At 71.5% G+C, this 57,671-nt stretch carries 49 protein-coding genes (1 of these 49 running past the window's edge); 28 read left to right on the forward strand and 21 right to left on the reverse strand.

Going from position 1 to position 57,671, the window contains the following annotated elements; all coding sequences use genetic code 11:
• Window positions 1–804 precede the first annotated feature (804 nt).
• The 4 genes from AB0I88_RS27185 to AB0I88_RS27200 form a co-directional block, all read right to left on the reverse strand.
• Window positions 805–1,302, reverse strand: a complete 498-nt coding sequence (locus AB0I88_RS27185) for a carboxymuconolactone decarboxylase family protein (RefSeq protein WP_361030358.1) — start codon at window positions 1,300–1,302, stop codon at window positions 805–807.
• A 112-nt stretch (window positions 1,303–1,414) separates the two neighbouring features.
• On the reverse strand, window positions 1,415–2,389 hold the full coding sequence (locus tag AB0I88_RS27190; RefSeq protein ID WP_361030361.1) for an asparaginase: 975 nt from the start codon (window positions 2,387–2,389) through the stop codon (window positions 1,415–1,417).
• Window positions 2,390–2,432: 43 nt separating this feature from the next.
• Window positions 2,433–3,071, reverse strand: coding sequence for a response regulator transcription factor (locus AB0I88_RS27195; protein WP_361030364.1), 639 nt, complete (start codon window positions 3,069–3,071; stop codon window positions 2,433–2,435).
• 84 nt (window positions 3,072–3,155) lie between these two features.
• Entirely contained in the window at window positions 3,156–4,295 is a 1,140-nt protein-coding gene (locus AB0I88_RS27200; protein ID WP_361030367.1) for a histidine kinase, read from the reverse strand.
• An 84-nt stretch (window positions 4,296–4,379) separates the two neighbouring features.
• Between AB0I88_RS27200 and AB0I88_RS27205 the strand changes: the two genes are divergently transcribed.
• The gene (locus tag AB0I88_RS27205; protein ID WP_361030370.1) at window positions 4,380–5,042 is read left to right on the forward strand and encodes a GAP family protein; all 663 of its coding nucleotides are present in this window, start codon (window positions 4,380–4,382) and stop codon (window positions 5,040–5,042) included.
• Between the two features lie 47 nt (window positions 5,043–5,089).
• On the opposite strand, the gene AB0I88_RS27210 is transcribed toward AB0I88_RS27205, so the two are convergent.
• A complete protein-coding gene (locus AB0I88_RS27210; protein ID WP_361030373.1) occupies window positions 5,090–6,649 on the reverse strand; it encodes an ABC-F family ATP-binding cassette domain-containing protein in 1,560 nt (519 codons plus the stop codon).
• A 228-nt stretch (window positions 6,650–6,877) separates the two neighbouring features.
• On the opposite strand from AB0I88_RS27210, the gene AB0I88_RS27215 reads away from it, so the two are divergent.
• The 3 genes from AB0I88_RS27215 (at window position 6,878) to AB0I88_RS27225 (ending at window position 10,012) form a co-directional block, all read left to right on the forward strand.
• Window positions 6,878–7,972 (forward strand): helix-turn-helix domain-containing protein, encoded by a 1,095-nt coding sequence (locus AB0I88_RS27215; protein ID WP_361030376.1) that lies wholly within the window; start codon window positions 6,878–6,880, stop codon window positions 7,970–7,972.
• A gap of 73 nt (window positions 7,973–8,045) precedes the next feature.
• The gene (locus tag AB0I88_RS27220; RefSeq protein ID WP_361030379.1) at window positions 8,046–8,627 is read left to right on the forward strand and encodes a transcriptional regulator; all 582 of its coding nucleotides are present in this window, start codon (window positions 8,046–8,048) and stop codon (window positions 8,625–8,627) included.
• Complete coding sequence (locus tag AB0I88_RS27225) at window positions 8,624–10,012, forward strand: PEP/pyruvate-binding domain-containing protein (protein WP_361030382.1); 1,389 nt, start codon at window positions 8,624–8,626, stop codon at window positions 10,010–10,012. The genes AB0I88_RS27220 and AB0I88_RS27225 overlap by 4 nt, the downstream gene beginning before the upstream one ends.
• A gap of 149 nt (window positions 10,013–10,161) precedes the next feature.
• Here the strand turns inward: AB0I88_RS27225 and AB0I88_RS27230 are convergent, their stop codons facing one another.
• The gene (locus AB0I88_RS27230; RefSeq protein WP_361030385.1) at window positions 10,162–10,860 is read right to left on the reverse strand and encodes an aspartate/glutamate racemase family protein; all 699 of its coding nucleotides are present in this window, start codon (window positions 10,858–10,860) and stop codon (window positions 10,162–10,164) included.
• Window positions 10,861–11,306: 446 nt separating this feature from the next.
• On the opposite strand from AB0I88_RS27230, the gene AB0I88_RS27235 reads away from it, so the two are divergent.
• The 3 genes from AB0I88_RS27235 (at window position 11,307) to AB0I88_RS27245 (ending at window position 12,858) form a co-directional block, all read left to right on the forward strand.
• On the forward strand, window positions 11,307–11,789 hold the full coding sequence (locus AB0I88_RS27235; protein WP_361030388.1) for a hypothetical protein: 483 nt from the start codon (window positions 11,307–11,309) through the stop codon (window positions 11,787–11,789).
• Complete coding sequence (locus AB0I88_RS27240; protein WP_361030392.1) at window positions 11,786–12,232, forward strand: hypothetical protein; 447 nt, start codon at window positions 11,786–11,788, stop codon at window positions 12,230–12,232. The genes AB0I88_RS27235 and AB0I88_RS27240 overlap by 4 nt, the downstream gene beginning before the upstream one ends.
• Before the next feature lie 206 nt (window positions 12,233–12,438).
• A complete protein-coding gene (locus AB0I88_RS27245) occupies window positions 12,439–12,858 on the forward strand; it encodes an SRPBCC family protein (RefSeq protein WP_361030395.1) in 420 nt (139 codons plus the stop codon).
• 31 nt (window positions 12,859–12,889) lie between these two features.
• On the opposite strand, the gene AB0I88_RS27250 is transcribed toward AB0I88_RS27245, so the two are convergent.
• Window positions 12,890–14,167 (reverse strand): MFS transporter, encoded by a 1,278-nt coding sequence (locus tag AB0I88_RS27250; protein ID WP_361030398.1) that lies wholly within the window; start codon window positions 14,165–14,167, stop codon window positions 12,890–12,892.
• A 168-nt stretch (window positions 14,168–14,335) separates the two neighbouring features.
• Between AB0I88_RS27250 and AB0I88_RS27255 the strand changes: the two genes are divergently transcribed.
• The 7 genes from AB0I88_RS27255 (at window position 14,336) to AB0I88_RS27285 (ending at window position 27,113) form a co-directional block, all read left to right on the forward strand.
• A complete protein-coding gene (locus tag AB0I88_RS27255) occupies window positions 14,336–14,968 on the forward strand; it encodes a GntR family transcriptional regulator (RefSeq protein ID WP_361030401.1) in 633 nt (210 codons plus the stop codon).
• A 28-nt stretch (window positions 14,969–14,996) separates the two neighbouring features.
• Complete coding sequence (locus tag AB0I88_RS27260; RefSeq protein WP_361030404.1) at window positions 14,997–15,668, forward strand: hypothetical protein; 672 nt, start codon at window positions 14,997–14,999, stop codon at window positions 15,666–15,668.
• Between the two features lie 54 nt (window positions 15,669–15,722).
• Window positions 15,723–17,495 (forward strand): GGDEF domain-containing protein, encoded by a 1,773-nt coding sequence (locus AB0I88_RS27265; protein WP_361030406.1) that lies wholly within the window; start codon window positions 15,723–15,725, stop codon window positions 17,493–17,495.
• Window positions 17,496–17,521: 26 nt separating this feature from the next.
• Window positions 17,522–18,190, forward strand: a complete 669-nt coding sequence (locus tag AB0I88_RS27270) for a GTP pyrophosphokinase family protein (protein WP_361030408.1) — start codon at window positions 17,522–17,524, stop codon at window positions 18,188–18,190.
• A gap of 435 nt (window positions 18,191–18,625) precedes the next feature.
• On the forward strand, window positions 18,626–19,315 hold the full coding sequence (locus AB0I88_RS27275; RefSeq protein WP_361030411.1) for an ATP-binding cassette domain-containing protein: 690 nt from the start codon (window positions 18,626–18,628) through the stop codon (window positions 19,313–19,315).
• A 5-nt stretch (window positions 19,316–19,320) separates the two neighbouring features.
• Entirely contained in the window at window positions 19,321–21,558 is a 2,238-nt protein-coding gene (locus AB0I88_RS27280; protein ID WP_361030414.1) for a YhgE/Pip domain-containing protein, read from the forward strand.
• Between the two features lie 131 nt (window positions 21,559–21,689).
• Window positions 21,690–27,113: a carboxyl transferase domain-containing protein gene (locus AB0I88_RS27285; protein WP_361030417.1), complete on the forward strand. Its 5,424-nt coding sequence runs from the start codon at window positions 21,690–21,692 to the stop codon at window positions 27,111–27,113.
• A 332-nt stretch (window positions 27,114–27,445) separates the two neighbouring features.
• Here AB0I88_RS27285 and AB0I88_RS27290 read toward each other — a convergent pair whose 3' ends face one another.
• Both AB0I88_RS27290 and AB0I88_RS27295 read right to left on the reverse strand, forming a co-directional pair.
• A complete protein-coding gene (locus AB0I88_RS27290) occupies window positions 27,446–28,090 on the reverse strand; it encodes a response regulator transcription factor (protein ID WP_361030420.1) in 645 nt (214 codons plus the stop codon).
• Window positions 28,091–28,096: 6 nt separating this feature from the next.
• On the reverse strand, window positions 28,097–29,317 hold the full coding sequence (locus tag AB0I88_RS27295) for a sensor domain-containing protein (RefSeq protein WP_361030423.1): 1,221 nt from the start codon (window positions 29,315–29,317) through the stop codon (window positions 28,097–28,099).
• A 134-nt stretch (window positions 29,318–29,451) separates the two neighbouring features.
• On the opposite strand from AB0I88_RS27295, the gene AB0I88_RS27300 reads away from it, so the two are divergent.
• Window positions 29,452–30,504 carry an alpha/beta hydrolase gene (locus AB0I88_RS27300; protein ID WP_361030425.1) on the forward strand — a complete coding sequence of 351 codons (1,053 nt, stop codon included), beginning with the start codon at window positions 29,452–29,454 and terminating at the stop codon, window positions 30,502–30,504.
• A gap of 977 nt (window positions 30,505–31,481) precedes the next feature.
• Window positions 31,482–33,017 (forward strand): MFS transporter, encoded by a 1,536-nt coding sequence (locus AB0I88_RS27305; protein WP_361030428.1) that lies wholly within the window; start codon window positions 31,482–31,484, stop codon window positions 33,015–33,017.
• 189 nt (window positions 33,018–33,206) lie between these two features.
• On the opposite strand, the gene AB0I88_RS27310 is transcribed toward AB0I88_RS27305, so the two are convergent.
• On the reverse strand, window positions 33,207–34,373 hold the full coding sequence (locus tag AB0I88_RS27310) for an SUKH-3 domain-containing protein (RefSeq protein ID WP_361030431.1): 1,167 nt from the start codon (window positions 34,371–34,373) through the stop codon (window positions 33,207–33,209).
• Window positions 34,374–34,420: 47 nt separating this feature from the next.
• Window positions 34,421–35,413 (reverse strand): GNAT family N-acetyltransferase, encoded by a 993-nt coding sequence (locus tag AB0I88_RS27315; protein ID WP_361030434.1) that lies wholly within the window; start codon window positions 35,411–35,413, stop codon window positions 34,421–34,423.
• A gap of 35 nt (window positions 35,414–35,448) precedes the next feature.
• On the opposite strand from AB0I88_RS27315, the gene AB0I88_RS27320 reads away from it, so the two are divergent.
• The 3 genes from AB0I88_RS27320 (at window position 35,449) to AB0I88_RS27330 (ending at window position 40,477) form a co-directional block, all read left to right on the forward strand.
• Complete coding sequence (locus AB0I88_RS27320; protein WP_361030437.1) at window positions 35,449–35,790, forward strand: hypothetical protein; 342 nt, start codon at window positions 35,449–35,451, stop codon at window positions 35,788–35,790.
• Window positions 35,780–38,716 (forward strand): hypothetical protein, encoded by a 2,937-nt coding sequence (locus tag AB0I88_RS27325; RefSeq protein ID WP_361030440.1) that lies wholly within the window; start codon window positions 35,780–35,782, stop codon window positions 38,714–38,716. Before AB0I88_RS27320 ends, AB0I88_RS27325 begins: the two co-directional genes overlap by 11 nt.
• 468 nt (window positions 38,717–39,184) lie before the next feature.
• A complete protein-coding gene (locus AB0I88_RS27330; protein WP_361030443.1) occupies window positions 39,185–40,477 on the forward strand; it encodes a hypothetical protein in 1,293 nt (430 codons plus the stop codon).
• 100 nt (window positions 40,478–40,577) lie between these two features.
• Here AB0I88_RS27330 and AB0I88_RS27335 read toward each other — a convergent pair whose 3' ends face one another.
• The gene (locus AB0I88_RS27335) at window positions 40,578–41,771 is read right to left on the reverse strand and encodes an MFS transporter (RefSeq protein WP_361030446.1); all 1,194 of its coding nucleotides are present in this window, start codon (window positions 41,769–41,771) and stop codon (window positions 40,578–40,580) included.
• A gap of 167 nt (window positions 41,772–41,938) precedes the next feature.
• On the opposite strand from AB0I88_RS27335, the gene AB0I88_RS27340 reads away from it, so the two are divergent.
• Together AB0I88_RS27340 and AB0I88_RS27345 are read left to right on the forward strand one after the other, a co-directional pair.
• Window positions 41,939–42,418 (forward strand): SigE family RNA polymerase sigma factor, encoded by a 480-nt coding sequence (locus AB0I88_RS27340; RefSeq protein ID WP_361030449.1) that lies wholly within the window; start codon window positions 41,939–41,941, stop codon window positions 42,416–42,418.
• A complete protein-coding gene (locus AB0I88_RS27345) occupies window positions 42,415–43,083 on the forward strand; it encodes a hypothetical protein (RefSeq protein WP_361030452.1) in 669 nt (222 codons plus the stop codon). The genes AB0I88_RS27340 and AB0I88_RS27345 overlap by 4 nt, the downstream gene beginning before the upstream one ends.
• Here AB0I88_RS27345 and AB0I88_RS27350 read toward each other — a convergent pair.
• Together AB0I88_RS27350 and AB0I88_RS27355 are read right to left on the reverse strand one after the other, a co-directional pair.
• Window positions 43,070–43,210, reverse strand: a complete 141-nt coding sequence (locus AB0I88_RS27350; RefSeq protein ID WP_361030455.1) for a hypothetical protein — start codon at window positions 43,208–43,210, stop codon at window positions 43,070–43,072. The genes AB0I88_RS27345 and AB0I88_RS27350 overlap by 14 nt on opposite strands.
• Window positions 43,211–43,696: 486 nt before the next feature.
• The gene (locus tag AB0I88_RS27355; protein ID WP_361030458.1) at window positions 43,697–44,188 is read right to left on the reverse strand and encodes a hypothetical protein; all 492 of its coding nucleotides are present in this window, start codon (window positions 44,186–44,188) and stop codon (window positions 43,697–43,699) included.
• Between the two features lie 35 nt (window positions 44,189–44,223).
• Between AB0I88_RS27355 and AB0I88_RS27360 the strand changes: the two genes are divergently transcribed.
• From AB0I88_RS27360 to AB0I88_RS27385, 6 genes are all read left to right on the forward strand, one after another.
• A complete protein-coding gene (locus AB0I88_RS27360; protein ID WP_361030461.1) occupies window positions 44,224–45,102 on the forward strand; it encodes an EamA family transporter in 879 nt (292 codons plus the stop codon).
• 152 nt (window positions 45,103–45,254) lie between these two features.
• Complete coding sequence (locus AB0I88_RS27365) at window positions 45,255–46,313, forward strand: MBL fold metallo-hydrolase (protein WP_361030464.1); 1,059 nt, start codon at window positions 45,255–45,257, stop codon at window positions 46,311–46,313.
• A gap of 189 nt (window positions 46,314–46,502) precedes the next feature.
• Window positions 46,503–47,168 (forward strand): DUF998 domain-containing protein, encoded by a 666-nt coding sequence (locus tag AB0I88_RS27370; RefSeq protein ID WP_361030467.1) that lies wholly within the window; start codon window positions 46,503–46,505, stop codon window positions 47,166–47,168.
• A gap of 52 nt (window positions 47,169–47,220) precedes the next feature.
• A complete protein-coding gene (locus tag AB0I88_RS27375) occupies window positions 47,221–48,096 on the forward strand; it encodes an oxidoreductase (protein ID WP_361030470.1) in 876 nt (291 codons plus the stop codon).
• A gap of 18 nt (window positions 48,097–48,114) precedes the next feature.
• Window positions 48,115–48,702, forward strand: coding sequence for a TetR/AcrR family transcriptional regulator (locus AB0I88_RS27380; protein WP_361030472.1), 588 nt, complete (start codon window positions 48,115–48,117; stop codon window positions 48,700–48,702).
• 225 nt (window positions 48,703–48,927) lie between these two features.
• Entirely contained in the window at window positions 48,928–49,359 is a 432-nt protein-coding gene (locus AB0I88_RS27385) for a hypothetical protein (protein ID WP_361030475.1), read from the forward strand.
• Window positions 49,360–49,500: 141 nt separating this feature from the next.
• Here the strand turns inward: AB0I88_RS27385 and AB0I88_RS27390 are convergent, their stop codons facing one another.
• Together AB0I88_RS27390 and AB0I88_RS27395 are read right to left on the reverse strand one after the other, a co-directional pair.
• Window positions 49,501–49,932, reverse strand: a complete 432-nt coding sequence (locus AB0I88_RS27390; RefSeq protein WP_361030478.1) for a helix-turn-helix transcriptional regulator — start codon at window positions 49,930–49,932, stop codon at window positions 49,501–49,503.
• A gap of 76 nt (window positions 49,933–50,008) precedes the next feature.
• Window positions 50,009–50,365: a hypothetical protein gene (locus AB0I88_RS27395; protein WP_361030481.1), complete on the reverse strand. Its 357-nt coding sequence runs from the start codon at window positions 50,363–50,365 to the stop codon at window positions 50,009–50,011.
• Window positions 50,366–51,203: 838 nt separating this feature from the next.
• Here AB0I88_RS27395 and AB0I88_RS27400 point away from each other — a divergent pair.
• On the forward strand, window positions 51,204–51,521 hold the full coding sequence (locus tag AB0I88_RS27400) for a DUF6223 family protein (protein ID WP_361030484.1): 318 nt from the start codon (window positions 51,204–51,206) through the stop codon (window positions 51,519–51,521).
• Here AB0I88_RS27400 and AB0I88_RS27405 read toward each other — a convergent pair.
• From AB0I88_RS27405 to AB0I88_RS27425, 5 genes are all read right to left on the reverse strand, one after another.
• Window positions 51,515–52,219 (reverse strand): response regulator transcription factor, encoded by a 705-nt coding sequence (locus tag AB0I88_RS27405; RefSeq protein ID WP_361030487.1) that lies wholly within the window; start codon window positions 52,217–52,219, stop codon window positions 51,515–51,517. The genes AB0I88_RS27400 and AB0I88_RS27405 overlap by 7 nt on opposite strands.
• Window positions 52,216–53,448 carry a histidine kinase gene (locus AB0I88_RS27410; protein ID WP_361030490.1) on the reverse strand — a complete coding sequence of 411 codons (1,233 nt, stop codon included), beginning with the start codon at window positions 53,446–53,448 and terminating at the stop codon, window positions 52,216–52,218. Before AB0I88_RS27410 ends, AB0I88_RS27405 begins: the two co-directional genes overlap by 4 nt.
• 645 nt (window positions 53,449–54,093) lie before the next feature.
• Entirely contained in the window at window positions 54,094–56,064 is a 1,971-nt protein-coding gene (locus tag AB0I88_RS27415) for a hypothetical protein (RefSeq protein ID WP_361030493.1), read from the reverse strand.
• Entirely contained in the window at window positions 56,061–57,233 is a 1,173-nt protein-coding gene (locus AB0I88_RS27420) for a hypothetical protein (RefSeq protein ID WP_361030496.1), read from the reverse strand. The genes AB0I88_RS27415 and AB0I88_RS27420 overlap by 4 nt, the downstream gene beginning before the upstream one ends.
• On the reverse strand, window positions 57,230–57,671 hold the end of the coding sequence (locus AB0I88_RS27425; RefSeq protein WP_361030499.1) for a MoxR family ATPase. It continues 503 nt past the right edge of the window; only the last 442 of its 945 coding nucleotides appear in the window; its start codon lies beyond the right edge, outside the window — the gene reads right to left on this strand; the stop codon is at window positions 57,230–57,232. The genes AB0I88_RS27420 and AB0I88_RS27425 overlap by 4 nt, the downstream gene beginning before the upstream one ends.

Genomic DNA, 57,671 nt, shown 5'->3' on the forward strand with positions numbered 1-57,671 from the left:
CCCCGGCACCCTGCCGCCCAGCCACCCCGGCACCCTGCCGCCCAGCCACCCCGGCACCCTGCCGCCCAGCCACCCCGGCACCCTGCCGCCCAGCCGCCCTGCCACCCCGGCGCCCTGCCACCCCGGCGCCCTGCCGCCCCGGCGTCCTGTCGTCTGGTGGGCGGAGGGCCGGCGTGCTGGACGATGTGTGCTCGGAGAACGTGACACCCGTAGTGGGTGTGAGAACACCCGTTGCGGGTGTCACGTCTGCGGAACACAGATGGCCGAGATCCGTGTCCCGTCTCCCCCGGACCGGACCGGGGACTCGCCTCCGCGTGCGCTGCCAGCCGGTGAACGTGATGGTGGTGGCGTGTGGCGGCCGGCCGGTGCCACACGGTGCAGTTCACGGGGCAGCATCGACGGCGATCGCCGAGGAACCATCACCGGCCGGCCGGGTCACTTCGCCGGTCTTGCCCAGCGACGAGCACACCGTTCACACAACGCCGTCTACATGCGCAACCACCGCAACGGACGGATCTTCACCGGCCTTGGACCGCCGACCGACGGCGACGGCGACGGCGCCGGCGCCGTCGAACCGCTGATCCAGGTCCGGTTTCCGCTACCCGGCACCCGTCGTCGTGAGGCCTGGCAAAGCGGGGCCGGACCGGACATGCGCTGGTAGCGAGCCTTTACTGATAAGCCAGCAGGATCAGGGCCCACGACCAGCCAGCGCCGCTCGGCTGGCGCTGGGCGCGTCTCAACGGTGCTGTGACAGCACCCACGACCAGCCGAACTAGTCAGCCAGACCCCGCAGAGTCCCGCTGATCAGGGCAGTGGGCGTAGGTAGCCGCCGGCGGCCAGGGCCTTGGCGTGCCGGTCGTAGTGGGACGGGTCGGCGGGAGTCAGGGTTGCCAGCCCGTCGACGTAGCGGTTGAACATCGAGAAGGCGGCCGCGATCAGCACCGTGTCGTGGATGGACCGGTCGTCGGCGCCGGCGGCGCGGGCCTGGGCGATGTCGTCGGCGGTCACTTCGCGGCCGCTCACCCGTACCTTGTCGGCGATGGTCAGAAGCGACCGCAAGGTCGCGTCCTGCGGATCGGCGCCGCCGAGCTCGCGGGCCACCGCCCCGTGGGTCTGCGCGCAGAAGTCGCAGTCGTTGCCCCGGGAGACGTGGGAAGCGATGGTCTCCCGCTGGGCCGGAGTCAGCGGTGACGGCCCGCGAAGCAGGGCCTCGGCGAGCTGGTTGAGCGGGCCGGCGGTGTCCGGATGCGCGGCCAGTAGCCCGACGATCCCGGGCAGCGGCGGAAGATCGATGTGCGGCATCGTGCCACCTTCCCACGCCTGCGGCGCCCATGACAGCTATCGATCGGCGCACATGGGGGCGTCGTGCCGGAAGTTGGCGACCGGGGGACCCGTCGTGCGAGGCCACCGGCAGTCAGGTGGTGGCCTCGTGGAACGCGGCCGGGATGTCGGGGTGGCCGGTGGTGAGGAGCAGTTGCAGAAGCAGGCGGGCCTTGTACGGGTCGAGGAACCCGGCCGGGATCAGACCGCGGGAGAGCAGGTCGCGTTCCGCGCCGGGGTAACCGTAGGTGCTGGTGGCAACACGGCCGGCGCCGGTCCGGGAGGTGAGGACCACCGGGATGCGGCGGGCGGCCGCCTCCAGGTGTGGCACCCAGGTCTCGGGGACGTGGCCCACGCCGAGGGCGGCGATGACCAGGCCGTCGGAGCGGTCGGCGAGCAGCGGGAGGAGGCTGCCGTCGTCGCCGAGCGTCGCCGTGTGGAGGGTGACCCGGGCGGGCGCGGCGAGCGAATCCGCCGGGACCGTGTACCGGCGGGGCGGGCGGTTGAGCAGGTGGGCACGGCCCTCGGTCAGGTAGCCGAGCGGGCCACCGTTCGGGGAGGCGAAGGTCGCCACGCTGGTGGTGTGGGTCTTGCGGACCCGGTCGGCGGCGTGGATCTCGTCGGCCGTCACCACCAGGCAGCCCAGGCCGCGCGCCTCGGGAGCGGCCGCCACGCGAACCGCGGCGAGCAGGTTGGCGGGGCCGTCGGCGCCGGCCAGGGTCGGGTTGCGCATCGCCCCGGTGACGACGATCGGTTCGTCGCCGGTGTGGAGCAGGCTCAGGGCGTACGCGGACTCTTCGATCGTGTCGGTGCCCTGGGTGACCACCGCGCCCGCCGTGCCCGTCGCGAAGGCCTCGCGGAGCAGCGAGACGACCTCGGAGAGGTCGGTCAGCGTCAGCGCGGCGCCGGGCCGGTTGCGGACCTGCCGCACGTCGAGGTCGATGCCGGTGTCCGCGAGCCCGGGCACGGCGGCGACCAGCTCGGCCGTGGTGAGGGTGGGCGCCACTCCCCCGCTGGGCCGGCTGGTCATGGCGATGGTTCCGCCCAGGCCGACGACGACGATCCGCATGCCCGCCAGGCTAATCCGATGGGATGCCCCGCTCGGTGGCCCGTCAGGCGATGCCTGCCTCTTTGGCGAGGATCGCGGCCTGCACGCGGGAGGCGCAGTTCAGCTTCGCCAGCACCCGGGAGACGTGGGTTTTCGCGGTGGCCTCGGTGATGGCCAGTTCGGCGGCGAGGTCGGCGTTGGACAGTCCCCGGCCGAGGGCGGCCAGGACGTCGCGTTCCCGGTCGGTCAGGTGGTCGAGGGCGGCCGGAGCCGTCCGTGGCGCCGGGGTCTCGGCGAAGGCGGTGAGCAGCCGCCGGGTCACCTCGGGGGCGAGGACCCCGTCGCCGGCGGCGACCCGCCGGACCGCGTCGATCAGGGCGCCCGGCTCGACCGACTTCAGCAGGAAACCGGCGGCACCCGCACGAAGCGCGCCGAACAGGTATTCGTCCAGGTCGAACGTGGTGAGCACGAGCACGTCGGCGTGCCCGGCCGCGGTGATGTCACGGGTGGCGCTGATGCCGTCGACGCCGGGCATCCGGATGTCCATGAGCACCACGTCGGGGCGCAGCGCGGCTGCCTGCCGGACGGCGACCGCCCCGTCGGCGGCCTCGCCGATGACCTCGACGTCGGTGGCGGCCTCCAGCATGAGGCGCATGCCGGCCCGGACACCGGCGTGGTCGTCGGCGAGCAGGACACGGATCATGACCGGTCCGGCAGTCGAAGGAGGCCACCCCGGACGCGGATCATGACCGGCCCCGGGGTCGAGGAGGGCTGTGCACGGCGTTGGTCATGTGTCTCCCCGGAGTGGCAGGGTGGCCTGAACGGTCCAGTGGTCGCCGTCGCGGCCGGCGGTCAGTTCGCCGCCGAGCAGGGTGGCCCGTTCGCGGATCGACAGCAGCCCGGTGCCGGCGCTGAGCGCCTCGTGGTCGATGCTGTTTCCGCTGGTCATCGTGTTGCTGACGGTGACCGTGAGCCGGTCGCCGTCGGGACGTACGTCGAGGCGCACCGACGATCCGGGGGCGTGTTTCCCGGCGTTGGTGAGGGCTTCGCCGACGATCCGGTAGACGGTCTGCGCCACGACCGCCGGCACCGGCACGTCCACGACGTGCGTGTCGACGCGCAGGCCACCGGCAGCGGCGGCGGCGAGGTCGGGCAGCCGGTCGAGGCCACCGGGCAGGCTGGGATCGCGGGGCGCCGGGTCGTCGGCCCGCAGCAGCAGGATCATGCTGCGCATCTCCTCGAGGGCGGCGAGGCTGCTGGCGCGTACCGCCTGGAGCGCCGCCCGGTCGCGCCCGGTGTCCGGCGGCCGGGCCAGGGCCGCGCCGGAGTGCATGGCCGTGGTGGTGAGGTGGGCGGCGATGACGTCGTGCAGGTCGCGGGCCATGGCGGCGCGTTCGGCGACGACCGCTTCCCGGGCCGCGAGGTCGCCGAGTTGCCGCTGCTGGCGGATGTTGGCGGCCCACCACAGGGGCACGAGCAGCAACGTCACCAGTTGGAGGCAGATGAAGACGGCGAACCGGACCTGTCCGGCGGCGAGCCCGCCGACGACGCTGGCGGTGCCGGTGAGCACGAACGCGCCGGTGGTCAGGGCGGTGCGGGCCCGGTCGGACGCGAACAGCGCGGCCGAGAACAGCAGGTCGAACATCACCAGGATGACGGCGATGCTGCCGCCGAGCAGCGCGTCGACGGCGAGGATCGCGGTGCCGGCGGCGAGGGCGGCCATCGGGTGCCGGCGTTTGCCGAGCATGACGAGGCAGCCGCCGAGCAGGGTGAGGTGGTGCCAGCCCGGGTTGGGCTGCTCGGCCGGGGAGGGCCACAGCATGGTGAGGCCGACGAGGTTCAGCACGAGCCCGGCGGCGAGGGTGGCCGCCGCGGTGACGGCGTCCTGGAACCGCGTGTTCGTCCGCCACAGCTGTCGTACCCGCACGGTCCCATCCCACCACGACGGTGTTCGACGGGCGTACATCCTTCGGCGGACGACGGCCCGTGCGCTCACCGGGAGAGTGAGGGAATGGATGTGGCGTCTCTCGGTTCGCTGGTGTTGCTCGCGCTCGTCGACTCGACCAGTTTCGGCACCCTGCTGATCCCGATCTGGTTCCTGATCCAGCCGGGCCCGGTCCGTGCCGGGCGGGTGGTGGTGTTCCTGGGCACGGTGGCGCTGTTCTATTTCGGTGTCGGTGTGGCGGTGGCGCTGGGCGCCGACCGGTTTCTGCCGCAGCTGACCCGGCTGCTGGACAGCCGGCCGGTCCTGTGGGGGCTGCTGGTGATCGGTGTCGGCATGTTCTTCTACAGCTTCCGGATGAACGGCTCGACGAAGCCGCTGCGGACACCGCCGATGGAGGGCAGTCTGCTGCCGCTGATGGGCCTGGCGCTGGTGGCCGCCGCGGCCGAGGTGACGACGATGCTGCCGTACCTCGCGGCGATCGGCCTGATCACCACGTCGTCGATGAACGCCGCCCAGATCACGGCGACGATGGCCGGCTACTGCCTGGTGATGATCCTGCCGGCGCTGGTGCTGCTCGGCGTGCGGATGGCCACCGGCAAGCGGCTGATGCCGGTGCTGACCAGGTTCAGCCAGTGGCTGGCCCGCAGCGACATGATGGGCTGGGTGGTGGGGATCGTCGGTTTCCTGCTGGCCCGCTACGCGGCGGCCGAGCTCTACCTGATCGATTGACCGGGGAGGCCGGGCGCGGTCGGCGTCCGGCCTCCACAACGGTGCCGTCAATCCAGGTCGAGCCGAGGCCAGTCGGCCAGGTCGGCGAGTAGCCGGCGGTCGTGGGTGGCGACCACCACGGCGGCGGACGTCTGCCGCAGCGCCGCGGTCAGCTCGTCGACCAGGGCCGCCGACAGGTGGTTGGTCGGCTCGTCGAAGATGATCAGATCCGGTCGTGAGGTCAGCTGTGACGCCAGGTCGAGGCGGCGCTGCTGGCCCAGCGACAGGCGTGACACCGGGGTGCTCCACGCCTCCGCGTCGAGCAGGCCGGTCGCGTCGGTGGGGCAGATCCGGCGTGCGGTGGCGCCCGGCGGCCAGTCCGGGACCTCCTGCGCCACCAGGGCGACCCGGGCGGTCGGCGATCGGTGCACCGTGCCGCTGGTCGGGGCGAGACGGTCCGCCAGGACGGCCAGCAGGGTGGACTTGCCGGCGCCGTTCGCGCCGGTGACCACCAGGCGGTCACCGCCTTCCAGTTCGAGGGTGACCGGCTTGGTGAGACGGGCGCTCACGCGTACCCCATGGGTTTGCAGAAGGGGGACGCCGCGCCGCGTCGCCGGCTCGGGCCACCGCAGAGCCGGCGGGGGTGGCGGCACGGTGATCTCGTGTGCGGCGAGGGCCGCACGTTCGCGGTTCAGGGCCTGGATCACGCCGGGCGTGTGGGACTGGCGTTGGTGCTTGTCGACGCCCTTGTCGGGGCGCCAGCCGGTGGACAGCCGGTTCCGGGCCCGGTCCACGGCCTCGGCCAGACGGCGGTGTTCGGCCCGCTGCTCCTCGTGCTCCTGCTCCCAGCGCTGCCGGTCGCGGCGGCGGCCGTCCTGCCAGGCGTCGTAGCCGCCGGCATACCAGCGCGGCCGGCCGTCGCTGCTCGGGTCGAGGTCCAGGAACTCGCGGGCCACGTCCCGCAGCAGCTGCCGGTCGTGGCTGACGATCGCCAGGCCGCCCGGATGCTCCCTGAGGCGGGCGGTCAGGAAGGCCAGGCCGTCGGCGTCCAGGTGGTTGGTCGGCTCGTCCAGCAGCAGGATGTCGTGGTGGGCGCCGAGCAGGCAGGCCAGCCGCACCCGGTAGCGCTGGCCCACCGAGAGGGTGGACAGTTCGCGGTCGCGGGCGGAGCAGGCGTGCAGCGCTTCCAGGGCGATGTCGACGCGGCGGTCGGCGTCCCAGGCGTCCAGGTGGGTGGCGGCGTCCAGGGCCTGCGCGTACCGGTCGTCGGCGCCCGGACGGCCCGCCGTCAGATCGCCGGTGGCCCGGTCGAGGGCTTCCAGAGCGTCGTGCGAGGCGCGCAGTGCCGCACCGGTGAGTGTGCCGACCGTCTGGCCGGGGCCGGCGGCGAGGGCCTGCGCGGCCAGGCCGATCCTTCCGGCTCGGTGTACGGCGCCCGCGTCCGGGGTCAGCAGACCGGCCAGGACGTGCAGCAGGGTGGTCTTGCCGCGGCCGTTCTCGCCGACGATCGCCAGACGGGACTTCGGGGAGACCGTCACCGAGACGTGGTCGAGGATCCGGCGTGAGCCGAGGGTGAGGGTGAGGTCGTCGGCGCGCAGTTGCGCGGCCGTGAGGGTTTCCAGGGACACGGGGTTGCTCCGCAGCTCTCGAAGAGGAGCCGGGTAGCCGGAAGGGGCCGCCCGGCAGGACGCCGAGACGGCGGGCTCTCTGGTCGCACCGCCGTCAGCGGCGGGTGCGCAACCTCATGAACGCGATCCCTCTATACATGACGGCCACGTTAGTGGACCGGCTCGGCGGACCGCCAACCATATTTCCGATGTTCCCATCATCCGGATGATAGGGGTATCGTGATGGGCATGGTTCGGTTGACGCGGGCGCAGCAGCAGGCGCGCACCCGGGCCGCGGTGCTGAGCGCCGCGGCCCTCGAGTTCCAGGAGCACGGGTATGCGGAGGCGAAGATCGACCGGATCGCGGAGCGGGCCGAGCTGACCCGAGGGGCGGTCTATTCGAACTTTCCGAGCAAACGCTCGCTGTATCTGGCGGTGCTGCTCGACTCGTGGCCGCACCGGCCGATCGGCGGGTCTTCGGCCGGGCATGCCGGCGCTTCCCCCACGGCTTCCGTCGCCGGTTCCTTCGCGGCTTCCTTCGCGGCTTCCTTCGCGGCGGCCGAGCCGGCTTTCGGGGTTGCGGCGGCCGCTGAGGCGTTCGCCCGGGTGTGGCTGGAGCGGCTGCCGCTCACCGGTGACACGGCCGCCGGCGCCAAGCTGCGGGCCCGATCGGTGGCCGGAGTGTTCGACGACGAGCCGGGGCGACGCGTTCTCGGCGAGATCACCCGCCTCGAAGGGCTGCTTCTCGGGCTCGCCTTGGAGTCCTGCCTGCCACCGGGCGGGCGGCGGGTGCGGCTCGCCGAGATGATCCTCACCCTGCTGCACGGAGCCGACCATCTGGCCGAGTCGGCGCCCGGGTTCGGGGATCCGTTCGACCTGGCCCGCGCCTGCGGCCACCTCACATCCATCTCGCTGCACGATGAATGGAACCCACCGCACCTCGATTTCATCCCGGCGGCGCGTGCCTGCGACGACCCGTGGGAGCCACCGGAGGAGGTCGACGACGGGGTGCTCGTCGTGCTCGGCGCTCGCCGGCTCAGCGCGGCCGAGGAGGCGGTGCGGGCCGCCGACAACATCACCATCGCGGCCGTGACCAGCGACCCCGCCGAGATCGGGGCACTTGTGCGGCTGCGGGTCGACGGTCTCATGGACATGCTGCGGCAGATCTTTCCCGGCGGGGTGCGACCGCCCGTGCGGATCATCACCGACCGGTCCGGCCGATTCGCCGACGCGATCGGGGCGGCGGTGGGAGACGACGCCGAGGCTGCCGTGCGGATCCGCGGTGGGCGAATCATCGCGCGCGCCGATGGCCGCGGCGCCGGGCACGCGGCGGCGACGGCATGAGCGAGCTTGTGAGCGAATCGGTCAGCTCAGTTTCGAGCTCATGGCGGCGCCGGAGCGAAGCGGAGGGGGCGGCATGAGTGATCCGCTGGTGCTGCACACGCTGCGGTGCATGGGATTCACCGACCTCGAGCGAGTGGCGGAGGCCGGTGGGTGGTCGCCGGAGGAGACCGAGTCACGGTTGATCGACCTTGCGGTCCAAGGGCTCGTCACGCGTACGCCGGGGGCCTTCGGCGGCTGGGGTCTCACCGAGGCCGGCAAAGTCGCCGACGCGCGCCTCGTCGCGGAGGAAGTCGTCGCGGCGGGCGCCCGTGACGCCGTGACCAGCGCCTACCAGGATTTCATGGTCCTCAACCCGGAGCTGCTGGATCTGTCGACGGCATGGCACATGCGGACCGTGGACGGAGTGGCGACCGTCAACGATCACACGGACCCCGCCTACGACGCCCGGGTCCTGGCCCGTTTCACCGACCTCGACAGGCGGGCCACCCCGGTGTGCGCGGCGCTGGCGTCGGCGCTGCCCCGCTTCGCGGCCTATCGGAGGCGGCTCGGCGCGGCGCTCGCGCGGGGCGACCTGACGGAGACCACCTCGTCGTATCACAGCGTGTGGTTCCAACTGCACGAGGATCTGCTGGTCACCCTGGGAATCCCGCGATGATCCACGCGCTCTCCCCCGGCCTGCGCCTGGATGCCCCGGTCATCGGCGGCAAGGCCCACGGCCTCGTCACCCTCATGCGGCTGGGACTTCCCGTACCGCCCGGTTTCGTCCTGCCCACGACGTTCGGCCGGCCGGCTCCCGACAGTCCTGCCGGAGCCAGCCCACTCCCCGTCGACGGGCTGGCCGGAGCCGCCCCGCTCCCCGTCGACGGGCTGGCCGGAGCCGCCCCGCTCCCCGTCGACGGGCTGGCCGGAGCCGCCCCGCTTCCCGTCGACGGGCTGGCCGAGGCCGTCCGGGAGCTGGAGACGGCGTGCGGTCGCCGCTTCGGTGACCCGGCCCGGCCGTTGTTCGTGTCGGTCCGTTCCGGGGCGGCCGTGTCCATGCCCGGCATGATGGACACGGTGCTCAACGTGGGCTCGGCCGACGCCCTCGACGCGGCGGTGCGGCAGGTCTTCGCCTCGTGGAACACCCCTCGCGCCATCACCTACCGGGAGCTGCACGGCATTCCGCACGACACCGGGACAGCGGTCGTGGTGCAGGCGATGGTCTTCGGCGACCGCGACGACCGCAGCGGCAGCGGGGTGGCGTTCAGCCGCGACCCGAGCACCGGCGAGCGGCAGCCCTACGGCGACGTGCTGTACCGCCGCCAGGGCGACGCCGTCGTCTCCGGAACCGTCCCGACCCTGCCGCTGGACACGCTCGCCACCCGCTCCCCTGCGGTGTGGGCGGAGCTGCTCGACGCGCTCGACCGGGTGGAACGCCACTACCGGGACGTCTGCCACGTCGAGTTCACGGTCGAGTCCGGCCGGCTGTGGCTGCTGCAGGTCCGTCCCGGCGGGCTGTCCGGGCGGGCGGCGGTCCGCGTCGCCGTGGACCTGGTCGACGAGCGGCTCATCGACCGGGCGACCGCCCTGCGCCGGATCACCCCAGCTCACCTCGCGGCGGCCACCGTTCCCCGAATCCGGGCCACCGCCGGGCTGACACGCGGCCTGGGCGCCAGCCCGGGGGTGGCCACCGGCCGGGTGGCGGTCACCGCCGACAGCGCCGTCCGGATGGCGTCCGGCGGTCCGGTCGTCCTGGTCCGCCCGCACACCTCCCCGCTCGACATGCACGGCCTGGCGGCCGCGGCCGGGATCCTCACCACCACCGGTGGCCTGACCAGCCACGCCGCCGTCGTCGCCCGGTCGATGGGCAAACCCGCCGTCGTGGCCGCCACCGCCCTCAGCGTCGGCGCCGGCCACCTGGTCGCCGACGGCCGCACCTTCCCCGAGGGCACCCTGATCACGATCGACGGCAGCGGCGGCGACGTCGTCCTGGGTGCCGCTGAGACCGTCGCCGGCGACGGCGACCCCCACCTGTCCCGTCTGCTCAGCTGGACCAGTTGACCGGCCGTGACCGGCGCCCGGTCCCGCCGCGCAGACCACGGCAACGTGACCGCACGCCCTGCACGACCGGATTCCGCCGAACGCGGGTGCCGTCCGCCGCCGGACCGTGGTGCGCGACCGGATCGGCGACCGGCGGAGACGTCATTCGGTCAGGAAGCGGGGCGCAGAGCCTCGTCGAGGGCCGCCTCGCAGTGCAGGCGGGTGGTCGGGAACACCGGAACCGGGCTGTCGGTGTCGTCGACCAGGAGCTCGATCTCGGTGCAGCCGTAGATCACGCCCTCGGCGCCCGCGGCGACCAGACTCCGGATGATCCGCCGGTACGCGTCGCGGGACTCCGGCTTCACGATGCCCAGGCAGAGCTCGTCGTAGATGATCTCGTTCACGATCCGCTGGTCCTCGGCGGACGGCACCAGAACCTTCAGCCCGTGGTCGGCCAGCCGGCCGCGGTAGAAATCCTGCGACATGGTGAAACGGGTGCCCAGCAGGCCGACCGTCGTGACGCCGCGTCGTTTCACGGCCTCGGCCGTCGTGTCGCCCAGATGCAGCAGCGGGATGCTCACCGCGGCCGCCACCTGGTCGGCGACCTTGTGCATGGTGTTGGTGCACAGCACGACGAACTCGGCGCCGCCCTGCTCCAGCACCTTCGCCGCCCTGCCGAGGGTGGCGCCCGCCTCCTCCCATCGGCCGTCGGCCTGCATCCGCTCGATGTCGGCGAAGTCCACCGAGTACAGCAGGCAGCGGGCCGAGTGCAGGCCACCGAGACGAACGTGTGTGAGGTCGTTGAGTATCCGGTAGTACTCGGCGGTGGACTGCCAGCTCATCCCACCGAGAAGCCCGATCAAGCGCATCCGTCGACCATATCGGTCAGGACGTCACCGAAGGTTCCGGTGTCCTGAGGCGTAGGCGATGCCGTCGATGTCTTCCCGTGCCGACCGAGCTCAGCCCGGCGGGCGCGGCACAGGCGGGAGTGGCACTCGGTCGCGGCTTTGCCGTACCGGAGATGGTTCATGGGTTTGTCTGGCGGCGCGGTTCCGCTCGACGGCCCACCCGGCGACGTCCGGTGCCGTGAGATGAGGCTCCGACCGATGGGCTGAGCGTGTGTTCGACACGCGGCGGGCGGTGACCGCGGCCTTTCCCACCCCGGGGGTACGCGGTGGAGCGCCCCCGAGAACAATGGCCGTTCCGGGAAGCTCGGCGCGAGCGCCTGCCCACTCCCGCGTGTGCCGCGCCCGCCGGGCTGACATCGGTGGGCGCACTTGACGACAGAGTTTGATCATGGGCAGCATGGACCGGCTTGGCTCGCGAGAAACAGAGGTCGAACACGTTGCAGAAGGCGTACCCGCTCGCCCTCGTCCCGCTGGTTCCGGCCGTGCCGGTCGCCACCTGGTGGCTGGTCGGCGATCTGACCGATTCGTCCGGTGACATCGTGCTGGACTACGCCTACCAGCCGGTCACGTTCGGCGGGGCCGGTGACGTGATCCTCGGTGTGGGCGCCCTCCTGACGGCGCTCGCCGCGTTCGGGGTCCTGATCCACGGCACGCTCACCGGGCGGATGCGCCGCGCCTGGTGGGGTGTGGCCCTGTCGATCCTGGCGATCGGCGCCTATCTGGGCTGGGCCCAGCGGGTGTGGACGGCCGGGGTCGTCGGCGCCAACTTCGGCGTCGGCCTGACCGCCCTGTTCGGCGTACCGTTCGTGATCACGTTCCTGCTGCCGTCGGTGTGGTCACTGGCCGTGCTGCGCCGCGCCAAGCGCACCGGGCAGGTCGTGCCCTCGTGAACCGTTCCGTGAGCGACGCCGTGCCGGCCGATGGTGACCGTTCGAGCGTCGAGGCGCTGCCCCCGGCCGAGGACCTGAAGTCGCTGGTGCTGCGCACCGACTTCAGTGACGACGACGCCTGGCGGGAACTGATGGAACTGCTCGGCGACGAGGACGCCACGTTCGTCAGCGATCCCGCCTTCGACGGTGTCACACCGCAGACGCTCATCGACGTGGACGCGGACGACGCTCTGGCCTATCTCTTCCTGGCCGACACCGTGACCATGACCGACCCGGGCCGCCCGATGCTCGCCGTCGACCTGGACGAGGGCTCCGGCATGACGTTCCGTGTCGCACCGGAGGGTTATCCGGACGTGTCCCGCAACCTGGTCATCGGCAATCTCGACTTCGAGGAGTTCGCCGACGCCGTCGACGAGGACGGGACCTACCGCCGCATGGGCTGACCGGCGTCCTCGGGTCGTGCCGGTGGGTGACGGCCGTCCGGGCCGTGGGAGAGCCGGCAGTCCGGCACGGCCGGGGCGGCAACCCGCGGCCTCGATCCCACGGCCCGGCCCAGCGCCTCCGGTGGGCCGAAATGGAATCGCGACCACTATTCCACGCGCTGTGACGCGCGGGGCTATCCGGTTTCTTACACCTCTAGGGTGGTCGCGTGGCCACCGTACGCGTCGAGACCGTCCTGTCCGTTCCCGTTCAGCAGGTGTGGGAGGCGGTGGCCGACGTCGGGGCGGTGCACCGGCGGATGCTGCCGCGGCGGGTGCTCACCACCCGCATCGACGGCGCCCACCGCATCCTGACCATGCCCGACGGCACGGAGGTCCGTGAACTGATAGTGGCCGTCGACCACGAGTTGCGGCGGATGGCGTACACCGTGGTCGAGGGTCAGCGGATGCCGCTCACCTATCATCACGCGTCGTTCCAGGTCTTCGAGGACGGCGCGGGCAGCCGTCTGGTGTGGCAGACGGACGTGCTGCCGGACGCGATGGCCGCCCACGTCCGCCCCCGCGTCGAGGCCGGTATCCGGGAGATCCGTGATGTCATCGAGGCGGCCGCGCTCACCCCGCGAGACTGAAGGGCCTGGTGCCACCGGGGCCGGTCCGCCGTCATGCCGCGATCTTCTCCGGTGCGCCCGGAACGGGTTGGCGTCGCCTTCGAGGGCCGGCGACGACGACGAACGGGATCGTGGCGAGGGCGAGCAGACCGCCGGTGATCGAGAGCGTGGCGTAGCTGGTGGCGCTCATGACGAGGCTGCTGGCGAGGCCACCACCGGCTCCGGCGAGGGCGATGCACAGATCGACGTTGCCCTGGACGCGGGCGCGCCGTGCGGCCGGGACGGCGTCGGTGATCATCGCGGTGCCGGCGACGAGGCCCAGATTCCAGCCGAGGCCCAGCAGGCTGAGGGCGAGGCCGAGCAGCGGGACGGAGTCGTCGGGGGCGGTGGCGGCGACGACCCCGGCGGCGAGCAGTGTGACGCCGGAGGCGACGGCCACCGGCGTACGGCCGACACGGTCGACGAGGATGCCGGTGACCAGTGACGGCAGATACATGGCGGCGATGTGCAGGGAGATGACCAGGCCGGTGGCGGCGAGGTCGTGGCCGTGGTCCCGCATGTGCACCGGGGTCATGGTCATCACCGCGACCATGACGAGCTGGGTGAGGATCATGGTGGCGGCGCCGGCGGTCAGGCCACCCGCGGACCGTGGCGCTGCTTCGGCGGTCGCGGTAGGCATGGCGCCGGTCCGCACGGCTTGGGAGATCAGCAGCGGGTCCGGGCGCAGCAGCAGGAAGAGGATCACCCCGGCGATCGCGTAGGCGACGGCGGCCAGGGCGAACGGGCCGGCCAGGGCGGGCAGGCCGAAGCTCTCGGCGGCGCGGCCGGTGGCGGCGACGAGGTTGGGGCCGATGATCGCGCCGACGGTGGTGGTGACGAGCACTGAGCTGATCGCCCGGCCGCGGCGGTGCGGAGGGCTGAGGTCGGCGCCGGCGTAGCGTGCCTGCAGGTTCGTGGCGGTTCCGGCGCCGTAGACGAGCAGGGAGATCAGCAGCAGCACGACGCTGTCGAGGGCGGCGGCGGCGACCACTCCGGCGCCGCCGAGCGTTCCGGCGGCGTACCCGGCGGCCAGGCCGGTGCGGCGGCCGTGGCGCTGGGACATCCGCCCGACGGCCAGGGCCGCGATCGCGGAGCCGCCGGTGTAGACGGCCGCCGACAGTCCGGCGAGAGCGCCGGCGCCGAGCATCTGCTCGGCGAGCAGGGCGCCGACGGTGACGCCGGCGGCCAGGCCGGCGCCGCTGAACACCTGCGAGGCCATCACCACGCTCAGGGTCCGCTGGTGCAGCGCCCGGCGGGTCTCGGGATCGTCGAGATAGCTGGAGATGGCCATGGGTGCCCGGGTTCCTTTACCGTCGGCGACGCGTTCCGGTCTTGTATACATCATGTATACCAGTTGCGGCCATCGTGGCCGGGGCCCGACCGCCGGTGACGGCGACTGGCGGCCCGCCCGGAAGAATGACGTCGTCCGCGCGTGTCAGGCCACTGCGAGAGGAAACCCTTGGACGCGAGCACGAGTGCGGCGGAGCGTGCCTACCGGGCGATCCGTGACGGCATCCTCAACGGGGTACACCCGGCCGGCGCCATGCTGGGCGAGGAGGGTCTCGCCCAGCAGATCGGGGTGAGCCGCACGCCGGTTCGGGCCGCGCTGGGCCGCTTGCAGGACGAGGGCTGGATCGTCATCTACCCCAAGCGGGGGGCGCTCGTGCAAGGGCTGAGCGAACGCACCATCGCCCACCTCCAGGACACCCGCCTGATCCTGGAGGCCGCCGGGGCCAGCCGAATCGGCGCCACCGCCCGCGGACAGCTCGCCGAACGGCTGCGCGCCTCGATCGAAGCGCAACGCGACGCCTTCGGGGACCGCGACGTCCGGCGGTTCATCGAGCTGACGATCAGCTTCCACCGCGCGTTCGTGGAGGCGGCCGGCAACGACGTACTGCTCGAACTCGCCGACCGCCTGGCCGACCGGCAACGGTTCCTGCTGTTCTGCAAGGGCGACCATCTGCTCGCCCGGTGCGACGACATCATCGCCGAACACGAGACGCTGGTGGAACAGTTGCGCACCGGCGACACCGCCGGCTTCACCGAGACGCTGCGCCACCATCTCGACGACAACTACGTGCCCGGCCCGTGAGGTTTCCGGCATCGGTTACCTTGAGCGCGTGCCGAACGCCGATGAGTCCCGCGAGTCCGGGCTTCCCTGGTTCCTGTGGCCGGTCAGGGCCGTCGCCATCGTCGTCGTGTTGCCGTTCCGCCTGCTCCTCGAGGTGCTCGCCTATGCCCTGACGCCGCTGGCCTGGCTGTGGCATCACCTCGTGGTGGTTCCGGTCACCTGGCTGTGGCGTCATCTCGTGGTGATTCCGCTCGCCTGGCTGTGGCGCGACGTGTTGGAGCCGGTGCTGCGGCTGCTCGGCAAAGGGCTGCTCGCGGTGCTGACGTGGGTGTTCGCCATGCTGGCGGTGCCGCTGCGGTGGCTGTGGCGGCAGGTGATCGTGCCGGTGGCGGAGGCGTTCCACCGCTGGGTGCTGCGGCCGATCGGGATCGCGATCGCGGTGAGCCTCGAGTTCCTGTGGCGGTGGGTCCTCGCGCCGGTCGGCCGGGCGGTGTGGTGGTTCCTCCGGGTCGGCTGGGACGGGGCGTACCGGTTCGTGCTGCGACCGATCGGGATCGTGGTGCGGTTCGTCTGGCGGTGGACGTTCGGGCTGCTGTTCCAGGGGGTCGCCTGGGTGTGGCGGGCGGTGGTGGCCCCGGCGGGCCGCTGGGTGCGTGACGAGATCCTGCGCCCGGCGGGCGCGGCGGTGCGGTCCGCGCTGGCGGCGCTCGGCCTGCGCTGACCTCCCGGGCTGACCTGGGCATGGGCCCACCCGGCATGCGGGATCATGGGCGGTGTGAAGGGGCGCACGTTCGGGATCCTGTCGCCGTTCGTCGGCGGCGACTACTACGGCGCGATCATCGAGGGGATCAACCGGGCGGCGGTGGCCGCCGGTGACCGGGTGATGGCGATACAGACCCTGGATCCGGGGTCGCACAGCGCTGACCGCAGCGGTCTGCCCGATTTCGATCGGCCACTGGCCTGGCGTCACCTGTCTGGGCTGGTGGTGCTGCCGGGCGCGGTCGCGACCGGCTACGCCGCGGCGGCCCGCCGCGCCGGGCTGCCGGTGGTCTTCGTGGCGCAGGAGGCCGCCGCCTCCTCGGTGGTCCTGGCCGACAACCGCAGCGGGGTACGCGACGCGGTGGCACACCTTGTCGAACACGGGCACGAGCGGATCGCGTTCGCCGGCTACCTCGCACACTTCGACCTGCGGGAACGGCATGCCGGGTACGCGGAGGCGCTGGCCGCGAACGGTTTGGAGCCGCTGGTGATGGACACCGGCGACAACCACGAGAGCGGTGGGGAGGCGGTCGCCGACCTGCTGATCCGGGCCGGGATGCCGGTGTCGGCGATCGTGCTGGGCACCGACCGGAACGCGATCGGGCTGATCACCCGGATGCGGGCCGCCGGATTCGACGTGCCGCGGGAGCTGGCCGTGGTGGGGTTCGACGACATTCCGGACGCGGCGTACCTGCGGCCGGCCCTGGCCAGTGTGCGGCAGCCGCTCGGCGAACTGGGCGCCGCCGTCCACGAGCTGCTGGACCGGCCGGCGCCGCGCCGGTTGGTGCCGACGGTGTTCGTGGGCCGGGAGTCGTGCGGCTGCCCGAGTGGCGGGCCGCCCGTCTCGGAGGAGCACACCCGGGCACTGTTCGGGCAGGTCAGCTATCTGCAGGAGACGTTGAACATCCAGTACGAGCTGGGGCTGGCGCTGCTCGGCGCGCAAGAACGGGATCCGCGGCATCTGGCCTGGCTGGAGCTGACGCCGGCGAAGGCGGGCGCCCTCGGCCTGTGGCATCCGGACCTGCCGGACACGCTCCAGGTGACCGGCGCCTACCGGTTCCCGGCCGGCAGTGTCCTTCCGGTGGATGAATTCCCGCCGATCGACCTGTTCGAACGGGCCCGCGGTGCGGACTCCGACATCGTGTTCGTGGTGCCGATCCGCACCCGGGCCCGTGACTGGGGCATGCTGGCGGCGGTCGGCCGAATCCAGTCGACCACCCCGCCGGGCCGGGAGATGATGAACCATTCCGGATCGTTGCTGGCCAAAGCCCTCGACTACGGGGTGATGCAGGAGAAGCTGCGGCAGGCGGCGCTGCGGGATCATCTGACCGGGCTGCCGAACCGGGTCCTGTTGGAGGACCGGATGGCGCAGGCCGGCCGGCGGGCGGCCCGGGAGCCGGGGTACCGGTTCGCTATCCTGCTGCTCGACCTGGACGGATTCAAGACGGTGAACGACACGTTCGGCCACGCGACCGGCGATCAACTGCTGATCGAGGTGGCGCGGCGGCTGACCGCGCGGTTGCGGCGCACCGATACGGTGGCGCGGCTGGGCGGGGACGAGTTCGTGGTGCTGATCGACGGGGTGTCCGGGTCCGGCGGGACTCACGAGGTCATCGCCGCGATCAAGGCCACGGTGACCGAGCCGTTCACCATCGGCGGGCACGTCGTCGAGGTGGGCCTCAGCATCGGGGCGGCGATCTCCGGCGAGGGCGCCGCGGACCCGGACCATCTGCTGCGCGAGGCCGACGCCGCCATGTACCAGGCCAAGTCAGCGGCGCGGCAGCGATGACCGTTATGTCAGAGAGAGATGCGACCGTGACGACCGATCATCCCGGGCAGATCGCCCGCCGGGTGCATCCCGAGACGTGGCATGAGCAGCTCACCGATCTGAACCATTTCCTGATGGTGTACAAGTTCGGGCTCGCCGAGATCAACACGAAGATCACGATCCTGGCGGAGGAACTCACCCATCGCGGCACCGGCAATCCGATCGAGCACGTCCTGCCCCGGCTGAAATCGCCGGCCAGCATCACGGCGAAGGCCCGGCGGCTGGGCTGCCCGCTCACCTTCGACGACCTGCGGGCGCGGATCCGGGACATCGCCGGGATCCGGATCGTGTGCAGCTTCGTGTCGGACGTCTACACGGTGGCGAAGATGCTGACCCGGCAGCCGGACGTCAACCTGGTCGTCGAGAAGGATTACATCGCCAAGCCGAAACCGAACGGCTACCGCAGCCTGCATCTGATCGTGGAGGTCCCGGTCTTCATGTCGGACCGGGTGGTGGCGGTGCCCGTGGAGGTGCAGCTGCGCACCGTGGCCATGGACTTCTGGGCCAGCCTCGAACACAAGATCTACTACAAGCACGATCCGGATGTGGTGCCGCCGCGGCTGCGCGACGAGCTGACCGCGGCGGCCGAGGACGCGGCCCGGCTCGATCAGCGCATGGAACGCCTGCACCGGGAGATCCACGGCCCGCGCCGGTAGGCCCCGCTCCCGGCTCGTGGTGGACCACGATGTCACCCGCGACCCTGGGCGGCTCATCCGCCGGACGCGGCGCCGGGCGCTCGGGGCCCTGGCTCGTGGCCGGCCCACGGCGTCACCCGCGATCGGATCGCTCCCGGTCTGCGAGCCGGTCTGCTGCTCGTCGACGGCGGCCCGGTCAGCGACCTCGCCGCCACCAGCGCGATCGTGACCGTCCGGCGCCGCGCCGCGAGCGGTCGGCCACTCTCCAAGCCCGGCGGGCGCGCGGCGGCCTGGAGTGGCAGGTGATCGCGGGGCGCTTCCGGGGACGGGGAATGTGCGGTTGGCGGCGGCCCGGAGCGTACGAAAGAGGGGTTTTGCGCTTTTCGGGCATGAAAGACCAGTCCGGAGGGCGAGGCTGCCGATGTCGGGAGTGGGCCGGAAAGGCGGGAGTGGGTAATGGATGCCGCGGTCGTCGGCCACGGATTGGAGTTGCGGCACAGGTCGGCCGTCGTGTTCCAGGATCTGGACGTTCGGGTCGGGGTGGGCGGGATGCTGGTGCTCGCCGGGCCGGCGCGTGCCGGGAAGACCGCGCTGCTGCTGACGCTCGCCGGCCGGATGCGGGCGACCGGCGGGAAGCTGACGGTCTCCGGTTTCGCGCTGCCGCGGGAGGCGAGCCGGGTGCGGCGGGTGGTGGCGCTCGCCGAGCTGGCGAAGGTGAATCCGCTCGATGACACGTTGACGGTGGAGCAGCAGGCCACCGAGGCGATCGTGCTGGCGGCGCCCTGGTATCGGCCGTGGGCGCGGGCGGCGGAGATCGACGCCGTGCTGTCGACCGCGCGGGCGCTCGCCGGGGAGATTCCGGCACGCTCGTTGATCTGCGATCTGGATCCCGCGGCCCGGCTGTTGTTCGGGGTGGCGCTGGCCCTGGTGCCGGCGCGGGCCGCGGGCTCCGCGGCGGTGCTGGCCGTCGACGACGTGGACCTGCTGCGTGACGTCGAGGACCGGCGGCGGGTGTGGGCGGCGCTGTCGTCGCTGGCCGGGTCGGGGGAGCCGCCGCTCACCGTGATCGCCGCCTGCCAGAACCATCACGAGCTGACCGCAATCGAGGACGACCGTGTCGTCATCGTCGACCTGGAACGTTGCTGATCGCCATGCGCATGCTGCCCCTGCCGGGCCTGGAGCTGTCCCGGCTGCGGACCTCGCCCAAGACCAAGGCCGCCCTGTTGATCGTCGTGGTGCTTCCCGCGCTGTACGCGGGGCTGCTGCTGGCGGCCAGCTGGAATCCGCCGGAGCGGTTCGGGCGGCTCACGGCCGCCGTGGTCAACGGTGATCGGGCGGCCGGGGATCTGGACGCGGGGGGACAGCTGGCGCAGATGCTGGTGGGCAGCAGCACGGCGGGTTTCTCGTGGCGGGAGACGACGGCGCGGGAGGCCGCGGAGGGCCTGGAGGACGGGCGGTTCGCGGCGACCGCGGTGATCCCGGCGTCGTTCTCCAGTGATCTTCAATCGGTTCGTGGGGACACGCCACGGCAGGCGGTTCTGACCGTCACCACCAACGACGCCTCGAACTACGTGCTCGGGCAGGTGACGAACAGTCTGGCCAGTGGGGTGGAGCGCCAGCTGCGCACGACGACCACCAAGAGCTATCTGAACAACGTCTATGTGGCGTTCAGTGACCTGCACACGCGGTTGAGTGAGGCCGCCGACGGGGCGGCGACGCTCGCCGAGGGCAATCATGCGGCCAAGGACGGCAGCGAGGATCTCGTTGCCGGTCTGCGGAAGCTGGCGGACGGGTCGGTCCGGCTGTCGAAAGGGACGGAGAGCCTGGCGTCGGGGGTTTCGTCGGCCTCGGCGGGCGCGGAGCGGCTTCGGGCCGGGCTGGCGTCACTGGGGTCGACGGTGAAGGGGCTGCCGTCGCAGACGAAGGCGCTGCACACGGGTGCGGCGAGTGGGTCTGCCGGCTCCGCCCGGCTGGCGGACGGGGCGGCTGCCGTCGCGAGCGGTGCCGAGCAGGTCGGTGCGGGGGCGCAGACGGTCACGGCGGGGGCCGCCAAGCTGGCTGCCGCGGCCCGGGGTGCGGCCGGTTCCGCCGGGCAGTTGAAGAACGGCGCCGACTCGGCGGCTGCCGCGACCCGGTCCCTGCGAGCCGGCTTGGCTGATCTGTCGAGGGACTATCGCGCTTTGACGGATGCTCAACGGCTGACGGTGATCGACGGCCTCACGTCGCGGGCGGCGGCCACCGCCGACGGCGCAACCGTCCTCGCCGGCGGCCTCGCAACCCTGGCCGCCGGCGAGGAGGCCATCGCCACCCAGACCGGGAGCCTGGCCGACGGAGCGGCGCGGACAGCCGCGGGAGCGGCCTCCGTGGCGGCCGGCGCCACCTCACTGTCGCAGGGCACGGTCGCCCTGCGGGACGGCTTGAAGCGCCTGTCCGACGGCACGGCGACCCTGGCGGCCCGCACGCCGGCGCTGGTCGCCGGCATCGACCGGGCCGCCGCGGCGGCCGACCGCATCGCCACCGGCGCCGGCCGTCTCTCGGTGGGCGCCGCGGACGTGGCCGCGGGCGCCTCCACCGTCGCGGGTGGGGCCGCCGACGCCAGCGGCGGCGCCACCGAGCTGGACGGTGGCCTGGCGAAGCTGGCGTCCGGCGCGGACGACCTGGCCGAGGGTCTGAGCAGCGGTGCCGAGGAGGTCCCGGCCTACACGGTGCGCGAGCGCGAGCAGCTCTCGGACATCACGGCGGACCCCGTTTCGGTACGCCGTACGCACAGCAATCCCGTCTCCACCTACGGCGAGGGCCTCGCCCCGTACTTCATACCGCTGGCCCTGTGGATCGGTGGCATCGTGACGTACATGATCCTGCGCGCTCTGTCCCCGCGCGGCGTCGCGTCGACGGCCCGGCCGTGGCGGGTGGCGCTGGCCGGCTACCTGCCGGGGATGCTGTTCGCCGCGCTGCAGGCCGTGGCGCTGCTGGCGGTTCTGGTCTTCGGGATCGGCGTGGACTCGCCGCATCCGGTGGCCCTGGTGGCGTTCACGATCCTGGTGGCGCTGGTGTTCACGGCCGTCCACCAGTCCCTGGTGGCGCTGTTCGGCGGGGTCGGGCGGCTGTTCGCGCTGGTGCTGCTGATGCTGCAGCTCGCGTCGGCGGGCGGCACCTACCCGGTGGAGACGGCCCCGGCGTTCTTCCGCGCGATCAGCCCGTGGCTGCCGATGACGCACGCGGTCGACGGATTCCGCCACCTGATCGCGGGCGGCCGGCTTTCCGAGGCATCGTCAGGGGCCACCGTGCTGGGCCTGTGCGGGATAGTGTTCCTGCTGCTGTCGGTGCTGGCCGTACACCGGAACCGGGTCTGGACGATCGAGCGGTTGCACCCCAGTCTGGCTATCTGACACAACTCCGTTTGTGGGATTCCTACAACGAACGGTGCCCGACATGCATGATCCGCCTTATGGCTCGAGCGGACAGTAGCCGGGAGGGTGGAGACGAAGGAATCTGACGGGGCTGCAGGGAGGCTCGGCAAGTGTTCAGGCGTGTCGCGATCATCAACCGTGGAGAGGCCGCCATGCGCCTCATCCACGCCGTACGGGATCTGTCCGCCGAGACCGGGACCCGGATCGAGACGGTCGCCCTCTACACCGACGAGGACCGTACGGCGACGTTCGTGCGCGCGGCCGACGTCACGTACCCGCTGGGCCCGGCGGCCGCCCGCCCGTACCTCGATCATGGTCTTCTCGAAGAGGCATTGCGGGCGACCGGCGCGGACGCGGCCTGGGTGGGCTGGGGTTTCGTCGCGGAGGATCCGGCGTTCGCGGAGCTGTGCGACCGGATCGGGGTGACGTTCGTCGGGCCGAGCGCGGAGGCGATGCGCAAACTCGGTGACAAGATCGGCTCGAAGCTGATCGCCGAGGAGGTCGGTGTCCCGGTCGCGCCGTGGAGCCGCGGCGAGGTCGCGACCCTGGAGGACGCGCTGCGGGCCGGCGACGAGATCGGCTACCCGCTGATGCTGAAGGCGACCGCCGGTGGTGGCGGGCGCGGCATCCGCCGGGTCGACTCGGCCGGTGACCTGACCGACGCCTACGAGCGCACCAGCCAGGAGGCGCTGCGGGCGTTCGGCTCCGGCGTGGTGTTCCTGGAGCGCCTGGTCACCGGCGCCCGCCACGTCGAGGTGCAGGTGATCGCGGACGGGCAGGGCACCGCGTGGGCGCTCGGCGTCCGGGACTGCTCGGTCCAGCGCCGCAACCAGAAGATCATCGAGGAGTCGTCCTCGGTGGTGATGGCTCCCGAGCAGGCCGCCGAGCTGAAGGCGTCGGCGGTCCGGCTGGCGCTGGCCGTCGGGTACCGGGGCGCCGGCACCGTCGAGTTCCTGTTCCACCCGAGCGAGAAGCTGTTCGCCTTCCTCGAGGTGAACACCCGGCTGCAGGTGGAGCACCCGATCACCGAGATCACCACCGGCACCGACCTGGTCAAACTTCAGCTGCACGTGGCGGCGGGCGGCAGACTGACCGGCGAGCAGCCGGCCGAGCAGGGCCACGCCGTGGAGGCGCGGCTCAACGCCGAGGACCCGGACCGCGACTTCGCGCCGTCGCCGGGCCGCATCGCCCGGCTCGAACTTCCGGCGGGCCCCGGCATCCGGGTGGACACCGGCGTCAGCGAGGGCGACACCATCCCGGCCGCCTTCGACTCGATGATTGCCAAGATCATCGCGTACGGGAAGGACCGCGACGAGGCGCTGGGCCGGCTGCGCCGGGCGATGTCCGAGACCACGGTCATCATCGAGGGCGGCTCCACCAACAAGAGCTTCGTGCTGGACCTGCTCGACCAGCCCGAGGTGATCGACGGTTCCGCCGACACCGGCTGGATCGACCGCGTTCGCGCGCAGGGCCGCCTGGTCAGCCACCGGCACTCGGCGATCGCGCTGGCCGCCGCCGGCATCGAGGCCTACCAGGACGAGGAGGACATCTCCCGGCAGCGGCTGCTCACCACGGCGCACGGCGGCCGTCCCCAGGTGCAGCACGACAGCGGCCGACCGCTCGACCTGAAACTGCGCGGCGTCGGCTACCGGGTTCAGGTGTCCCGGCTCGGCGCCAAACGGTTCCGGGTCGGCATCTCGGCCGGCGCCTCCGAGGCGCGCGTCGCCGATGTGGTGAGCGAGCGGTTCGACCAGCACAGCGCACAGATGTACGTCAACGGCCACCGCTTCCGGCTGATCACCGCCACCCACGGCCCGATCCACACGATCGAGGTCGACGGGATCACCCACCGGGTCAGCCGGGACGAGGGCGGCGTGGTCCGCTCCCCCGCGCCCGCCCTGGTGGTGGCGACACCGCTGGCGGTCGGCGACGAGGTGGAGGCGGGCGCGCCGATCCTCGTGCTGGAGAGCATGAAGATGGAGAACGTGCTGCGGGCGCCGTTCAAGGCACGGGTGCGGGAATGCCCGGTGGCCGTGGGCAGCCAGGTGGAGACCGGGGCGCCGCTGATGCGCCTGGAACCGCTCGGCGATTCGGCCGCCGAGGAGGCCGCCGACTCGGGCACCGCCGTCGAGATCGAACTGCCGCCGGCCGGGGACGGGACCGTCGCCGATGTGCGGGACGTGCGCAGTCTCCTGCTCGGCTACGACGTGGCGCCGAGTGCGGTCAAGGCGTACCTGGCGGCGCGGGCCGAAGTCAGCCACCGGCCGCTCGCCGGGGAGATCGAACTGCTCACCATCTGCGCCGATCTGCTCGAACTGAGCCGCAACAAGCCCGGCGAGGACTGGAACCCCGAGCCCGGCAACGCGGTGCACAGCCCACGCGAGTTCTTCCACACCTACCTGCAGAGCCTCGACGCCGAACGGGCCGGGGTCACCACCGAGTTCCAGGACCGGCTCACCCGGCTGCTCGCCCACTACGGGGTGACCGGCCTCGACCGGACGCCGGCGCTGGAGGACGCGGTCTTCCGGATCTTCCTGGCTCTCCAGCGGGCGTCGGCGAGCGTCGGCGCCGTCTCCGAGATCCTGCGCCAGTGGATCGCCGGGAACCCGCCCCAGGAGCCGCTGTTCGAGCGGGCCGGCATCGCGCTGGAGCACCTGATCGAGGCGACCCAGGTGCGCTTCCCGTCGGTGTCCGACCTGTCGCGGGGCATCGTGTTCCGGTGGTTCGCGCAGCCGCTGCTCCGGCGTACCCGGGCTGAGGTCTATGCCTCTGTTCGCGCTCATCTGCGGTATCTGGACCATCACCCGGACGCGCCCGACCGGGCCGCCCGGATCCAGAGCATGGTGGCGTGTTCGGAGCCGCTGGTCCGGCTGTTGGGGCAGCGGATCGGGCGGCCGGGACGCGACCACGTTCCGCTGCTGGAAGTGTTGACGCGCCGCTACTACGACAACCGGGGGTTGTCGTCCTTCGAGACGCGTTCCGTCAGCGGCATCCGGTTCGTGACGACCTCGCACACCGCCGATCGGGTCACCCGGGTCGCCGCCACCGCTGTGGACATCTCCGACCTGCCGGGTTCGCTGGCGGCGCTGGGGCCGATCGACGCCGACGTGGCGGACGTCTACGTGGCTTGGGACGAGCAGCCCTCGGCGGAGGAGATGGCCCAGCACCTCGGCTCGCTGTTCGCCTCGCTCCCCGTCGCCGGTGTCCGCCGGGTCACCACGACCGTGGCGGGCACCAGCGGCGCCGTGATGCATCACCATTTCACCTTCCGTCGTGACGCTTCGGGCACGTTCGCCGAAGACAGGCTCATCCGGGGTCTGCACCCGCAGATCGCGCTGCGTCTGCAGCTCTCCCGTCTGCGTGAGTTCGATCTGACGAGACTGCCGTCGACCGACGAGGAGATGTACCTGTTCAAGGCGGTCGCCAAGAGCAACCCGGCCGACGAGCGGCTCATCGCCATGTATCAGGTCCGCGACCTCACCCCGCTGCGGGAGACCGACGGCCGCCTGGTGGCGCTGCCCGCGCTGGAACAGGGCGTCACGCTCACCCTCGACGCGATCCGCAACATCCAGGCGCAACGCCCGCAGAACAAGCGGTTCGACACCAACCGCATCATGATGTACGTCTGGCCGGTCACCGAACTGTCCCTCGACGAACTGAACTCGCTGGTCCAGCGGATCCTGCCGACCGCCAGCGGAGCCGGGCTCGAAGAGGTGCAGTTCATCGCCCGGCAGCGGCGCTCCCGTGGGGAACTCACCGAGGTGTCGGTGCGGATCACCCTCGAACCGGGCAACGGGGCCCACCTGCACGTGGGCGAGCCGTCGACCGAGCCGGTGCAGCCGCTCGACGACTACCGGCAGAAGGTGCTGCGGGCGGCCCGGCGCGGGACGGTCTATCCGTACGAGCTGACCGGTCTGCTGGGCGGCTTCACCGAATACGACCTGTCCCCGTCGGGCGTCCTCGAACCGGTCGACCGGCCCAAGGGCAGAAACTCGGCCGCCATCGTCGCCGGTGTGGTGACCACGCCGACCGCCCGCTACCCGGAAGGCATCACCCGGGTCGTGCTGCTCGGCGACCCGACCAAGTCGCTGGGCGCGCTGTCCGAGCCGGAATGCGCCCGGGTCATCGCCGCACTCGACCTGGCCGCGTCGATGCGCGTGCCGCTGGAATGGTTCGCCCTGTCCGCCGGCGCACGGATCTCGATGACGTCCGGCACCGAGAACATGGACTGGGTGGCGGCGGCGCTCAAACGGATCGTCACGTTCACCCAGGACGGCGGCGAGATCAACATCGTGGTGGCGGGGATCAACGTGGGCGCCCAGCCGTACTGGAACGCCGAAGCCACGATGCTCATGCACACCAAGGGCATCCTGGTGATGACGCCCGACTCGGCGATGGTGCTCACCGGCAAGCAGTCGCTGGACTTCTCCGGCGGTGTGTCGGCGGAGGACAACTTCGGCATCGGCGGCTACGACCGGGTGATGGGCCCCAACGGTCAGGCCCAGTACTGGGCGCCCTCGCTGCCCGCCGCCCGCGACGTGCTGATGGCGCACTACGACCACACCTATGTGGCCCCCGGCGAGACCGGTCCGCGCCCGGCGACCACGACCGACCCGGTCACCCGGGACGTGTCGGACTTCCCGCACACGGTCGCCGGCAGCGACTTCACCACCGTCGGCCAGATCTTCTCGGCGGCACACAACCCCGACCGCAAAAAGGCCTTCGACATCCGTACGGTAATGCGAGCCGTCTCCGACCAGGATCATCCGGTGCTGGAGCGGTGGGCGAGCATGGCCGATGCGGACACGTCGGTCGTGCAGGACGCGCACATCGGCGGCCGCCCGGTCTGCCTCCTCGGGATCGAGTCCCGTTCGGTGTCGCGGCGCGGTTTCCCGCCCACCGACGGCCCTGACACGTACACGGCGGGCACCCTGTTCCCGCGTTCGTCGAAGAAGACCGCACGGGCGATCAACGCCGCCTCCGGCAACCGCCCCCTGGTGGTGCTGGCCAACCTGTCCGGTTTCGACGGCTCGCCCGAGTCGATGCGCAACCTGCAACTGGAGTACGGCGCCGAGATCGGCCGGGCCATCGTCAACTTCGAGGGCCCGATCGTGTTCACGGTCGTCTCCCGCTACCACGGCGGCGCGTTCGTGGTCTTCTCCAAGGCCCTGAACCCGAACATGACCGTCCTGGCGCTGGAGGGCTCCTTCGCCTCGGTCCTCGGCGGCGCCCCGGCCGCGGCGGTGGTCTTCTCCGGCGAGGTCAACAACCGCACCGCCAACGACCCGCGGGTCACCGCCCTGCAGGCCCAGGTGGCGTCGGCGGGCGGCGCCGAGCGCTCCGCGCTGAACGCCCGCCTGGCCGAGCTCCAGCAGTCGGTCCGCGCCGAGAAGCTGGGTGAGGTGGCGGCGGAGTTCGACCGCGTCCACAGCATCCAGCGGGCGGTCGAGGTGGGTTCGGTCGACGCCATCATCAGCACGGCCGAGCTGCGCCCGCGCATCATCGAGGCGATCGAGCACGGTTTGAAAGGCTGACCTTCTGCGACTCCCGCGCGGCGGGCCCGTTACGGGCGTGCCGCGCGGGAGGCCGCTCGGTACACCCACCGGCCCCGCTCCCAGGCCCACAACCTCGCCTCACACCAGCGACCTACGCCCGCGCTCGCACCGCCGTGGGCGACCCGCCGCCGTGAGCGACCCGCCGCGGGTGACCCGCCGCCGTGAGCGACCCGCCGCCGTGAACGACCCGCCGTGGGTGACCCGCCGCCGTGAACGACCCGCCGTGGGTGACCCGCCGCCGTGAGCGACCCGCCGTGGGTCACCGTCGTCGGTGGCCGTCGTGGGCTGCCGTCGCAGCTGACCGCCGTGGGTCAGTTCTGGAGGTAGCGGATGACGGCCAGGACCCGGCGATGGTCGGTGTCGGAGGGTGGCAGATCGAACTTGGTGAAGATGTTCGTGACGTGTTTCTCCACCGCACGCTCGGTGACACGGATCGCGGCGGCGATCGCCGTGTTGGTGCGGCCCTGCGCCATCAGCGCCAGCACCTCGCGTTCCCGTGGGGTGAGCTCGGCGAGCAGGTCGCGGTGCCGGGTGCGGCCGAACAACTGGGTCACCACGTCCGGGTCCAGCGCGGTGCCGCCGGCCGCCACCCGGTGCAGCGCGTCGATGAAGTCGTCCAGCTTGGTGACCCGCTCCTTCAGCAGATAGCCGACCCCGTCGGAACCGCCCGCCAGCAGCTCCGCCACGAAAGCCGTCTCCACATACTGCGAGAAGATCAGCACGCCGGTGCCGGGCCACTGCTGACGGAGGCGGACCGCGGCCCGCAGCCCCTCGTCGGTGTGGCTCGGCGGCAGCCGGATATCGACGATCGCGACGTCGGGAGGCTCCTCGGCAACCGCCTTGAACAGCGCCGGAACGTCCTCCACCGCAGCAAGCACGTCATGCCCCCGAACGGCGAGCAGCTGGGCCAGTCCCTCCCGCAGGATGGTGGAGTCCTCAGCGATCACGATGCGCATCTCTTGTCACGCCCTCTCCACCGATGCCGGGCAGGGGATCTCCACGTTCACGACCGTCGGCCCACCGGCCGGGCTGTTCACCGACAGCCGCCCGTCGACGACACGGATCCGCTCGGAGAGCCCGGCAAGGCCACCTCCGGCCCGCAGGAAGGCGCCACCCCGCCCGTTGTCGTGGACCCTCAGCCGCAGAACATCCCGCCGAAGGTCGACTCGGATCGTAACCTCGTCGGCTCCGCTGTGCCGTCCCGCGTTGGTGAGCAGCTCGCAAACGGTGAAGTAGGCGATGCTCTCCAACGCCGGTGGTGGTCGCCTGGGCAGGCTCACCTCGACAGTCACCGGCACCGGGCTGCCGGCCGCGACCGTGGCCAGAGCGGCGTCCAAACCGTTGTCCAGCACCGGCGGATGAATGCCGCGGACCAGATCACGAAGCTCGGCGACGGCCGTGGAGAGCGTGTCCTGAGCTGTGTCGACGGCCTTGACGACGGTATCCGGTGACGCGTCGGCGGTGATCAGCTCGCGAACCATCGCCAGGTGCATGCCGACCCCGATCAGGCGGGCCTGGGCGCCGTCGTGCAGGTCACGCTCGATCCGGCGCATGGTGATGTCAGCGTCCTTCACCGCTCGGTCGCGCGACTCCTGCAGGTCGGTCATGCGCTGGCCGGACCGGCTCGGCCCGAGCAACCCGTGGATCAGCGCACGCTCACCGAGAAGGACCAGGCGCACCGTCCACGGGGCGCTCAGGAAGACGGCAAGACCGAAGAACCAGGTGACCGGAACCCATGCCTGGAAGTCACGCTCCTGCAGCGGATAGAAGCTCATCATCGCAAACCCATACGCATAGAACCCGGCGCCGAGCAGCACCGACAGCGGCGCCACCACGACCTTGACCAGGGGGTACGCCAGAGCGCGCCAGCCCGCCGGATCGCTGAGCACCGCCCGGCGCCACCCGAAGGCGCCAGGCTCGGCGGGTGACCGCACCGGCGCGGTCACCCGCTCACCGAGCAGGCGTGTGGCCAGGCGCCGCCGTTTGGCGCCGAGGCCCGCCGCGGCCCGCAGCACCCCGGCCAGCAACCACGGACCCAGTGGGGTGATCGAGAGCACCGATCCGAAGAACGTGCCGAGCAGCAGCAGGGCGGCGCAGATCAGGTCGATCGGCAGCACCAGCAGCAGGTAGGCCAGCTCCCGCCGCGACTGCGGCTGGAGGATGGCGGTCAGTTCGCTTCTCATCACCCGCCAGCATTCCCGGGCGCCGCCGGCTGCCGCCATGGGGTTACCTGCCGCTGCCTTGTGCGGTTATCCCCACCATCACGAGAGGGCCCGCCCGACTGTGCTGAAGCCCGGCGTTGACCAGGCTCAATGGCATGCCTCGTCTTCCGGTCACCTCCCGCAGAGCCGTGCTGGCCACCTCCCTCACCGGGCTGGCCCTTCTCGGCGGTTCCGTGCTCGGCCCGGCCCAGCAGGCGCCTCCGGCCAGTCCGGTCGGCGTCGCGGGCTGGCTCGCCGACCCGCTCGCGCCGCCTGATCCCTTCACCGCTACACCGGCCGAGGTGGCCGCCTTCTTCGCGCGCCTCGCACCGGCTGACGCCGCCGCGCTCACCCACCGTTTTCCGGAGATCACCGGCAACCTCGACGGCACTCCCACAGCGCTGCGATACACGGCGAACGGGATCAGGGCACCGCATTCGACGCCCCGGCAGATCCTCGGGTTCGACAACCGGGCCGACGGTCTCATGGTCGAGGTGCTGGGTGATCTTGACACTGCCGACCGCGTGATGATCCTGGTGCCCGGTGTGAACACTGATCTGGCGGGCTTCGACACCGGTCTCGGTGACGTGCAGCGCAGGGCGCCCGCGTGGCAGGCGCGGCAGGTCCACGACCGGGTCCAGGCGACCGCTCCGGGCGCGCGGGTCGCCGTGATCGCCTGGCTGGGTTACGACACGCCCGAGGGTGTCGGAGCGGCGGCCGTGCGTGAGGATCGCGCGGCCGCCGGGGCACTGGCACTCCAGCGGTTCGTCCAGGGTCTGCTGCTCGCCGATGCCGGCCGTTCGATCGTCGTGGTCGGGCACAGCTACGGCTCCATCGTCGCTGGCCTCGCCGCGCCCGGTCTGCCGGCGCAGGTCACCGACATCGTCGCCCTGGGCAGTCCGGGCATGGGCGTCCCCGAGCGATCCGGCCTGAACACGTCGGCCCGGGTGTGGGCGTGTGCCTCCCCGAACGACTGGATCCGCCGCGTCCCAGGCGTGCGGGTCCTCGGTCTCGGTCACGGCACCCTGCCGTCCGACCCGGAGTTCGGTGCGCTGCCCCTGCCCTGCGGCGACGTGGACGGCCACGACGGCTATTTCGAACCTCACACCGCCGCCCTCCAGGCGATCGCCGAGCTGGCCCGTGCCCTTCCGGCCGGTGATCCCCGATGATCATGGATGCCTTCGAGCTCCTGGCCCGATGGGGGCGGCCCCGGTCCGCGTTCGGCTCGCCGGCCTCGCGTCCCGGCGGCATCCCGCGCGCCTACGGAGACTCCGGGCCAGCGGCCGGCAGACTCGACGCGCCCACCGGCGCTCATGCCGTACCCGAGATCGATCCGGTCCTCGCGTCGGAGGCGGCCGGCTCATCGGGCGGTCTGCCGGATCCACCGTTGAAGGCCCAGACACCACCCGGTGTGCGGGCGGGCCCGCTCCCCCGCTCCCCCGCCCACCGGTCCCCGCCCGGCACGCCGGCACGCATTCATCCGGGGTGCGCGCGCGCTCCCGGCGCCGATGGAGCGCCCCATCCACGCCGATGGTCGTTTCTGGATTCGCTGCTGCGCCTGGCTTTCCGCACACGCAAGCGCTCCACCGACCGGTCCGGCTTCGAGCAATGGCGGTGACCGACCCGCGGAAAGGCCGACACCTCAGCCATTCACAGGCACGTTCGGTCGGTCTCCCAGAAACGGCGGCGACCGAAACCCGACGAGATTCCGCATCACCGAACCGTTCCGCGGTCGACACCCGCAACGGGTGTAGCCACACCCACAGCGGGCGTACCTCTGTCCGGACTCTGGCTGATCTTGTTCAGCTGGCCGTGGGTGCTGTCACAGCACCGTCGAGACGGCGCTCAGCGCCAGCCGAACACCAGCCGACCGTAGGCGCTGCCCTCAGCACCGTCGAGACGGCACTCAGCGCCGGCCGAGCGGTCCTGGCAGGTCGTGGCCGCTGTCTCGGACGCTCCGAGACGGCGCCCACCACCAGCCGAAGAAGATCGACTACAACGCGTCGCCACCTGTGAACGGACGCACCCCTCGTTCGGGGATGCCGGTTCGTGATCGATTTCCTGGCTCGATTGTCAAGCAGCACGGGCACGGCGATCGGTCTCGGTAGGGTCACGCAGGCGGAGGAATCGAGCACGGAGGCTCAGCGTGACGGTCGAGGCGCAGCGGGCACGGGCGTGGTCGCCGTGGCGTACGGTGGTCGCGTTCGGGCTGGTCAGCTTGACGGCCGACATGGTGTATGAGGGCGCACGCTCGATCTACGGTCCGCTGCTGGCGTCGCTGGGCGCGTCGGCGGCGGCAGTCGGGCTGATCACCGGCGCCGGGGAGGCCGCGGCTCTGCTACTGCGGTTGGTGTCCGGCCCGCTGGCCGACCACAGCCGTCGGTATTGGACGTTGACCGTCGCCGGATACGCTCTGACCGCCGTCTGTGTGCCGTTACTGGCGGTGACGCCCGCTCTCGGAGCGGCCGGTCTCCTCGTGGCGGCCGGGCTGATCCTCGCCGAGCGGCTGGGGAAGGCGATTCGCAGTCCCGCCAAGTCGGCGTTGCTCGCTGACGCGGCCGGCCAGGTGGGGATGGGCCGTGGGCTCGGTGTGCACAAAGCCCTCGATCAGGTGGGTGCCTTCGCCGGCCCGCTGCTGGTCGCGGCGATCGTGGTGGCCGCCGCCGGGCGGCTCTGGCCGGCGCTCGCCGTCCTCGCCGTGCCGGGCGCTGTCGCCATGGTTCTGCTCTTCGTGTTGCGGATCCGGAGCGGCCCTCCGGGCACGGCGGCCCCGAGCAGGCCTTCCAGCGGACCCGCCGACGAGATCCCGGTCCGACCGACCGACGACCTCCCCCACAGTACGGTCCGGCCGACCCGCGACCTCCCCACCGGCACGAACCGGCCGACCAGCAACATCGTTGACAACACGAACCAGCCGACCGGCAACGACGCCACCGGCACGAGCGGACCGACCGGCAACGACCCCAACGACACGAACCAGCCGACCGGCCGAGACCCGCTGCAGGACAGCGCCGGCGCGGACAGCGCACCCTCGGGCGAGCCTCGACAGGACGGCACGCATTCGAGTGGCGCCCGAACCAGCGGCACGCCCGGAAACGGCACACGGGCAGCGCCACGGGAGTCGATGGCGACGGTGGCCGCCGCTCTCCCCCGGCGTTTCTGGTGGTTCGCGGCGGCCGCCGCACTGTGCACCGGCGGCCTGGTCACCTACGGACTGATCGGCTTCCACCTGACCGAGGCGCAGATCGTGGCCCCGCCCCTGGTCCCGGTGCTGTACGCGGCGGCCATGGGTGCGGCAGCCCTGGCGGCCCTGGCCACGGGCGTCCTCTACGACCGGGCCGGCGGCCGGACGTTGACCGTCCTGCCGCTCCTGGTGGCCTCCGGAGCCGCCCTGTCGTTCCGGACCGGCCCGGCAGCGGTGGTGGCCGGGATTCTGCTGTGGGGCGCCGCCGTCGGCGTTCAGGACTCGACGGTGAAGGCGATCGTCGCCGACCTGGTTCCCCGCGAACGGCGTGCCACGGCCTACGGCATGTTCGCCGCCGTGCAGGGCGCGGCCGCGCTCGCCGGTGGTGCCGTCGCCGGAGTTCTCTACCAGCGGTCACTCACAGGCCTGGTGGCGGCGGTCGCGGCAAGCCAGGCGGTAGCGCTCCTGATCCTGCTGACCCGCCTCCGCGACCGATGACACGCGCGGCAACCACAACCCGACCGACCCACCCCACGACACCACCCACGCGCGGCAACCACAAACCGACCAACGCGCCCCACGACCGGCGACACCACCCACCCGTGGCGACCACAAACCGACCGACCGGCTGTCCGGGCCGGCGCCGGAGTCGGCACCGGAGTCGGCGCCGAGCGTGACCCGGATGCCCTACCAGGTGCCGTCGTCGCGGACCCGGGGCGGCATCGTGCCCGTGATCAGGGTCGTCAGCGCGGCACCCATGTCGGCGCCGAGGAACCACTCCCCACCATGATCCAGCGCGAACACCCGCCCTCGCTCGTCGATGGTCAGGAAGGCGGTCCCGTCTCCCTCGACCCCGAGCGGGAACAATGCCGTGTCCAGGATCTGCCCGAAGGCCTCCAGCGTCTCGACGGTCTCCGCCGCCAGGGACGGGTCGATGGCGAACATCTGCCGCCGCACCGCCACACCGGCCCCGTCCTGGGTGACGTACAGACCGCAGAACTCGTCGAGCGCCCGGGAGGCCGTCGGGAAGATCGGATGGCGTACGCCGTACCCCGAATCGGCGGTGACCCGCCGCTGCGCCGACCAGCCCGCGCCCCGCAGGACCTCGGCGACGTCGTCGCTGAATCCCCACGACGACGGCGCGCCCGTGCCGATAACCAGCCGCGGTCGGGGCACGATCCGCGGGACGTGGCCCTCCTGCCCGGGGGCGGCGGTGTCGGGGTCGAGCCCGAGATGGTCGAGGAACAGCAGCACGGGCAGCCCGGGCCGCAGCCGGCTTCCGCTGGCCGGGTCGCCGTCCTCCCGGATGCGGTAGGTCTCCAGCCGTGCGCCGCAGACGAGTTCCCGCAGCTCGGACAGTCCCATGAGGGGCAGCCCGGCGGCGCTGCGACCGGCCTCCTCGGCGTAGAAGAGTTCGGAGAAGACGACCGCTTCGGAGCCGCGTTCGGCGCCACGCTCGCGGTGGTGGGCGGGCATCGTCTCGAAGAAGGCCGCCACCGCCGGGTGCAGCGGCCGGTCGGTGTCGGAGCGCAGGCTCAGCGCGGCCCGGCTGCGGCCGGCGATGGTGAGCCGGCTCATCGTCGCCGGGTATCGTCGCGGTCCGGCGGGCCCCGGTGCGGGCTGGAAGCCGCGCATGTACCAGGCGGCGAGGTTGGACGGCGACAGCGTGCCGCCGATCACCAGCTCGCCGGTGTCCCGGTCGAGGATCATGCTGGGTGGCCCGTGCCCGCTGCCGGTGCGCGCGGAGAGCACCCAGCCGCGGGCGAACTCATACAGCACCGGTTCGGCGCCGGGGCAGACGTCGTCGACCCACTTTTGCGCCAGGTCTTCCGCATCCGCCCTGGTGATCGCCATGGCGTCCACTCTGCTACCCCTGCGCAAACACACTTACGTCGATATCGTCAACGCCCGGCGAACACGGCCTCCATCGAATGCTGCGCCTCGACGGCCCGGAACCCGAACCATGTGTTGATCTTCCGCATCGCGTCGTTACCGTCCGCCGTCCACGTGTGCACATGTCGCGCCTGCGGGTGACGTTCGGTGAGTCCGCGCAGGTTGCGGGCTTTCGCGAAGGTTCCGAGCCGATGCCCGCGATGGGCCGGCCGCACATAGGTGTCGTCCTGGTGCACATGTGTCCCGTCGCCTTCGACGAACATCTGTGTGTACCCGGCCGGTTCACCGTCCTCCGTCACGACGATCGTGGTGACCAGCGCGTACCCGATCTGGATCAGCCGCTCCTGATTGGCGCCGATCCGCTCCGCGTCCCACGTCTCGGCCTCGACGTCCAGCTCACCGGCCGGCACGTCGGCGGACATCTCGCTGGTCAGCGCGGCCAGCGCCGGCAACCATTCCGGCGGGACGGGCCCGTGCCAGGTCAGGCCCCGATATCCGGCCGCCGGCTGATCGGCGGCATCCGAAACCTCCTCCGGTACGGGTAAGCCGAGCACCCACCGGTCCTCCACAAGCCCGCTGACGAACCCGCGAGCCAGCGCGAAGCGCCCACCCGGCCAGTCCTGGATCCGCTGCCCGTGCGGCACGTTGACCTCGACGTTGACGGTATCCCGCCCAGCGGCCCGCACCTGAGCGAGCCCGGCTTCCCAGAGCGCCCCGCCGACCCCGCGCCGACGGTGTTCGGCCGGCACGCCGACGTCGATGCCGGCCCGGTGCGGGTTCTCCCGCCGGGACCATTCGACGAGCATCCCGCCGACGCAGGTGTCCCCGTCCCAGGCGCCCCAGGCTTCCCGGTGCCGGTTGGGGTTGCTGTCGTCGGCCGCCAGCGACCGCAACAGGGTCTGCCGGGCGGTCACCAGCGCCGCATGCCGGCCGGCCACCGACCCGGCCCGCCACGCGCTCGCCTCGCCGCCGTCGAACGTCCACAGCCTCCGCACATCCATCCACGGCAGACTAGCGTCCGCACCATACTGGAGGGATGACGCGGCGCCGCTTCTGGACAGTGACGGCTCTCCTGGTGTGCAGCGTGCTCCTGGCCGCCTGGACGGTGTTCCTGCTGCGGCTCGGCCTCGACAAGGCGGACCAGGCATCGAGCGTCCTGAGCGCGATTCTGACCGCCGGCTTCGGCGTCGCCGGCGTGTGGCTGGCCCTGGCCTCCCGCCGGCCACCGACCCCACCCTCTTCGCCCTCGCCCTCGCCCTCGCCCGAGACGTCCGGCCAGGTCCAGATCAACAGGGCCCAGGATCAAGGGCGGGTGTACGGCGTACAGAACGGCACCATGAACATCGGTGACGCACCCCGGCATCCCGATGACCGATAGGACTCCGGCCCGCCAGGTCAACACGGCCCGTGACCGGGGCACCGTGTTCGCCGTCCAGGACGGCGACCTGCACATCCATCAGCGCATCGGCACCCACTTCATCGACGAGTTGTCGTTCGGCGAGGTGGCGCTCTCTGGCGACGAGCAGCCGAGCCGCCTGCTCAACGCGAGCAACCGGGTGGTCTCCTTCACCGGCCGTGAGGAGGAGATCGCCGAGCTGACCGCGTGGCGGGACGGCGGCGCCGCGGTCGCGGTCCGTCTCGTCCACGGCGCCGCGGGCCAGGGCAAGACCCGGCTGGCGTTTCGCTTCGCCGAGTTGTCCCAGCGCCACGGCTGGGTCGTGTGCCGGGCCCGGCACAGCCGCGATGTCACGGTCCGGCAGGTCGAGATCCCGGCCGGTAATGAGCTGGTGGCGTCGCGACGGCTGCTGGTGCTGGTCGACTACGCCGAGCGCTGGCCTCTGTCCGATCTGCTGGCGCTGCTGCACGACCAGCGTCTGCACGGTGGCCCAGCTCTCCGTGTCCTGCTGCTGGCCAGGCCCCTCGACAACTGGTGGTATGCCCTCACCTACCGGCTGTCGCAATCGCTCGGCATCGACGCCGACAGTGTGGAGCTGGAGCCGGTGGGCGGCACACGGGCCGGCTCGGCGGAGGCTTTCACGGTGGCGAGGTCCTGTTTCGCGCGGGCTCTCGGGGTCACCGAGCCGGTGACCGTCCCGCCGCATGTCGAGGGCTCGGTTCTGACGATCCACATGGCCGCGCTCGCCCACGTCCTGGCGGTCCGTGACGGTGAGGCCCCGCCGACCGGACTGCGCGACCTGTCGGCCTATCTGCTCTCCCGGGAACGCAGCCACTGGCAGGCGATGTCCGACAACAAACGTATCGAGTCGGTGCCCCAGGTGCTCGGCCGGGCGGTGTTCGTGGCGGCGCTGACCAGGGCGCTCGACTATCCGGCCGCCGCGGAGGCGGTCCAGTCGGCCGCCGTCGCCGACAGTCCGGCGGCGGCCGGCCGGGTCCTCGACGATCACGCCATGTGCTATCCGCCGCTGGACCCGGACACCCGTTTGGAGCCGCTCTACCCGGACCTGCTGGCCGAGGATTTCGTGGCCTTGCAGACTCCCGGGCACGGCATCCCCCGTTTCCGGGCCGACCCGTGGACGGGCACCGCGTTGCTCGGCCTGATGAATGCCGGTCCTCGAGGTGTCGGGACCGCCCTGCCCTTGCTGATCGAGGCGGCTCCCCGGTGGCCACATCTGGTGGATCGCCTGCTGGTACCGCTGCTGCGGCAACGGCCTCAACTCGCCGTCGACGGAGGAGCACCGGCGTTGCTGGCTGTGGCGGCCGCCCGGGAGATCCCGTTGGACGTTCTCGCCTCCATCGAGACTCTGCTGCCGGGTGATCCACCCGACGACCTGTGCACCGGGATCGCGGCCGTCACCGAACGGATCGTCGAGGATCTGGCCCGCAACGTCATCGACGCGGTCCAAGCCGTCCGGATCCTGCAGAGGCTGGGCTCCCGGCTGTTCGACGCCGGCCGGGTGACCGAGGGCCTGGCGCGGCTGACCGAGGCGGTGGAGGCGACCCGGAGGCTGGTGGCCGGGGACCGGGCCGTCCACGCCGGCCGGCTGGAGTTCGCACTGCGTACGGTCGGGCGGGCACACATCCGGGTGGGGAACTGGCCGGAGGCGGCCACGTCGCTGAGCGAAGCGGTCGGGTTGTGGAGCAAGGACGGCCTGGGCGCCACGCTGTCGGCGGCGGAAATCGCGACGTGCCTGTCGGAGCTGAGTCTGGCGTTGTGGCACACCGGTGAGGGTCCGTCGTCGCTGTCGATCCGGCACCGGGCCATCGCGCACCTGCGGCGTCTGGTGGCCGCCCACCCGGAGCACCGGATCACCCTGGTCCGGGCCTTGGTCCAGCAGGCGGAGCAACTGCGCCAGGACAGCCGCACGCGGGCCTCCCTGGACGCCCTGGACGAAGCGGTAAAGCTGTTGAGGGCTCTCGCCACCAACGCCGAACCAGGCCTGGAGCTTGATTTCGCGGCCGCGTTGCTCGGCCGGGCGAAGACCCTGAAGTCCCTCGATCGGCTGCCGGAGGCCGAACACGCGGCGGAGAACGCCGTTCGCATCCTGCAGCGGCATGCCGGGCTGAACATCTCCTACGACCACGATCTGGCTCTGGCGCTGACGGTCGAGTCGCAGATTCTGGCGGCGCTGCGACGGTTGCCGGAGGCCATCGAGAAACAGCGGACGGCCAATGCGATCCATCGGCGGCTCGTGCGCATCAACGCCGCACGACACGAGCTCGGCCTGATCCGTGGCCTGATCGATTTCGCCCGCCTGTGCCACGAGTTGGGTCAGCAGGCCGACGATACGCTGCGGGCACTGGGGGACGCGGTCCGGCTGACGCGGGCGAGCTCCCTCGACGCCGTCACCCGGAATCGGCTGCTCCGGGCGGCGAACGCGGTCAGCGCCGATCTGCTCGACGCATCCGGCCGGCACACCGAAGCCGATGCCGTGCGACAGCAGGCAGCGCGGCAACAGAGCCGGACCAGGCGATTTCTGGAGCCGACTGAGCTCGATCGCAAGCGGGGAAGGCGCCTGAGCTCTCTCCCACCCCGCATCGCCGGGATCGCCGCCGGCCACTGGTCGTCCCCGGAGATCGCCGCCGCGCTCGCGACGATCGACATCGAACGGTGGGACGGCCTGAAGGAGATGTTCAGAGATTTCGATGCCGGGACGGTGAGGGAGTGTGTCCTCCTCATCGTCCGATACCAGGAGCTGGCCTCCCGGCCCGGAACGGTGCGGTCCCTGGCGCTCCTCATGGACACCTACTTCACCGAGAGTGAGATCACCGGCGAGGTCCTGCCCCGGGCCACGCCGGACGTCGCGGCCGCACTCCGATCGGAAGAAAACCTCTTCTGGATCTGACGTCCGATCCGTCCCCGACCACCCGGGCCCTCGCGCGAACCGCTCGACCTCCCTGACAATCAACAATCCACACTATAAAGATCTATAAAGCCCATATCCGGTACGCGGACCTCCGTCTCGCCCAGTTCGGACCGTCCCGTCCGTGCGGCGCGATCTCACTGCCCCCGCAGCCCGTGCCGCGCCCGCCGGGCTGAGATCGGTGGGGCGTGCCCGTTCGCAGGTGACGTGGGCTCGGGCCGTTCGGAATGACCACCGATCTGCGCCCGGCGGGCGCGGCACGGGCGGGAGCGGGCAGCGAGATCGCGCCGGCACGGCGGGACTGTCCTGGTTGAACATGACGGTGGTCACGCGTACCGGGAATGGGGTGGATCCTCTGGAAGTCGTTCGGAAATGCCGGGCCGGAGGATGATCATGGAGCGTGCCCGCCGCTAGCCTCGGCCGCGAGAATGCCACTGGGGGGAGCGGGCGATGGGCTACGACATTCAGCTGATCAGCGACGGTGACGGTCTGGCGGTCATCGGGACGTCGACGGATGTCGAACGCTTCCTGTATTCGGAACGGCTGCCGGTCACGAAGGATCTCGGACTGGCACGGCTCAAGACGTTCGCCAGTCTCGGGTCCGCGCTCGCGAAGGCGGGTTCGGAGATCTCCGCCGAGTCCGGCCGTTGGGTGCAGCTCTCGGAGGAGTCGGCGAAACTCGTCGCGAAGTACGGGCTGCGGCAGAGCTCCAAGACAGGGCTTCTCACCGGCGTGCTCAAGGGCGACAGCGGGCAGATCAAGGGATTCGTCGAGTTCGCCACGCAGGGACACGGATCGTTCCTGACCAACCCGGCGGTTCTGGCCGGCGTCGGAGGGATCATGGCGCAGGTCGCGACGAAGCAGAAGATGGACGAGATCACCGACTATCTCGCCAAGATCGACCAGAAGGTCGACGACGTGCTGCGCGCCCAGAAGGACGCCGCGCTCTCCCGGATGATCGGGATGGACCTCATGATCGAGGAGACCATGGACCTCCGGGAGACGCGGGGCCGGGTCGACGACATCATGTGGTCGAAGGTGCAGACCGCACCGGCGACGATCGCCGAGACCCAGGCGTACGCGCTGCGGCAACTCGACGCGTACGCGGAGAAGCTGGAACGCGACACCGCGATCACCGACCTCGCCGCGACCACCCAGGAGGCGAAGATCAAGGTCCGGGAGTGGCTCGCCGTCCTGGCCCGCAGCTTCCAGCTCCAGGACGCGATCGCCGTGCTGGAGCTGGACCGGGTGCTGGACGCCTCGCCGGAGGAGCTGGACGGCCATCGCCTCGGGCTGCGGGCCGCCCGCCAGAACCGGCTGCGGCTCATCGCCCGCAGCACCGAACGCCTGATGGAACGGATGAACACCGCCATCGGCCGGGCCAACGCGGAGGTGCTCTTCAACCCGCTCAGCTCCCCGAGCGTCGTCCAGGCGAGCAACCACACCGCGGCCGGCATCCACGACTTCCGCCGGAGCCTCGGCATCGAGACCGGTGGCCGGTCGTCGCAGGCCCGGCGATGGGTGGACGCGGCGGTCGAGGTACGCGACAGCGCCCTCGACACCGGGGCGAAAGGCCTCGACGCCGCGATGACCACCGGAGCCAAGGGCCTCGACGCCGCCCTCAGCATCGGCGGTGAGGCCCTCGGCAAGGCCGGCGCGGTCACCGGCATGTTCGCCAACGGGATCGGCGGCCGGCTGCGACGGCTGCGCGGCGACGACGGGCAGCGTTCCATCGAGTCGTGAGCCGGCTGTCCGGGCTGAGCCCGGCGGCCCGCGCCGCCGGGCTCGGCCCCGGCGCCCGGTCGCGGGGAGCTTCCGGGCGCCGGTCGGGTGCCGTGCCGAGTCAGGCTTCGCTGAGCGGACGCCAGGCACCCACGGTGATCAACGCCATCGCGGCGGCGGCGATCCAGAACGGTGTGGTGATCGACCAGACACCCGCGAGGAGGCCGCCGACCAGCGAGCCGACGGCCGCCCCACCGGTCTGGATGACGAAGTAGGCGCTGGACACGCGGCCGCGAAGCTGATCGGGAACGGCCCGCTGCCCGATCGTCGACGTGATCACGCCCCACACCATCGCGTGGATGCTGAAGACGACCAGGACGGTCGCCGCCACCCACGGTGACGTGGTCACGGCCAGGGTGAGGTGCACGGCCACCTCGATGATCAGCCCGGCCCGCAGCACCGCGCTGTTGCCGAAACGGCCGCTCAGCCGGGCCGCCACGCCCGCGCCGAACAGGCCGCCCACCGCGAAGGCGGTGAGCAGGACGCCGTATCCGACCTCCCCGAGACCGAGCCGCTCCCGGCAGTAGAGGACGAAGACCGCGAACGCCGCACAGAATGCGATGTTGCCGATACCCATGCTGACCGCCAGGGCCCGCAGCAGACGGTGATGCCACAGCCAGCGGACACCGGCCCCGATCTCCCGCCGTAGCGAGGTGCGCTCATGCATCTCGGACGGCGGGACCGGGCGGATTCCGGCGATCAGCGCGGCCGCGGCCGCGAAGGTCAGCGCGTCCAGGCCGAACGGCACGGCCGCGGAGATCACGAACAGCCAGGCGCCCAGCGGTTTCGCGACGAACTGGTTGACGCTGAACGTCGCGCCGAGCCGGGCGTTCGCGCTGGACAGATGCTCGGACGCGACGATCACCGGCAGCATGGCGCCCACCGCCGTGTCGGCCAGGGTCTCGCCGACACCGAGCAGGAACATCACCAGGTAGATCACGGGAATGGTGACCGTCCCGGTGGCGATGGTCACCGTCAGCAACGCCAGGGCCACGGCACGCAGCAGATTGACCACCACGGCCGTGGTACGGCGGTCGAGACGGTCCACCCACGCACCGCTGATCAGGGCGATTCCCAGCCACGGCAGTTGCTGGGCGAAGACGGCGCCGGCGATCAGCGACGGGTTGTCGCTGATCGAGGCGACCAGCAGCGGGCCGGCGGCCATGGTGACGCCGTCGCCGATGTTGGAGATCGCGGAGGCGATCCAGAGACGGTTGAAGTCCGCGCCGATTCGCGCGGAGAGAAGGGCACGCAAAGGAAGCTCCTCAAGCCAGGAAAGAAGATGGCGAGGAGCCGGCCGGTCAGCGTGTTACGCGGCCCGCTCCTCGGACGAGAGGGCGACCGTGACCGTGGTGATAGGCATTTCTGCTCCCTTCCGCAGCCGGGTGCAACAGATCCGGCGTCCGGAAGTGTATTAGAGACATGAGGGATGCGGGGTTCGAGACCTTCCTGCGGGAGAGCACGGCGGGGCTGCTGCGGCTCGGCAACGTGCTGACGCTCGACCCGGCTGCCGCCGAGGACCTCGCCCAGGAGACCCTCATCCGCGTGGGCACGTCCTGGTCCCGGGTGCGCAAGGACGGAAACCCGGTGGGGTACGCGCAACGCACGATGATCAACCTGTTCCTCAACGAGCGACGGCGACGCCGTGCGATCCCGGTCGCCACGGTTCCCGAGACGGCACGGGAGGACACGGCGCTCGCCTCGGTGGAGTCGTCCGCGGTGATCCGGCAGATCCTGGCCGGCCTGCCACCACAGCAGCGGGCCGCGGTCGCGCTGCGCTACCTGGCCGATCTGCCCGACGAGGAGATCGCCGCGATTCTGGGGTGCACGACGGGCACGGTGCGGTCGCATCTGTCCCGCGGTTTGTCGACGTTGCGCGGCCGGGTGACGAAGAAGAGGTGAGCGAGTTGCTGTCCAAGTCCGATTTCGATCTTCCGGTGCCGGCGGATTTCACCGATCGGGTGAGGCGCGGGGTCCGCCGTCGCCGCCGCTTCCGGGCAGTCGCCGTGGCCGGTTGCGTGGTCCTCGGGCTGTCCGGGATCTCGGTCGCCGCCCGGCCGGAGCCCGACCGCGGCCCGGCCGTCCACGCCCCGGCCATCGGGGATGTGGCCGGTCTGCACATCGGCTACGCCCCACCCGGCCTGCGCCTCGATCCGCGAGTCAACAGCTCGGTGCACGTGGTGACGGAGAAGGGCCTCGACACCGACGGTGCCGACCCCGGTCCGGGTGACGCGAGCGCGGTGGTGACGATGCGCGTCTTCGTCAAGGCGAACGGGGGAAACCAGCTGTTCATCACCGTCCTGGCGCCGTTCCGAACCACACCGCGGGCCGACCGGGCGACGATCACCCGATGGCTGTCCGACTGGTCCACCATCGGGTTGGAGAAGGTCGACGAGTTCACCGTCCCGGCCGGGACAGCCCGGCTCATGCGCGGCCAGACCACGGACGGCCCGAAACACCAAGTGCTGATCACCGCGGCGGACGGCACGGTGATCGACGTTGGCGGCAACGCCGAGCTGACCGCAGCCGAGCTGCGGGCCGTCGCCCAAGGGCTCAGCCGTGGTTGACCCGCCACCGGGCGTCCAGCCAGGCCAGCAGTTGACGGGCCTGTTCCTGCTGCATATGGCGCAGCCGCGCGGGGCCGGGCAGGTGGCAGTCGCGCCACTCCCGGCTCGCCAGCCCGGCCGGCGCCACGTCGATGTGGTCGGCCGGGCGTCCTGCCAGTACGGACTCTTCAGGAACAGCTCCGGATCGTGCCCGCAGGCAGCCAGGTCCGGCTCGACCCACCAGTCCCCCACCGTCTCGGCGGCGATCAGGCGGGGCCCAAGGTCACCGGCCACGCCGGCCAGTGCCACGGTGGGCCCTTCCGCGCCGGGGGCGGCCTTGACGAACAGTCGCCGTCCGACTCGGCCGTCACCCGCGAGGCGACGGACGGCGTGAAACCACCCGAGGCCGGCCGTTCCTCGATGGTGCGGCCTCCGAGTATCCGGGCCACCGCCTCCCGCACCGGCTCCGGCGCGTCTGCCGGTAGGGGGCGGCCGTCCACGATGGCCACTTCAGTGTGCTTGAGGGCGGCCGGCTTCGGCGCTGCCGTCCGCCTTGCACAGTCTGGCCCCGACATGGTGCGACCGACGGCGAACGGCGTGGGTCTGTGCCGTGCCGGACAGCCGGTCCGTCAGGTCAGTCCCCGATGAACACCAGCTGATCTCGTCCCCAGGTGCAGACCAGCGCCATCGTCCGGAGCCGCATCAGGCCGCGCGGCTCCCGGCCCGGTTCGGCCTCACGGAGCAGGATGTCGATCTCAGTGATGAGCCGGCCCGTTTCGCCCGGGCCGAAGATCGGCTCATCATGCGGATCGATGCCGCCGAGCAGTGGAAGGTCCGGGCACGGCCGGCTCAGCAGCCGGCCGAAGTCGCCGGCAGCATCGACCGTGCCACCGGACGGGTCCGGGATGGCCGCCGTCGGCGAAGCTCGGCAGGGAGGCCCATGAGCCCTCCTCAGGGGGGCCGTCAGCAGTTCGACGACACGATCCACATACGCCTTCCGTTGCTCAGATCTTGCGGGACGACCCGTGGGGCCGCCCGGGCAAGCTGAGCATGGCCGCCAGCCAATCCGGAGGTGCCGCAGGCCGGCGGTCATGACCGGGGAAGCAAACCACAGCTCCACCCGCATCTCCGCGCCGCCGGGCGAGCATCTAGCGTCAGCTTGTGAAAACGGGAGTCGGCCTCGTGCTGGGCGGGGCGATGTCGGTGCAGTTCGGGTCGGCGGTCGCGGCATTGCTGTTCCCCAGGGCCGGGGCGGCCGGGGTGGTCACGTTGCGCCTGCTGATCGCCGCCGTGCTGCTGCTGGCCGTGTGCCGTCCCCGGTTGCGCGGGCACAGCCGGGGCGACTGGCAGGTGGTCGCCGGGTTCGGGATCGCGCTGGCCGGCATGAACACGCTCTTCTACCAGGCGATCGACCGGATCCCGCTGGGCCCGGCCGTGACCCTGGAGGTGCTCGGCCCGCTGACCCTGTCGGTGATCGCGGCCCGGCGGAAGGCGAGCTGGCTGTGGGCCGGCCTGGCGCTCACCGGTGTGGTCCTGCTCGGCTATCAGGGCTTCGACCGGCTCGACCCGGCCGGAGCGGCGTTCGCGCTGGGCGCGGGTGTGATGTGGGCCGGATACATCGTCTTCAGCGCCCGCGCCGGGCAGCGTTTCCCGAAAGCCGACGGGCTGGCCCTGGCGATGGGCGCGGCGGCGCTGCTCAGCCTGCCGCTCGGGGCGCGGCCCCACCTGCTGGAGCCGGTAACCCTCGGCTTGGGCACCGTGGTGGCGCTGATGTCGTCGGTCCTGCCGTACACGCTGGAGCTGCGCGCCCTGCGCCGCCTGCCGACGTCGACGTTCGCGGTTCTGATGAGCCTGGGCCCGGCACTGGCCGTACTGGCCGGCTGGACAGTCCTCGACCAGCGTCTGTCCCCCGTTGAACTCCTCGCCGTAGCCCTGGTGATCACCGCGAGCGCCGGTGCCGTCCGCACCTCCCGGCCCACCGGGAACCCCGCCTCGCCGGACGACGCCGCGATGGTGACCAGCGCTCCGCCCCGGCAGTGAGACCGCGCGACCCACGCCGTCGGCCGCTGAGGTCACCGGTCCTTCCGGCCGTGGTTCATCTCGGGAAGCCGGAACGCTCAAGAGGGTGAGCCGCGGTCCGATGGGGCATTCCGTCGTCGCAGTGCACCCTCATAGAACGGACCGCCGAATACATGAGTGACAAGAACGCGTGGCCCCTCGGCGAGATGATCGCTCAGCTGGGCGCGCGGGCCCGGGGTGACGAGCGGGCGCGGATCGAGGCGTCGCCGCAGTTCGCGCGGGGGCGATTCCGCAACGCCGTGCCGACCGCTGGGATTTCGGCGGCGGCCATGCCGCGGGTGGCGCTCGCGACGGCGAGCGGGCAGGACTCCCGCCGCCCGCATCTGCCGGTGCCGATGCGGGCGGCCGGGCCGCACGACGCCACCGGACTGCACGTCACCTGGTACGGCCACTCGTCGGTGCTGGTGGAGATCGAGGGGCACCGGGTGCTGATCGACCCGGTGTGGAGCCGGCGGTGCTCGCCGTCACGGCACGCCGGGCCGCAGCGCCTGCACGAGCCGCCGGTCGCGCTGCACACGCTGCCGTCGGTGGACGTCGTGGTGATCTCCCACGACCACTACGACCACCTGGACATGACGACCGTTCAGGAGCTGTCCGCGTCCCACGACCCGCTGTTCGTGACGCCGCTCGGGGTCGGCGCGCACCTGCGCCACTGGGGTGTTCCGGACAGCCGGATCGTCGAGCTGGACTGGAACGAGTCCACCCGAGCCGGTGATCTCGAGCTGGTCGCCACCCCGGCCCGGCACTTCTCCGGGCGTGGCCTGCACCGCGACGACACGCTGTGGGCCGGCTGGGTGATCAAGGGGCCGTCGCGGCGGGTGTTCTACTCGGGTGACACCGGCTATTTCCCGGGTTTCGCCGAGATCGGCGCCGAGCACGGTCCGTTCGACGTCACCCTGGTGCAGGTGGGCGCCTACGACGAGACCTGGCCCGACATCCACATGCTGCCCGAGGACGGGGTGCGCGCCCACCAGGACGTCCGAGGTGGGTTGCTGATCCCGGTGCACTGGGCGACGTTCGACCTGGCGCTGCACGACTGGTCCGAGCCGGCCGACCGCACGTGGCGGGCCGCCAAGGACAACGACGTGAACCTGGCCGTCCCGCGGCCGGGCGAGCGGGTGGACGTGGACGCTCCCCCGCCGGTCGACGGCTGGTGGCAGCTGGTCGCCTGAGCCCGGCCGGCCGGCGCCCGGGCTCTCCCGGCCGGGCGCCGGCGAACACACCGACGGACGGCGGGCCGGAACGGCCCCGGTAGGGGGCACGGTTCGCCGTGGTCGGCCGGGGGGGGTAGGGCTGGGCATACCCGAGCATGGGGTTCTGCCGTAGTGCCCGGCACCGGGTCCCGTTGATGTAGTGAACCCATGCGATTCTCCACCGCGCCCACGATCGGCGCCCTCTGCCTGGCGGCCGCCGCCCCGCTGTTCCTCGCCGCCAACGTCGTCGTCGGATGGGGCTGGGACGATCCGGCTTTCAGCTGGGCGGCCCACAACATCAGCGACCTCGGCAACGTGACCTGCGGCGTCTGGGACACCACCCGGCCCCGGTACGTGTGCTCGCCCTGGCACAGCGCCATGAACGTGGCTTTCGTGGTGACGTCGGCGCTGCTCATCGCCGGGCTGGTGCTGACCTGGCGGATGTGGGGACCGGGTAGGGGCGCCCGCTGGAGCCGGTGGCTGCTGCTGTCCGGTTCGGCCGGGCTGGGTCTGGCCGGGCTGTTCCCGGCGGACAGCAACGAGAACATGCACCTGCTCGGCGCCCTGCTGGTCTTCGGGTGCGGGAACGCGGGCCTGGTGATCGCGGGGTGCGCCCGCGACGGCACGCTGCCGTCCGGGCTGCGGCCGGTCACGCTGGCTCTCGGACTGCTGGGTACGGCCGGCAGCGTCCTGTTCCTCGCACAGCATGGTCTCGGCCTGGGCGTCGGCGGCATGGAGCGCGTCGCGGTGTTCCCGATGCCGGTGTGGGCCTGCTACGCCGGCCTCCTCCGGTACCGGACGGTTCGCCGGGGCGCGGAGGCGCACGTCGCATAGCCGCTCGGTGTACGATACCGTTTCGTACACCAATCCAGTGGGGAGAGACGGCATGGCAGACATCGCAGTGATCACCGGGGCGGCCGGGGGCATCGGCTTCCACACGGCGCTGGAGCTGGCACGACGCGGGACGGGCGTGATCATCGCCTCGCGCGACCGTGCCCGCGGCGAGGCGGCTGCCGCGCGCATCCGCGCGGAGCAGACCGGGCAGAGCCCGGAAACGGCCTGGTGGGAGCTCGATCTGGGCGACCTGACCTCGGTCCGGCGGTTCAGCGAGCGCTTTCGCGACGCGTACGATCGACTGGCTCTTCTGATCAACAACGCCGGGGTGATGGCGTTGCCGCGGGCAGTGACCACCGACGGTTTCGAGCGTCAGCTCGGCGTCAACCACCTGGGCCACTTCGCGCTCACCGGCCTGCTCCTGCCCGCTCTGCTCGCCGCCGGGGACGCCCGCGTCGTGACGGTGACCAGCGGCCTGCACCGGCGCGGCCGCATGGACTTCGACGACCTGATGGGCGAGCGCCGCTACTCCAAGATCGGCGCCTACTGCCAGTCCAAGCTGGCCAACGTCCTGTTCGCGCGGGAGCTGGGCCGCCGCACCCCGTTGACGAGCGTGCTCGCCCATCCCGGTGTGGCGCACACCGATCTGGCCCGCACCGGGCGGCCGCTGCGGGAACTGCTGATCGCCGTGGCCCGGCTGTCGGCGCAGTCCGCCGAGGCGGGCGCCCTACCGTCGCTGCACGCCGCGACCGCCCCGGACGTGCGATCCGGCGACCTCTACGGCCCGGACGGTTTCGGCGAACGCCGCGGAAAGCCGGCCAAGGCCGAGATCGCGCCGCAGGGCCGCGACGACGACGCCGCCCGGCGCCTGTGGACGATCTCCGAGGAGCTCACCGGCGTACGGTACGGTACGTTCGTCCAGCAGTGATCCGTCTTGGAGGGCGGTTTGCCCCAGTCCCCCGCCGCCCAGCACCGTCTGGACCCGGTGCGTGAGCAGGCCATCCTCGACGCCATCCGGGAGTTGCTGACCGAGGTCGGCTACGACCGGATGTCCATCGACGAGGTGGCGCGCCGCGCCCGGGCCAGCAAGGCAACCATCTACCGCCGGTGGGCCGGCAAACCCGCCATGGTCACGGCCGCCCTGCACGGGATGATGGCGGAGCACCCGCCGCTACCGGACACCGGCTCGCTGCGCGGCGACCTGATCGTGGCCCTCACCGCCTTCTCCCGGCTGTATGAGCGCAAGCACCCGTACGTGCTGGCCCTGCTGTCGGCGATCCGGGCCGATCCGTCGCTGGGCCGGCTGCTGCACGAGCACGTCCTGGCGACCGGCACGGCCGAGGCGGAGACCGTCTTCGACCGCGCGGTCGCCCGCGGCGACCTGCCCGGACCGCCCGACGTCGGCGCCGTCGTCGAGGTGTGCAAGGCGATGCTGTGGCACCGGCTGCTGCTCACCGGTCTGCCGCTGGACGATCGATGGGTGGCGCACCTGGTCGACGACGTGGTCCGGCCGCTTCTCGGGGTGCGCTGGTGAGCGTCACTGTGACGGTGTGCCGCGGAAGCCGGCGTCGGCATTCCCCGGTCGGCCACGCCCCGGCGGCCGGACGATCTACGCGGCGCGCCGGATCCGGCGTACCGGGCACGTAGCCGAACGATGCGGCGCCCGCCCGGTGTGCTCGTCACTGACCTGCCCAAAGGGTGTCCGGCGCCGCGCCCCTGGAACTGTCGGTGATCCAGCCACCCGCGTAGGGTTGCGCCCGTGAATCTTGTGATCGACGAGGAGAGCCGCAAAGGCGGGCAGTTCGTCTGCCAGTGCTGTGAAAGCACCGCCGACCGGACGTGGGCTTTCGTCCACGACGACAACGACGCGGTGGCCGTCTACTTCGCCAGCTGCTACCACCACGACGGGATCCACGAGGCGTGGATCGACGCGATCCTCGGCACCTGGGGTGAGGGCCGGACCGACGACCACATCACGTTCGGCTGCCGCGTCGGCCCGGTCCAGGGCTCCCCGGCGCCCGCCGCCACCCTGGTGGACGGGGGTTCGGCAGCGCCCGACGATCCGATGTTCGGGCAGAAGCTCAGCCGCGTCGACGGGCTCGCGCATCCGCGGATCGCCGAATTCTGGAAGATCGTCGACACCATCCTGGAGAAGGACGACCTGGTGCGCCGCCACCTCTACGGCGCCTGAGCAGCAAGGCCCCGAGGGGGCGACGACCGGCCGAGCAGCAGCGGGATCGAGTGACGGAAGACCCGCTGACAAACCGGGCACTTCGGGAAAACGACTTACCCGTGGGTACGCCACCGATGGCGGCAGGATGAACGAGCCCCGTCACAGCGGCACGGCCGTGAGCGCGCGCACCAGGTGCTCCAGCCGGTCGAGGCGCTGGTGCAGCCGGTCATGGACGGCCGGATCGGCGATCCACGTCCCGCACTCATGGCAGTGCTCCCGGCCCGGCGCGGCGAGTCCCTCCACCAGGGAGACCGGGATCGGGCTGGCGTCGTGTTCGGCGCCGAGCCAGAGTTCGCGCCAGTCCGCTTCGATCTCGGCCGGGGGTATGCCGAGCGCTTTCAGTACCCGGGCGAGGTTGTCCCAGGCCGGAGGCCTCACCGCGTTGAAGAGCCGGCAGATGGTGGACGCCGACAGTCCGGCGTGGTTGCCGATCATGCGGTAGGTCGGCCGCTGCGCCGCCTGATGGGCCAGCCGCAGCCGGCGCAGCAGCACCTGTAGCGCTCCACAGTCTTGATCATCCTCGGTGACCATGGTGAAAACGCCCTCTGCGGGTCCGGTCGCCCCGGGGCGACCGGACCCGCTCTCCCTTCTCAGCTGGGGGTGCCGGTCACAGGTAACGGCCGACGATCTCGCCCGCGACCAGTCCGGTCAGTCCACAGGCGACGGCCACGTCAGCCACCAGGTACCCCCGGATGACCAGGACGCCGGCGAACACCGCCACCGCGGCGGCCAGCACCACGGTCGGCATTGGGCCGGCGCCGGCCAGCACCCGGCGGGCCAGCGTCACGCCGAGCAGGGTCACCCCACCGCCGAGCATCAGCGCCTCCTCGAGGGGATGACCGGTGAGTAGCATGGCGAGGACGCCTGCGAGCACCAGTACCGCGATCACGACGGCGGGCCAGGCGTGCCGGTTGCCGCCGCCGGGTGGAGCGGGTGGATCTTGTGGGGGGTCTGCGAGGACCACGTCGACTCCTACGTACTCCGAGTTCTCGTCCCGAGTTCGGGACGCAGGGGCGGAGGAATCTCCTCCGCCCCTGTTCTTGCTGGTCCGGGCGCTTGAAAAGCACCACACCCCCGCTCCGGGGAGAAGGACCGAAACGACTTGCTGATGGGCTGCCGGCGAATCAGGTCGCACACACATCTTCAACCATCCGTACGTCGTTGCGGCGCATTCTTTCCCACCGAACGGCCCTACAGGGTTTCACAAAATTGCACGCCTGTACCGCAGGACTGGGAAACACGACTGGCCCGATTGCACCAATTAGGACATTAAGCCGGAATTCCTTTGGTCAACACTCACATTCCGTAGAGGAATTCGGCGCGATTCGGTCACATTGAGCTAGCGATCGATTAAGCATCCAAGACCCATCAAGATCAACTAGCATGCCGGAGAATCTTGTGAACCCCGTATACCTGGCCGGACTGCGTACATCGAGTGGACGAGTGGCGGTCGACCGAACGGCCGATGCAATCCGGGAACGATGATCGGCAATTCCTGGAATTTCGCTCCGGAAGGATCACGCTATTCGCCGCACGAAACAATGGAGCGATCCCGCACGGAAATACCAACGTCTCGCGCAGTAGTGTTCATTGCCAATGACCACGGTGTACACGTGTGAATTCCCTGATGGAACTCGCGTCCGCGTGATCAGGAACTGATCACCGGGCGGGACGACCCCAGTGGTACGCCGCACGGCCGGCCTACCACCCCGGTGGTACGCCGGATCCCAACCCCGGCATGACGCTCCGTGACGGTTCGGAAACCTACGCTGCCCTGGTAACCGCTATCGGGGAGGACCGTCATGGGGATTCAAGAAGTACTGGCCGCCGACGTGTACGCCATGAGCGGCGGCCGGATCGGGGCCGGCCTGGCCGCCGCCGCCGGGCTGGCCGGAGTCATCGCCGGGGGCCGGGCCCTGGCCCGCACGAGCCGGCGGCCCGCGATCCTCTCACTGGCGGCCGCCGTGTTCGCGCTGATCGGCGGCGCGATCGTGGTGGCCACGTCGGACAGCGGCATCGGCACCGGCAACGGCCGCGGCGGCGCCTACCTCGCCGTTCTGCTCGGGACGATCAGCCTCGTACTGGGCGGACTGGCCATGACCCGCGCACGTGGTCACTGAGGGACCGCCCGCGGGCGTCCACTGCGACTCGTGCGATCCGTGACGGCCATCCAGCCCGGCACGATCAGGCCCGATTCGTACGCGAGGATCACCAGCTGAGCCCGGTCCCGTACCCGCGCCTTCGTCATGATCCGGCTGACGTGGGTCTTCGCGGTGGCCGGGCTCAGCACCAGGTGGGCGGCGATCTCGTCGTTCGACAGCCCGGCCGCGACGAGCGCCAGCACCTCCCGCTCCCGGTCGGTCAGCGCGCTCAGCCGTGGACCCGGGTCCGGATGGGCGGCACGGGCGGTGAACTCGGCGATCAGCCTGCGGGTGATCGCCGGCGCGATCAGGGCATCCCCACGGGCGACCACCCGGACGGCATGGATCAGCTCGTCCGGTTCGGTGTCCTTCACCAGGAAACCGCTCGCCCCGTTGCGCAGCGCGCCGTAGACATACTCGTCCAGATCGAATGTGGTCAGCATGATGACCCGCGCCTCGGTGCCGCCGGTGATCTCGCGGGTGGCGGCCAGCCCGTCCAGCCGCGGCATCCGGATGTCCATCAGCACCACGTCCGGCCGCAGCTCCCGGGCCAGGTGGACGGCGGCCTGCCCGTCACCGGCCTCACCGACGACGTCGAGGCCATCCTCGCCCGCCAGGATCGACCGGAACCCGGCGCGTACCAGCGTCTGGTCGTCAGCCAGCAGAATCCTGATCACGACGGCACCCGGTCCGGGCTCAGCGGAATCCGGGCGCTCACCCGGAATCCGCCACCGGGCCGTGGGCCGGTGGCCAGCCTCCCGCCGAGCGCCCGCGCCCGCTCCTCCATCCCGAGGATGCCGTTGCCCGAACCACCCGGCACCCCGGAAATCCCGTTACCCGAAGCGCCCGGCACCCCGGAAATCCCGTTACCCGAAGCGCCCGGCACCCCGGAAATCCCGTCGCCCGAAGCGCCCGGCACCCCGCTGCCGTCGTCGTCGACCTCCACCAGCACGTCGTCGCCGTCCGGCCGGATCCGGACGATGGCCTGGGCAGCGGCCGCATGCCGGGTCACGTTGGTGATCGCCTCCTGGACGATCCGGTAGGCGGCCAGATCCACGTCCGGCGGCAGCGGCCGGGTCTCGGTGACGTCGAGGTCGATCCGCAACCCGGAGCCGGCGGCCGCGGCGACCAGCACGTCCAGACTGTTCAGGCCGGGCGGCGGGGCCAACGGCGCCGCACCGTCCTGCCGTAGCGCGCTCAGGGTGGCGCGCAGCTCGCGCAACGTCTCCCGGCTGGTCTCCTTGATCGTGGTGAGCGCCTGCTCCGACCGCTGCGGATCGGGCCGGTGCAGCGCTGCCCCGGCCTGCACGTTGATCAGCGACAGGTGGTGGCCGAGGATGTCGTGCAGTTCGCGGGCGATCCGCAGCCGCTCGTCGGCGGCCCGGCGCCGTGCCTGTTCCTCGGCCCGCTCCCCCGCCGCTCGGTCGTGCGCCGCCACCGCGGAGAGATAGGCGCGCCGGTTGCGTGTCACCCCGACGATGACCGCGACCAGCCAGCCGGCGTGCAGGAACGTGGCCCCGTTGCCGGAGATGCCGTCCCTTGTGTAGCTGTCGGCGGCCGCGAAGGCCAGGACCGAGGCTGCCCCCAGCCCGATCGCCATCGCCAGATGGCCCTCGTCGACGACGGTGTAGAGCGCCACGACGAACACCAGCATGATCGGCCCCGGCTGCTGCAGCAGGAACCCGTAGGCCGCGACCGCCCCGAGCGCCACCACGCCCACCGCGACCGGAGAACGCCGGCGAAAGATCAACCCAAAGGCCGAGATCAGTACGGCGGCGAGCGCGGCCCACTCGGCAACGGTGCCGATGCCGCGCGACTGCACCAGCAGCCCCGTCACACCGATCAGCGCGACGGCGGCGACCAGGACGGCGTCGGCGCTCCGGCCCCGCAACCGCCACCCAGCCATACCCGGGAGCCTAGCCCAGCCCCGCATCGGGCGACGCCCCGAACCGCGGCCGCCCGAACCACTCCACCATCGCCCAGTCGAGCCCGGCGACCGGCCTCCGTACCTCACTCGCCGATTCCGGCGAAGCCATGCCCGCGCCGTTCGAGCTGTACGTGGCCCAACCGCACCCACTCGGCGCGCTCGAAAGCGGGCGCCCAGCCGCCGACAGCAGCACCGACCGATGATCCACTCCGGCTGGCTGTCAGGGCTGGCCTCGCCGACCGACCGGCCCGCTCCCGTCCGTTGCCCGCGCTGTCCGGGTCGGTGGACGCTCATGGTGCTCCGTCCGGGTGGCCGGGCTGTCGTCATGACGCGGGTGGGTGACCTCGGAGGTCGTTGCGTGTGCGCTGACCGCCGACTCTGCCGGCCCCTTAAGAAGGGCTCGCTACCAGCGCATATCCGGTCTGGTCCCGGGCCGCCGGACCGCACCACACGGGTGTTCGATAGCGGAGATCGGGCCTGGATCAAGGACTCCATGGCGCGCGACGGTGATCCAAGACCGGTGAAGACCCGTCCGCAGCAGCGTTTGCGCATGCAGACGGCATTCCTTGACCGGCGCGCCTCTCGACGGTTTCGAGCCCTGGCTCACCGAATACCCTGCACCGGCTATCGGCCGGAGCCGTCGATAGCCGGCAGAACAATGGCGGGGTCGTCCCACACCAGGGCCACGTTGCGGATCGACGCATATCTGGTGGGGTCCGCGGCGTTCGCGGCACGCAGCAGTTGCAGACGCTCCGGCAGGGTGCCCAGCGGCTCCCCGGACAACTGCGTGATGATCTCGTCGGCTGCCGGGTCGCCCGTTGGGTCACGGTTCCAGAAGATTGCCGGCACGCCTGCTCGCAGTGAAGCCTGGAATTCGCGCGCCCCCGCCTCCGTACTCGGTGGCGCGGTCAGCACGACACGATCGACGGTCAGGTCCGCATGGATCCGCCCCTCCAGGTTCGGCCAGGTGATGGCCCGCGGCCTGGGGCTGGACTCGATGGCGGCCCAGCGGGCATGCCAGTGGTGTTGTGTCTCCCCGGCGGCTCGCATCCGGTCAAGACTGTGCACCACCACGACGTGTGCGGCGCCCAGTGGCACTCCGTTCGGCGCGGCCGACGGGATAGGCAGGTTCAGCAGTTCGGCCGGCAGGAACACCTCGACCCGCAGCGGTTCGGCGGAACCGAATGCGACGGCGTACTGGTCGGTGTTGCGGGCGATGAACGTCGGCACGTCCCGGCGGCTCACGGTGGTGGACAGCTCGGGCACATGCCGAAGGGCCGGCCCCTCCCGGACCGAGCACTCGATCTTACAAAGGTGTCGTTGTGTACCGTCCACTGAGACCCGGAAGAAGAGGGTGTCGGTCGATCCCGGCTCAGCCGTCGCTTCCGTGCTCGGTGCAACGAGTTGTCGACCCACCGATCCCGTCGAGGTCAGCAGTAGCCGAAGGTAGTCGGCGACGACCTCGGTGGCGGTCGTCTTGACCGGCGTCCCTTTCACGATGAACCAGCTGAGCCCGCGTGCCGCTGCCGCCGCCGCAATCCGTGGACCGGTCGTGTCGAAGACGAGACCGTCGGCGTCCGATCCGGCTGGAGTGACCCCCGGACCCGCGAATGTGGCCACCCGCAGGCTGATCGGCTCGTTGCCTACAGTCAGTGGCCGGATGATGCTGTTGAACAGGTCCTTCGAGGAGGCCGCCGTCAGCAGCGCCTCGTCGATCCCCGTGACCTCCGGTGCCGTGCCGCTGGCCACGAGCACCCGTCTCCCCACGACGACCTCGTAGCCGGGGGACTTGCGGCTGGTCCGCAGCGTGCCGGTGACGATCACCAGCCGCAGCTCGGGGAACTCGCGGATCAGCTCGTCGACCACTGCGGGTCCGGAGACCTCCCGGCCGCGGATGTTGGCGAGCACCACCCGGTGCCGCCCGTCCGGGTGGCTTCCGCTCGGCACCACTCCCACCTGGCAGAGGAGGGCTCCCGACACCGGCAGCCGGGCCGGTTCGACCAGCACTCGGGTGATCATCACCGCCTCCGCTGTCGAGGTGGTCAGGATCGCGACGGTGACCCCGGGGCTGTCCGGGGTGTCGGCCGGTTGCAGCGCGCTCTGCTGCTGCCGCAGTCGGCTCTCCATCGCCACGAACCAGCTGTGCCCGAGCACCGCTGCACCCCGCGCTGACTCGGCTTTGCGCTGCTGCAGCCACGCGTCGGCGCGGGCCGGGTCGAGCAGGTTGAGCGCGGTGAGACGTTGCGCGTTCTCCAGTTCGGGCAGCGCGCGCCAGGCCACCGACCGGTCGGTGTACTGCTCCAGCAGCGCTGCCACCCGCCCGAGCCGTTCCCGGCCGAACCGGGCCGACAGCTCACCGAGCAGGGAGCCCCGCAGGGCTGGATCGATCTCGTACAGTCCGTCGCCGATCTCCCGGAACACCGGCGACAGCAGCAGGTCGGCTTCGGTTTCGTATGGCAGCGGCGCCGGCGGGTCGAGGAAGAAGTTGACCCGCAGGAGGTTGAGGAACCGCGCGTCGATCGCGACCGGCACAGCCGCGTGCCGGGCCAGGTCAGCGGCCCCACGCGGCAGCCGGCGCAGCGGGTCGGTGCTCACAGCGGGCGTTCCAGTGGTGCCGGCCGGCCGCGGAGCACGTCGACGGCCCTGTACATCCCGGTCCGGCTGAGCGGGAACATCGGCACATGCCGGGCGAGTTGCCCGGCGTTGCTGCGGGTCCAGCGGGACGGGCTGACCGGGTTGAGCCACACCAGCCCGCCGGCCATGGCCCGCACTGTCTTGATCAGCGCTATCGTGTCGAGCAGACGGGGTGTGTCGAGTCCGCCGCGAGCCGCCCCGGCATCACTGATGATCACCGCGCTGGTGGCCCGGGTGGTCCCGGCCAGCACGGTCGCCAAGCCGATCGGCTCGGTCAGCTGCGGGTCCCGGTAGACGCGGCCGTCGGCCAGTGTCCCGATGTCGTCGAGCACCGGGTCGAGCGCTGGGCTGAAAGGGTCGGGCAGCCGGGCCAGCACGGGCCGGCTGCCGCTGCGGCCGACGGTGTTGTGGAAATACCCGACGGTCACCACGTCGAGGCGCCCGGCCCGCTGCATGGCGTCTCGGACGTGGTCGACATAATCGTGGAACGGGGTCATCGACCCGTTCCGGTCGAGGAGGAGCAGCAGCCGTGCGGTGTTGCGGCGCGCCGGAACCAGCACAGGCGGTGTCACCACCCCACGGCTGGCGCGCCGGGTCAGGGTCGCGTCGACGTCGAGTTCGGCCGGCGGGCCCTGCCGGAGCGGGCGGCGCAGGGTCCGCCACACCTGCACGATCTCGCGGCTGGTCAGTGGATACTGCGGGGTCAGCACCAGGCTGGTGTCGTGCCGCCCGGTCCGCGGCGGCAGATGCACGAGCCCCGGCATCCCGAGCAGTGCGGGCCCCACCGGGTCCGGGTCAAGGCCTTCCTTCTCCGGTACGGCCGAGGCGCTCCCGTCGCTGTCCTCGCCGTCCGGAGTCTCGTCGCCGCTGCCGGACCGCACCGTGCCGGCCGCCGGTCTCGACCACTCGGGCGCCTCCACCCGGGCCAGTGCCGCCTCGACGATCTCCGCTTCGGCCGCCGACTTGGCCCACAGGGTCCGGCACAGCCGCCGGAAGTCCGCCCCGGACGCCAGCCCGAATCCGGCGGACAGTGCCCGCTGCAGGTCCAGGCAGTCGTCCACCCCGATCTGTAGTCCCCGCCGCCGTAACTGGTCGATCAGGTCGTACAGAAAGGGAGGTGTGAATGTCACCTGCCTGCCAGCCAATCGGCGGCCCGCAACTGGTCGGAGTGTTGTTTGAGGAGGGCGCCGGACGCCGGCAGGCGGCCGACGTCGGCCGCCGGGGTGCCGGTGGCCTGCAGGTAGCCGATCCAGTCGAGCAGTTCGCTGAGCCCCGGCTTCTTGGCGAGGTCCAGTTTTCGCAGCCCGAGCAGCACGTTCACGGCGTTGTCGCTGAGCTCGCCCTTGGCGATGCCGTGCAGGTCCAGAATCGCATCCAGGTCGGCGGCATTGTCCGGAAACCGGACGTAGTGGAAGACGCAGCGTCGCAGGAATGCGCTGGGCAGCGCCTTCTCCTCGTTGTTGGTGACGATGATGATCGGCCGCAGCGCGTTCTGCCCGGCCGGCACCGTGTACCGCGTCCCAGGTAGCTCAGCCACCTCGAAGCTGAGCTGGTCCAGCTCGCGCAGC

Origin of the sequence: Actinoplanes sp. NPDC049802 (assembly GCF_040656595.1) — a bacterium.
In the GTDB taxonomy this organism is placed as follows: domain Bacteria; phylum Actinomycetota; class Actinomycetes; order Mycobacteriales; family Micromonosporaceae; genus Actinoplanes.

Coding starts and splice junctions, on each gene's coding strand:
- AB0I88_RS27190 (WP_361030361.1), bottom strand. CDS start 2,389: ATGCGGATCGTCGTCGTCGGCCTGGGCGGAACCATCGCCATGACCAGC.
- AB0I88_RS27370 (WP_361030467.1), top strand. CDS start 46,503: ATGCGATTCTCCACCGCGCCCACGATCGGCGCCCTCTGCCTGGCGGCC.
- AB0I88_RS27215 (WP_361030376.1), top strand. CDS start 6,878: ATGGTTCGGTTGACGCGGGCGCAGCAGCAGGCGCGCACCCGGGCCGCG.
- AB0I88_RS27220 (WP_361030379.1), top strand. CDS start 8,046: ATGAGTGATCCGCTGGTGCTGCACACGCTGCGGTGCATGGGATTCACC.
- AB0I88_RS27205 (WP_361030370.1), top strand. CDS start 4,380: ATGGATGTGGCGTCTCTCGGTTCGCTGGTGTTGCTCGCGCTCGTCGAC.
- AB0I88_RS27315 (WP_361030434.1), bottom strand. CDS start 35,413: ATGGATGTGCGGAGGCTGTGGACGTTCGACGGCGGCGAGGCGAGCGCG.
- AB0I88_RS27300 (WP_361030425.1), top strand. CDS start 29,452: ATGCCTCGTCTTCCGGTCACCTCCCGCAGAGCCGTGCTGGCCACCTCC.
- AB0I88_RS27355 (WP_361030458.1), bottom strand. CDS start 44,188: ATGCGGGTGGAGCTGTGGTTTGCTTCCCCGGTCATGACCGCCGGCCTG.
- AB0I88_RS27280 (WP_361030414.1), top strand. CDS start 19,321: ATGCGCATGCTGCCCCTGCCGGGCCTGGAGCTGTCCCGGCTGCGGACC.
- AB0I88_RS27195 (WP_361030364.1), bottom strand. CDS start 3,071: ATGATCCGTGTCCTGCTCGCCGACGACCACGCCGGTGTCCGGGCCGGC.
- AB0I88_RS27340 (WP_361030449.1), top strand. CDS start 41,939: ATGAGGGATGCGGGGTTCGAGACCTTCCTGCGGGAGAGCACGGCGGGG.
- AB0I88_RS27275 (WP_361030411.1), top strand. CDS start 18,626: ATGGATGCCGCGGTCGTCGGCCACGGATTGGAGTTGCGGCACAGGTCG.
- AB0I88_RS27365 (WP_361030464.1), top strand. CDS start 45,255: ATGAGTGACAAGAACGCGTGGCCCCTCGGCGAGATGATCGCTCAGCTG.
- AB0I88_RS27400 (WP_361030484.1), top strand. CDS start 51,204: ATGGGGATTCAAGAAGTACTGGCCGCCGACGTGTACGCCATGAGCGGC.
- AB0I88_RS27225 (WP_361030382.1), top strand. CDS start 8,624: ATGATCCACGCGCTCTCCCCCGGCCTGCGCCTGGATGCCCCGGTCATC.
- AB0I88_RS27185 (WP_361030358.1), bottom strand. CDS start 1,302: ATGCCGCACATCGATCTTCCGCCGCTGCCCGGGATCGTCGGGCTACTG.
- AB0I88_RS27410 (WP_361030490.1), bottom strand. CDS start 53,448: ATGGCTGGGTGGCGGTTGCGGGGCCGGAGCGCCGACGCCGTCCTGGTC.
- AB0I88_RS27390 (WP_361030478.1), bottom strand. CDS start 49,932: ATGGTCACCGAGGATGATCAAGACTGTGGAGCGCTACAGGTGCTGCTG.
- AB0I88_RS27330 (WP_361030443.1), top strand. CDS start 39,185: ATGGGCTACGACATTCAGCTGATCAGCGACGGTGACGGTCTGGCGGTC.
- AB0I88_RS27230 (WP_361030385.1), bottom strand. CDS start 10,860: ATGCGCTTGATCGGGCTTCTCGGTGGGATGAGCTGGCAGTCCACCGCC.
- AB0I88_RS27325 (WP_361030440.1), top strand. CDS start 35,780: ATGACCGATAGGACTCCGGCCCGCCAGGTCAACACGGCCCGTGACCGG.
- AB0I88_RS27310 (WP_361030431.1), bottom strand. CDS start 34,373: ATGGCGATCACCAGGGCGGATGCGGAAGACCTGGCGCAAAAGTGGGTC.
- AB0I88_RS27295 (WP_361030423.1), bottom strand. CDS start 29,317: ATGAGAAGCGAACTGACCGCCATCCTCCAGCCGCAGTCGCGGCGGGAG.
- AB0I88_RS27250 (WP_361030398.1), bottom strand. CDS start 14,167: ATGGCCATCTCCAGCTATCTCGACGATCCCGAGACCCGCCGGGCGCTG.
- AB0I88_RS27375 (WP_361030470.1), top strand. CDS start 47,221: ATGGCAGACATCGCAGTGATCACCGGGGCGGCCGGGGGCATCGGCTTC.
- AB0I88_RS27320 (WP_361030437.1), top strand. CDS start 35,449: ATGACGCGGCGCCGCTTCTGGACAGTGACGGCTCTCCTGGTGTGCAGC.
- AB0I88_RS27290 (WP_361030420.1), bottom strand. CDS start 28,090: ATGCGCATCGTGATCGCTGAGGACTCCACCATCCTGCGGGAGGGACTG.